Genomic DNA, 57,671 nt, shown 5'->3' with positions numbered 1-57,671 from the left:
GTACCCGCAAGTAGCTGCGTCAGGCCGAAGACGTGTCCCGCGCAGATGACGCGGTCGAGCGCAGGCAGCGGCAGGCGCGAGCGGATGTCGGGCGGACTCTCCGGCAACTGTCCGCCGCCGGCCCGATCGACTTTCAGAAGCGTGGACGAATCCGGCGACCGGGCCGGCAAATCGCCCATCGGCCAGACGAACAGGGCGCGGCGGCGAATGAAACCGATCGCAAGGTCATCGAGCAACTCAGGGAATTCGATCCGCTGCGGCAACGGTGCGGTGGCGTGCAACGCGACCCGCGCAACGGACGGGCCTTGCGGCACCACAAGGCTGTAGACCGCCGGCGGCGGTGCAATGACCGGGCGCGGAACGACCTTGGCTCGTGCAGACAGGGTCCGCAGTACGTCCTTCTTGAGGTTGGGATCACCTGGGTCCGGTTCGTTCTGAGTGAATGAGATCGAGACGACGATTTCGTCGCCATCTTCGAGCGTTACAGGCTGGTTGTTGCTGCGCAATTGATCGAACGAGATTGCATAGGCCTGCCGTGCGGCTACGACGTAGCCAGGACATAGCTTCCCGTCCGGCATCGTCACGACTTTGCCGACTTTTATGCCGGCGATGGACAACGGCTCGACGGCCGTATCCGCGCCATCTTTTCCGCTTTGCCGTTGACGCTGCACCAGCAGGAGAGGCTCCTTAATGACGGCGGTGCCATTGCCAAATGTGCCGGTCTTTTCGTCGATCCTGCCGAACGCCAAATATAGCGGCGTATCGCTGCCATACTCAAATCGATCGAGTCCGACTTTCCAGGACTTACCGTTGTTGTCACGCTGCGTGTCGGACGCCCCTGGACCACACAACGCGCGATCGTAGGAGGGATCGGCGAATACGAGTGTGGAGGTGTCGATCTTTACGCTTGGTCGCGATGTCGGGCGAACCGGCAGGCGCAGTGCGAATTGACGACGGGTCTCTGCAACGAGATCCTTCAAGGAGTCCGGATCGTTCGAGCCAGCCGCTCCGAGATCAAAGACCTTGTCCTGATCGGGTAGCTTCGCGCTCTCGCTGTCCTGGCCACATTGCAGCATCAGCGCGACGACGGAGTCGCCATCCACTGCATCCAGCCGCGCCTGGGCACCCGCTATGTCGTCGGCATGCAGTGTAAGCCTGATGGCGTCTTTCCCGACCTTCGACCATCTGGCCTTGTTGAACGTCACGACCGATCGGTCGATCGACAACGCGGCGTACAATCCGGGCTTGCCGCGCAGCAAGCCGAGATTCGCAAGAGCCTTCGCCAACTCATCGTTATCGGCAGTAAAGCTCGGCGAAGTGACCTCAAGCGTCACATTGCCCTGCTTCCAGTCACCGAACGCCGGCAGGTTCCATTCCGGCACGAGCGGCGTATCCAGCACGCGAATCCGGTAGCTCTTGTTGCCCTTGCGCAGCACGGTGGCCACACCCTCGAACACCCGGAAAGGCGCGGGAAAGCCTCCTTCACTGTCGAGATCGTCGAGTTCGACGAAGGTGCGCCGTCCGTGCGTCTCGACGAACTTCTTCGGCACCCGCGGCAGCGTCGGCGCACGCGGCGGCCGCAACTGGCGCAGCAGCCGCGGCCCGCCATGCCCTGGGCGGCCATATCGCGACGTGTCGCCGCTCATGTCCTCCTGCGGCTGCGGTTGCGGCTGCGCCGGCGGGGTGAAGAGTCCGTCCGTAAACAGCAGCGTGTCGAATTCAGCCTGGATCGTCCCGGGGCGCAAGCCGAAGGTGATGCGCTCCAGGTGCGGCGGGACGATCGGCGCCGCCTTCCCCTTGACGACTCGCGCTAGCGCAGACCTGAGCTCTCGCGCAACCGGCACGACCGCGCGCGCCTCGGAAGAGGTCAGATAGCGTGCCGGAGGCGACACCAGGGGCAGATGAGCAGAACTTGGGCGATCAAAAATCATCTTGCGCGAAAGCGTATAGAATGTTGGCGAGATCGTATCGACGTCCTCGTCCGTCAACCGGCTATCGCGGTCAGCGCGCGCCGGCAGGGAAATGCTGGCGGCACGTCCCGACAGGCCGGAGCCGTAGCGTTTGACGTCGTCCTTGTCATGTTCGGATGCGGGAGGAACCGGATCTGGTTTGGGAACGATATCCTGGAACGGCCAGTCGCCGCCCATCCCCAATGCACCCGAGGCAGCGGCCCTTGTTCCGTCCCTGGTCGGCCAGCCCAGCGCGGGAGAGGCATAGAGGCGATCGGACGGATCAATCTTGATCGGCATGTCGAGCACGGAATTATCGGGATCGCGCGGTACGTCGACCTCGATCCACAATTCGCCTGCACCGATGTCGCGGCGCTGCGTTTCGGCAATGACGACGATGGCGACCGCCTCGCTGACCAGACGGTCGGCGCGCGCCACCTGACGCGCGCGTCCCAGCGCGGCGTCCTTGACGCCTTGGGGCTGGCCCTCCCCCGGAGGTAATTCCTCGAAGCGCGTGACGTTGCGGTCGATGGCGACGAGCACGCCCCGCCGGGCGAGGATCAACGGAAGCTTGTCGGGAGCCTCATCGCGTCGCTTGAGCCTGACGCGAGCGGCCCTGCCGTCGGCTTTTCCGGATGACAGTACCGTGGTGACGCGCTCGGCAAACGGCCGCTTGTCGTCACTGGGTACTTTGTCCCAGACCGTTCGCAGCGCCAGCAAGCTGCGCAACCACATCGGCCGTTCGCCGAGTGTCCCGCCGCCGCTCGAGAGGCGAAGGAACAGCTGTTCGACGGCCGCCAAGGCCCGGTTGGCATCCTTCTCGCCGGCATTTCCCATTGCGCGCCCAAGCAGCGCCCTTATTTCGTCGCTGGCGCTTCCGACCGCCTGAACCGGAACGGATTTGCGCTCGAGCGGCGTCGGCGATCCGACGGCCCAATCGGCGTCGCCAGCATCCCATTTGGCGATACCCGTGCTCGGCGCCTGACAGAACTTCTCGATCAGGCCGTCGAGCTTGTACGAATCGTCCACCGCACCGATCCAGGGCAGAGCAAGCACAACACCTTGGGAATCGCTGGAAATGTAAGCCGGCGCAGCGGCGGGCCAGAACGGTCCTTCCTTCTGGTCCGATGTCTGGACGATCGCCGGCCCGGCGCCGCTGACGACGATTGCATCGCCGGGGTCCTTGGTCTTGAACTTGTCGGCAATCGCCCGCGCCATTGCCTCGACCGGGAAACCGGCCTGGGCAAATGCACGCAACACCAGCCCAGCCTTGACGGCAATCGCGTCGTTTTCGTGCGTGTCGTCGATCAACTTGTAGCGGGGCGCAAACGCGAACATACGGTCGGTCGCCGCCGGCGGCAGCTTCGTCGCAGCCTTCGCCGCGCTCACCAGGGCGCGCGCATCGACTGCGCTGACATGATCGAGCGACATCCAGGTCAGCTGTCTTTGCGCCCCATCATTGACGGTATGCTCGGTCACCGCGTGGAACGACCATGGCTTGACCAGGCTGGCGCCGTTTGCGTCGAGCGCATCGGTTTCGATGGCCTGCCCCTTCACGGAGGTGGTGAAGCTGTGGGTGAGCGCACTTGCATCGTCGAACGCCTTCAACTCGCCGCGCAAGGCTGCCCCCGTCAGCCGGGCGCCGAGATTTTCCAGCTTTACATCCTTGTTATCGATTGTCTTGACGTTATCCGGCAGGCTCTTGATCGGCCATCGAATCCGGCTGAGGCGCTTCTCCAGCACGAGATCGACAGTGATTTCGGAAGACCACGGCGGCTCCTGCCCGGAACGCCGCTCCTGTCCGGCGATCATGTGATCGAACCGCTGCAGCGGTCCTTTCTCGGAGAGCAAATTGAGCTCACCGAAGCCCGAGAAGGATCGGAATCGAAATTGTGGGTCAGTCGGCATGCGCGGAGCAACCGCCACCATCAGGATGCCTCGCACCGAGCCCTGCTCTGCAATCAACCCGACGATCGGTTGCAGCTTCGATTGCCCCGCGTCGATACGGCAGGTCATCACACCGCGCTGGTGATCGATGGCGACCGTCGCCGCCGTGATCTGCTGGTTGAGCCACCGCAGCGCGCCACCAAGCGTGTATACGACCACGTTCTTGCCTGTGCTCGGCGGCGCCGCTTTCGGCTGGGGGTCGTTGGCGGATATCGCCAACGTCCCCTGCAGGAACAACGTCCACGCCGACTCTTCGCCAGCTTCAGGCTTGTCGGCAATCTCCAGCTTGATGGTGTCGAGCTTCACGCCGCTGAAATTCGCCGGGTTGGCGTCCACCGGCGCCCTGAACTCGACGGCGAGAGTCTTGCCTGCGGGCTGCGTGACCGTGCCGTTGGTCAGAGCGACGCTGCAGCCGAACAGCACGGTCTCAAGCGATGCGGCGCCGAACTGGGGAACGCCTCCCTCACCGGCGGCCTGCTTGATGTTCAGGGTCAATTTGGCGGTGGTGTTGCCGACAGATTCCTGCGCGCTGCCGAGCTTCGTTCGCACGGCCGCCATCCGGAACGAGACCGATGCCAGGCCGCCGGCCGTGACAGCCGCCTTGCCCGCGGCCGGCTCGGAGGTGGCAACCTGAACGTCCTCCCATTCCGAGAACTTCAGCAGCTTGCGGTCCTTTCCGTCCACCGAAACCGTGACAAGACTTAACAAAACCGCGACAAGATTTCCGGTCGCATAGGCGAGCTCCGGCTCGAACGGGCCACGATCGCTCGTCCTCGCCAGGCTTGAGCGCAGCGATGCCGTAAAGACGATCTTGGCGGAGTCGATTTGCCAGTTGCCGGACTGCTTGCTGACGCTCAGGTCCAGCAATCGGAGCGGCCGCAACCGCAGCGGTCCGATATCGAAATCATAGGCGCTCTTCGGCAACGCCTGCTCCGGCGGCGTTGCCGCATCGTTGCAAACTCGCCACTCGTACAGCGCCCGCGGCAGCTGCTCGGCGTCGAACGCCTCCTGGCGCGGACCGATGCTGAGCTCTGGCCCGCCGGGGTCGTCCACCAGCGACTTGCCGCCCGCCGTCGCTTCCAGCGGAAGGTCCCGAAACCAGAGAGCCAGCTTGCGCTTGTCATTTGCCGTGACAATCTCGACCGGCTCGAAGATGGTCGTGCACGAATAGCGCGACGTCGTCCCCTGCACGGCACCGCCTGTTCGCAGGAAGTAGCCGGCTTCTCGAAACAGGATGCCGTTTGGCTCGTCGCCGAACTTGTCGGTCGTCGGCATGCTCGCCATCAGTGCGGCGCGGGTATCGCGCCACAGCGGCAATCCATCGAACTTCTGATTGCGAAGCGGCGCGGCGAAGCCGATGATCTTGACGCGATCGCCGTCTCCGTTCGCGACGTCATGAATGTGATCGAACGTCGTCTCCGTCAGCCCTTCGAGCGCAGTGCGTCCCTGGAATCGCCTGCTGCCAAGCGCATAGGTGCCGAACGCGTATTTGCTTCCGCCAATGTCGCTTGCCGACTCGAGCGCGAAGTTTGTTGACCACGTGATCCCTTCGATCATGGTCTTGATCTCAACCGCCCCGCTTTGGCCGGAGAATTCGAACGCGCTCGCAATCTGCACGCGCGACAGATCGAGCCGGTCGACCGCCTTTTGCCAGGCCAGCAGCAGGGAGTCGAAATCGAGCGATGTCGGCAGGTCGGGAGGCGGCTGCGGCGCGGGTGCATCGTTCGACGGCACCGGCGGCTTCTCCGGAAGGCGCGTGGTGGCGAACAGTTCATCGAGGATCGGAAGATCGAAGCGCAACCGGGTCTGCAAGCCGGCGTAGGCGGCGGCGGCCGGCTTCATCTCGATGCCGGGCAAGGTGACCGGAACAAGCGGCACGTTCGGCAACAGCTTCTTGCCCGCCAGCGGCAGTTCGTTCACCGGTTTCGCGAGCGTGAGTGCGGGAATGCCGCGAATGCCGTCGTATTTGAGCGTGATGTCGAACTGGGTGCGATCGAGTTCCCTGCAAAGCAGGTCGCGCGTGGACGAAGGAAGCCCCGAGCTTTCCGAGGTTCGCGTGATTCCAATGGCGGTGACGAAAGGCATCTCGGAATAGCCTTGCCAGACATAGGCCGGAGCCGGAGCGCCACCCTTCGGGATCGAGAATTCAACAGCCTTGCCGGGGGTGAACACTCCCGAGGTGATCCCTAAGAGTTCTCCGGTTGCAGCGGTCTTGCGCGAGAAGGTCAGCGCCGGGCTCTCCAACGCCGCCGGTCCGGCGCCAAAGCCAGGCAGAATGTTTTCAGCCGTGGGACTTCCGGCCGCCAGCCACAGCAGGCCGTCTGCCGTGCCCGCCGCGCCTTTGAGTTCGACCTTGACGGTAGTGAGCTTGCCTTGCTTGAGGGTCGCGTCGACCCGGACATAGTCCGCGGCGGCAATCGATATCCGGCGGCCGACCGGCCCGTCCCCGAACGTCCCGTCGTCGAGGACATAGTCGACCGCGCCGGCGAAACCGATCGAGTCGGAGGCGGCACCCGACAAGCCCAACGCGGTGGCATCCGAATCGGGTTTCGGCAAATCGAACGGCAGCTGCAGCCATCCGTCGGTGAGCGGAAGGAAAGCATAGGTTCTCTTGGCGGCATCAGGCTGCACGCCCGCCTTGGCGTAACGCTCCACCAGCCTGCGCGCGAGGCGCTTCTGGTCGACGAACCAGTTGACAACGGTCTTGCCGGCCTCCGGCCTCGCACTGATCGTGGTTCTCGCGCCGAGCGTAACTCGCGGCCCCGCAATGTCGTCCGGCTTGCCGTCCTGTGACGCCGCTTCGCGGCGGTCCGCGTCGAGTATGAGGCCAACACTGCCCTTGGAGCCATTGAGCTCGAGGCGGTTGGCTACAATCGCGACCTCGGTCGGCAATTCGCCGCCCCGCACCGGTGTTCCGGCCAGGCTGGTTCGGAGCGCCGCGCGATCGACCCACATGCTCCATACATCCGCGCTCGTGCCGGGGAGTTGCAGCGCGTTGTCCTGCAGCGTCAGCGGCCAGCGTACCGCGAGGTCATCGGCGACCGTGTTGATATCGAGAAAGACCGGGTTGCCGACACCGGGCCGCATCTCGGATCTCACTCTGCCCAGCGCGTCGCGGATCCGCCTGCCGATCCCGGTGGTGGCGTTGCTATCGTCTTCCTCGCGCACCAGTTCGAGTGTCCATCGCGTCTTGGTCGGCCGCAGCGGGTCGACGATGCAGACAAGGCGCAGAACCACATTGATGCGGACCGGTACGGCGGTCTCGTCGAACGCACGCAGCGGGTTGACGATCGTGCCGCGAAACTCGATGCCGTCGGGCGTCAGATCCAGCGCAACGAACGGCCCTTCGGCGGAGCCGTTGAGGCTGACCGCGGGCAGTTCGACCCTTGGCAGCTTGGAGGGCGCGGTGACGCCGTCCGCGATGCCCAAGAAGGCTGCGACGGTGTCGGCCGGCTGCTTGACGAGACGAAGGAAGCCCAGCGGGCTGGTGCTGGTCCCGCCCTTGGCGTTGACCAGGACACGAATCCGGTTGGCGGCAAGCGCTAACCGCGGCATTTCGATCTCGCGCGATTTCTGCGGCGTCGGCCAACGATCGAGCGGCGCCACCAGGAGATGCGAAAAGCCGCGGGTATCCGTCCCGACATCCGGCTTGAAATCGGGCTTCGCCGCAAAGATGGTGTAGGGGTTGGTATTGTCGGCGATCCAGAGCTTCGAACTTGACTTGGAATCCGGGTCCTGCCGGGCCTGCGCGTTTGCCGCCAACAGATAGGGCACGCGCAGCGACACCTTGTCCTGCACCGTCCCGCCAGCGTCGTCGATCTTGATATCGATCTGTCTCTTGACCTTGTCCGATTCCGGATCCTGCAGCAGCACGCGCAATCCCGGTGTCGAATTGACGATCGAAAGGTCCGTGCGGCTCGGTCCGAGATAGGACAGCGCGAGTTCGGCGCTCCAGCAGAAGTCGGCCAATTCGTTCGAGGCCTTGAGCGGCTGCTTCGGTCCCACAAGCCTGATGGTGCGAAGGTCGGTGGTTTCCGCCATGGCTTAATGCTCCCGCTGCACGACGTCGTCTTGCGGCTGCGCAAGGCCGTGGAACGCCTGGATTACCAGGTGACGCCGGGGACCGAGCACCATCGTCTGGGTAAGGTCGCCCGCAAGGGCCGGCAAACTGGCATGGGCCGGTTTGAGTTCGGCAATCTCATCCTTGGTGGCTGGCTCGATCAGGATCATCGTCTTCGGGGCCAGAGGTGATTCCGGATGAAGTTTGTCGAGTTCCGGCTCCACCGCCTTGCGGCTTGACCAGCGCATCGCGATATCGGCTGCCTCGCCCGGCCGGTCCATCATCGCCGCCAGGCTTTCCAGCGTGTCGGCCGCATTGGCCTTGTCTTCCAGCGCAGTGAACGCGGCCTCGATCTCGTCGGCCGTGCGCGCCGCATTTTCCGGCAAGTGCACCGTCGCAACGAAATCGACGGGACTTGTCTCGGAAAGCTTTCGAAGCTCGTCGAGATTGATATTGATATCCGCCGGAAGGTTGCTGCGCAGGGGCACGAGGTTGTGCTTTGGTTGTTCATCACTGTCTCGGCGAAGCGCTATCATGCGGGCGCGCATCGCGTTGAGGACGGTACGTCTCAGTTCCTCGAGCAACTTGACCCGGCCGGCATTGCCGGCCGCCGCTGCGATTGCCGCGTCGAGCACCGCCTTGATCTTTTCACGCGCCGCCCCGTTGATGGTGCCGGTCTTCTCGGGCGCAGCGAACCACCGCCACGCGATCGGGCCAAGCGTGATGGAGGGAAACTTGTCGACAGGCAAGCCGGCGACCCAGTGCACCTTGACCGTATGCGGAAGCAACACGCCGGTCTTGGCCTTCCACTCGGCTGCCTTGTCAATGGCAAAGGGCTCGACCGCGTCTGCAATCTCCTTGGCGATTTTCGCGAAGCGCGGTGACGCCGATGCGGTCGTCTCGTAGGTCCGCATCTCCTTGACGAAGGCCTCGACGTCTTGGCGGAATGCAGTCCATTGCGGCGCCGGCGGCGGCGGAAGCGGCGGCGGAAGCGGATCGGGCACATTGAGCGGCGGCGTAATCGTCAGGTCCAGTGTCGCGTCGATCTCTTCGTTGCTCGTCCCCGGCGCGACATCGCCCCACGGCGCAGTGTTTGCGGCAGCCAGCAAGAGATCGGCCGGCACAAACGCCGGATCGAGAGCCGCCGGCGCGAATTTCCCGAGCGGCTTTTTGGCATCCGGATCACCCTTCACCTCCAGGGTGAGGCTCGCAGGATAATGGGTGCCGTTGACGGCCTGGCCAGAGGGCGCTTTGAGGTCGGGCTTGTCGAACCGGGCGCCGATCAACTGTGGCAGATACAGCAAGTCGCGCGGTTTGCCGTCGGGATCGCTGCTCAGCGCGCCGAGCTCGATCTCGCCAACGCGCACCTGGCCGTCGTCGGTTTCGACCGATATCCGGTAGCTGACCGCAGGATCTGGCATCTGGTAAAGCCGTGGTGCTGTGTCCTTGCTGAGGCCGGCGTCGTTTTTGCCGAACCAGATCTTGAGCGCGTCCTCGAACATCCCGTCGACAATGCGAACCATCGGCCATTCGACGACGACCTTCACCTTCTTGTCGTCGCTCGTCGGCCGGTCGATCCGCCAGGACGGCGGCATCACCTTCTTGTCCTGCCAGGCAACGGCTCCATCTACACCGGCCTTCCAGGGTAAGACCAGCCGATAGCCGGCCTCATCCACCGTGGCGACGCTGGGCGGCGAAACCACCACGCCTGCCGCGACATGCGCCGTTGCATGCAGGCGGAAGCCATAGGGCATCGCGGACATGTTGAGCACGTAGGCGCCACGCCACAGATCGGGATGGCGCTCGTACATCTCGCGGATAATGCCGATGTCGACGTCCTTGGGCTCGATGTTCTGGTAATCGTCGCGCTTGGACTCCTCGATAATGGAGAGTCCTTTGGGCACCGGCAGGCGGCTGTAGTCGCGTCCATTGTCCTTGAACGGCCCGAAAGGTTCGAGCAGATCGAATTCAGGATCGCCCGAACTCTTCTGCACGAGCTTGGCCCATTGCGGCGCCGAGAACTCGCGCCAGAAGCCGACGGCCACGTGGCGCATCGAAAGTCCCGCGTCCACACGGATGTTGGCGTCGGAAAGGATCTCTTCCGGGTGGCGAGACACCACGATCTGAACTGAATCGCCGGGACGCACGACGCCGCCCTTATCGGCCCTGTTGTTTCGGCGCGTCGCCAAAATCACGGGCGCAGCCAGCCCTTCGGTGCGTTCGATGCTCACATCGGCAAAGAATTGCCGCAGAGCCACGTCAGCGTCGATGGGTTTCGGAAGCGATGCCGCGAAGTCCTGGACGGCCATCGCAGTCTTGGCCGGCTGGTTCGCCTCCGACTTCCTATTTTCGACCGTTGTTTCCGCGCCGATCGCCAGGTTCTCGTAGCGTCCGAACGGCCGAACCGCATATTTCCGCGCCTTGCCCCAACGATCGGTCTCCAGCAGCGTGACCGACAGCCGTCCGTCGCTGTCCGGTGCGAGCCGCCAGGGATTGGGCCGCGTCAGCATCGCAAACGCGAGCCCGGCCTGACTGGTTGCAGGCTTCGCAGACCCCTGCTCCATGAAGCGGCGGGTCCACGATCCAAGCTGCGCAGCAATCTGCAGACGCTTTTTTGGCTCTTTCGGAATCTTCATGTTCGGCTTGTTGGGGAAGTGGCCGAGAATCCGGATCAGAGTTGCAACCGTGTTGAACGGCGCAGACCGCTCGGGATCAGGCAGCGTCGGGTCGATCTTGGGATCGATCTGTATGTTGTCGCCGAACATCAGCGCCGCAAGCCAGCTGTCGGGCAGGTTCGCAAAGCGTCCCCAGGGACTGCTGCCCTTCTGCGTGCCGTCGTCTTCCTTCGGCGTATCGCTCGGATCGAGCTTGACGTCGCTGGGCAGCGTCAGCGCCCCAAGTTCGGACAAATCCGTGGCATCATCAAGCGCGACGAGACGGACATAGGCCAGCGCATCGTCGGGGTTCATGCCGGCGGTTCGCAGCGTCAGCTTGTTGCTGATCGGCTCGCCTTCAATCGGAAACTGCTTTTCGTTCTTCCAGCCCTGCGCCATCAGGACGCGCCGCTGGCTGGAGCCGTCGGTGGGCACCAGAGGCTCCAACTCGATGACGATCCTGTCACCGCTCTTTGCAGGCTGTATCGAAACAGTTTCGGTCGCCTTTGCGAGCCTCAGCGTTGCATAGCGAACGCGACGCTTCTTCAACTGACCGTCGAGGCCGAGCAACGGCTGCACCGCCGGCCGCAGTTCAAGCTGCACCAGAGCCAGTGCCTTGTTCTGGCAAAGCTGTTTTGCCGCGGTTTCGTCACTCGGTGCGGTGCCGAAATGCGATACCACCTCGGAAAGACCGTCGGTCGTGAACATGACGTCGACAAACGGCGCGCCGAATTGCGTGCCCTGGTACCGCGGCAACACCAGCTTCAGGGCGACATTCAGACGCTTCAGCGCCTCGCCCGACTCCAGGAAGTTACCGGTTTCAATGTCGTAGAGCCTGAATGCCGTCGCGAGTCCGAGCGTGCGCAGGATGCCCCAGCCCGCGGGATCGCGGTCGGGCGCCGTTTCGTCGAGGAACGCAAGTATCTCCTCGGCATTGAGCTGGGGAGCGGGATCGACCACCGGCTCGTAGCGGCGATAGACCAGCTGTTTGCCGCGATACTCGATTCCCTCGTAGTGATACTGGACGACGTCGAGAACGTCGGCGAGGATCGGGTGCTGAGGCGTCGCCAGGGAGACATTGACGGTAACGGTGCTCGGATCGCTATTGTCATTCGGGTCGTTATACAGCGAGGTCAGCTTGAGCACCCGATTCGAGAATCCATCGGGGTTCGCGTAGGCTTCCTGGTCCTTCGCCTTTACTTCGGGGCTCTCCATCAGGACCAGACCGCGAAGCAGACGCCGCGCCTGATCCACCGTAAGCGGTTTATTGTCGTCTCCGCCGAGAAGACCTGCGGAAAGCTTTCCGTCGTGCAGAGACGCTGGACCAGTGCCAGGCGTCTCGGACGCGAATCCAAACGTGGTTGGCAACGTCGGTAGTTCCGGTCCGCCCGGCTTCGCCTTCGTCCATTCCACGCGGATGGCGAGCGGCTGCCTCCGCGCAAACAGCGCGGCAATGTCGTTCTCCTCCGGCAGGGTCAGCAGCGAGCGCCGCAACGGACGCGTCGGCCAGACCAGGAAGGATTCTGCCGGCGAGTACCAGCTGGTACGCCGCTTGCCGAAGCGCCGATCAAGCGCCGGATCGGTCAAGCGCTGCATTTCGCTGGGATAGAGCACCTCGACCCGCGCGAAGTCGCCGGTCTCGGACGGCTCCTGGCCGCGCTCCAGCGCCGGCTGGCGCTGCACCCGGCCGATCGGCTTGACCAGCCGCAGGGAGGCATCTGCGCCTTCATCGTTTTTCGGCACCGTGGTCGCATCGAGCGAGAACAGGTCATAGCCTGCGATCAGCGTGTGCAGATCCGATGCCTTGAGTCTGCCCTGTTCATCTCCCTGAACCGTCATCTCGTCTGGCCGCGCGGTCCAGCCAAGTTTGACGGCCGTGCGCTGATCGCCATCGCACAGCAACCGAACGGTATCGGCGTTGGAAGCGACAAAGCTGTCGATCGTGGCGTCCGCCGTAGGATAGTACAAATGCAGCCGCCCGCTCGCGGGGAAGATGAAGTTCGACTTGAACGGCCGGAATTTGACGTCGACCGGATGCTCAAACCGCTCGATCGTGACGTTGACCGGAGGTTCTTCTTCAGGCTTGGCTTGGGGATCGTCGATCATCAACTGGAGTTGCGCCGGCACCCATGCCGGGCTGCGAGGCTCGGTGCCGTCGAACCGCAGATATATCCGCGCCGCCTGCAGGCGAGCGACGTTGGCCGGATCGTCCACCACGACCTCGAGCCTTGCCAGCAGCTTCTTCCAGTCGCCGTCCGATATTCTGTAGTCGATCGTTTCCGTTGCCGGTTCGGGCAACGGGCCCGGTGTCGTTCGCGCCCTGAGGCGGCGCGCGATACGGTTGACCCTGATCTTCTTGCCAGCCCCGGCACCCGTCTGCAGCACGACATCCAGTTCATCCGCACCCGGCTCCAGACGATCCGGCACCGGCGGCTCGTTGCGCGCCTGGGAGACCGCATCAGCCCCAAACACGCCGACGGGGACGGTGCGCTCGGTCCTGACACGAAAAACATAATTCCGGGCGGGCGAAAGCTCGGGCTTTGAATTTTCGTCCGTCTTCGACGCCTCCGTGGGGGTCTCCTCCTCCTCAACGGTGAGTGCAAGGAAGGTGCCGGAAAGTACAGGCGTATTCAGAACCGAAGGCATCGACGGATAGCTGAACCGCGCGATGGCCTTCAAGAGATTGTTCGGTATCTCCTTGCGCCGTTCGAACGCGACGACATGCGTATCCACCTGGCCGCGGGTGCCCGCGCAATCGACCGGAACGATCGCATAGATAATGCGTGTCGTGTCCGGATCAACCACGTCCTTCCACTTCGCTGCCTGTTTGGCCTCATCGCCGTTATTCAGCAGGACCGGCGGCAACAAGGCCGCGCGCAAGCCAGGGTCGATGTCCTTGAAATCATCGACGAACTGCAGCGGTTTTGCTTCACGCAGGCGCCGCTTGCGCAGCTGCAGATTTCCGTCGGCGTCCCGATCGGGATTTCCGTCTTTGTCTTTCAGAACGACGATGGCCGTGTGATCCGAGGGCTTGATCGTCAATTCCAGCGGCGCCGGCCGCTGCTTGAGCAACGGATGATCCGCCAACCCCTCGATTCGGCGTTCCACCCGGTAGTGCTTCAAGTGGAATTCGGGATCGCTATAGAGCGATTTTTCGAGCGGGGACGGTTTTTTCCAGGCAGGCTCCAGATCCCAGGTCGCGCGCACGCCCTTGGTCGTGATCTCGAGCTCCGGCTGATCGAGCACAGGCGACATGATGCGGAACATGCGGTCGGGCGGATTGAACAGTACGACGCCGGGCGGTGGCGGATCGATCGACGGCCCCGGCTGACGTGGAATGCGGGTCCTGATCGTGAAAGTTTCCGATGTAATCGGAGAGTCGGAGGACTTTGTCTTCGTGTCGAAGAGCTCTTCGACACGGTCGCCGCGCAGGACAAAAGTGAGACCAAGCGCCCTCAAATCGAATTCAAGCTTTGAGGCGATATAGTCTTCGGCGTCCTTGTTCAGTTCAGCGATACCGGCTCGGAAGGTCACCAGAGCCGCAATCTGCTCCGCTGCTTCGGCCACCGTGGCAATGAACGACGAGCGCGCCTCGTCGACTTGCTGCATGCGCTTGAATCGTGGACCGCAGTCGGCGCGCGAGCGCGCCGCCTGCGCGATCATGATATTGGCGGCCTCGGCGTCTTCCGGCAGCAAGACCGGATCGTCTTCCCATTGCACGGACTTGATGTCGGTTGCCTCGTAATCGACTCCTCCTATCTTGCCCGCAACCATGAAGCAGCAGTGCTGGAAAATCTCCTTCAACTTGGCATTCTGGCGGGCGTTCTTGCTGTCCTCGGCGCTGAAGCCGGCGCTGTCGCCGTCACGGCCAAACGGCGCGTCCCAGTCGGTCCAGACGTGAAGCGCGGTGCCAACCTCATCGCACCTCATTCCGTTTCTCAGCAGAGCATCCTTCTTGGCCATTCCCTGCAAGACATAGGTGGCTTCGTCCTCCTTCTCCATCGGGGCCGCATAAAAGTGACTGCGGTCGCTCGCTTCGCCCTTGGCCAAGGGACAATTGTCACGCGGGATCAGCTGGACCACGTAGGATTCGGGGCTGGCGCCATCGGACCGAGGAATCGGAACAAGCAGCGCCCAGTACGACACCGGACCGAATTCGACGCCGACGAACTCGAGCGTTTCGCTGCCCGGGACCGGCTTCTCCGTGCTCGACGTCGCTTCGCGCCTGTCGACGCCCTCGTCGAGCCGGGTTTCGGCTTTGCGCGCATTGTCGGCGCGTGACGGCTCGGGCAATGGCGCCGGCCGTGACACCGGCGCGCCGGCCTCCGGATTGGGGTAACTGGTCGCCAGACCAAGCGCCAGGAACCGTTCCACCCTGACCCGCGCCTCGGCGAGCCGGCCGCTGCTGCCCAGCGAGAAGCCGATTCCAAGCGAAAGGTTGCGTCCAAACGCGCCCACCGAGACCGATGCCTCGATCCGCGCGGCAAGGCCGCCCGGCTCGATCAGCAGCTCGACGCCGATATGGATCGTGATTGATCGCGAGAAGCCGCAGGACAGGCTGAACCATTTCGTGCGCAGCCACATCCGCACCGAAAATTCCAGCGACAGGTCGAGCGTGATGACGCCGTAGAACATCGACTCGGAAATATTGGCCGACAGATAGGCGATCAGCTTGGCGCCGAGCGCGAAATTTGCGCGCGCGGTAATGGCCGCGCCGAAGTCGCCGCCGGTGTCATAGGCGAAGGCCGCAAAGCCGCGTGCGCGGAATGCCAGGCCGTACAGCACCGACAGGTCCTCGATGCGCAGCACGGTTCCTCCCTCCACCGAGAGGAAGAAATTGCCGTTGGGCTTGCCGACCGAGAAACCCAGCTCATACGGCCAGCCATATTCCGCGTGGAACAGGCCCGGTCTGATATAGAGCGTGGACGACCATTTCACCGCCTTCATCGCCATCTTCAGTTCGGCAGGCAGCATCGGGTGGTCGCCGATCTCGGCGCCGGGATTGTAGACCGCACGGGCCAGAAACTCGCGGCGCGGCACCGACAGATACATGTAGCCGGTCAGGCTTGGATTGTTGGTCCATGCCGAATTGTTGCGCCGGCCGTCGCGCCAGTCGGCATAATTGTAGGCGATCCAGATGCGAAGGTTCAGCAGGAATGTGAGATCCGTCCTGAGCGCGACCACGATGTCGAACAACGCCAGGTTCGGCAGATTCTTTTCGCCCTGTTCGTTGTACTTGGAAGTGGTCGACACCGAGGTGAACGAGAACATTCCGCGCAAGGCGAGCGTGATCGCGGAGTTGTCGTAGGTCGGCCACCACGCCTTCACGTCGTAAAGGCTGCCCTGATATTTCGAGATTTCGTCGAGAATCTTGACAAGCTCTTTCGGCGTCTCGGCGCGCTCGGCGGCGGCAATTCCCGCCAGCGTGTAGCGATAGCCGAAGCCGAAGCCGACTTCGCGAAGATAGATGGTTCCGATCGGCGTCGGAATCTTCTCCGCCATGTCGTTGCGCTGAACGTACAGGAAGAACGCCGGCCGCTTCTCGTCGACGCCCTTCTTCTCGAGTTGCAGGAATCCCATCGAGGCCGACATCGACGCCCAACCTGATATCCGCAGCGATCCCGAGGCAAGAAAGCCCTTGGCCGTCACATCCGCCGGCAGGACGTCGGGTTGGAACAGCGTCGGCAGCTTGCCGTCGACCGCGATCGCGGTGCCCGATGCTTCCGCCATCGAGCCGAGCGAAAGGCCTACTCCCAGCCCGTCGAACCGCACCCGAGGCAAGGCCTTGCCACGCTCGGGCGGCGCCACCCAGAGTTTGTGGAAATCGAAGCGGGGCGTCACAATGTCCCCGAAGTCGGTGAAATTCACCTGGCCGGAAATCGAGAATGCCGGCGTGCCTCCGAACGCCGGCGACGCCGGGTGGAAGCCGACGCCGCGGAGTTCGAACGAGAACAGGTCGAAGAAGGTCGACCGCTTCGGCGGCTCCACCGTGACCTGGAATTCGATGTGGTTCATCAACACTCGCGGATCGGAGGCAAGCGGCGCTTCGTCCAGCACAATGCGCAGCGCAGAGATGTTCTTCAAAAGGCCATCGGCGAACGCGTTGGAGCTTGGCCGGAATTCCGCCGATCCGGTCAGCGTGAAGTAGAAGTGATACTGCCCTTGCCGGACGTATTTCAGGCCGAGCTTGGTGACAGTGATGGTGAATTGCGTACCCTCGCAACGCAGCGGATCGCCGCTCTTGTCCAGCACCGCCTTGGCGGCCTGGAGTGCAAGCGCGCCGTTCTCCTGGGTGAAGTTGAGCTCGATCGACGCCTTGGCTTCGCCAACCAGCGCCGGCGGCAGATTGCCGTGTCCTGCGAGACCAAAGGTCTGGATCTGGCTGCGCTTGACCGCGAGCTGCCCCTTGTCGAAGCGGAACGGCATGTCGACGCCGGCCAGCGTCACCGGGTTGGACTGCACCTGCGCGCTGAGGTCGATGCCGTCGCGCGACACGATGAAGCTATCGACCTCGAAATCGAGCGTGCTGCCGCTGGTCGAAAGCTTGTCATAAGACAGCTTGATCTTCGCCGCCTCGCTCAGGCCCAGCCGTGGATCGCCGTCGCTGAAATCGAGGAAAAGCGGCGCGAAATCCACGGGTGGATCGCCGCCGTCCTTCGTGAGGAATGTGCCGTGCAGACCGAGCAGATTGATTTCATTCTTGTCGATCTTGATTTCGAACTTGCCGCCCTTGATCGCCATCGCGAGCGTGTAAACGTCGATGACGAGGTCCAGCTTGGTATCGACGGCCGTGTCGGAAATCTTGACCTCGACATCGATCGGGATCCGGATCGTCGGCAGATTGATGACAGGCTTGTTGCTCGCCTTGACCCGAACGTGCTGGCTGAACTGATCCAACAGATTCCCCCCGGGGGTCGCGTCCGCCTTCGGCTTGCGGAACAGCGAGAGGATGCGATCGGGATCGATTTTGGCATCGATATCGAATGCCGATGCGTCGAGGTTTGTGAGTTCAACCCAGCGGGCCGCCAGCAACAGGTGACCGACGGGAACGACCACGCCCCCATTGGGGCCTTGACCCGGGAGTTGCGCAGAGACCGGCACGGTCTTCAACTGCTGAAGAAATTTTACCCGACCGTTGTCGACGACAATCAGCGCTACCGCCGCCTTGGGATCCTTCGGCGTGACGTCAAGCTTCATGAGCGGCGCGTCTGCCGTGCCGTTCGTTTGTCCCGACACCGGCTCGGCCGGCCCGTTCTCGTGCCCAAGCCAGAGATCGGTCGAAAGCGTCACCTTGCTGGAGCCGGCGCTCTCAGGCTGCAGTGCAAGCGCCAGCCAGCCCTTATCCAGATCGCAGACGAGTGCGGGGGACAGGTTGTAGGGGAAATCGAGCTTGAACCCGAGAAATTCGCGCGTGAAAGACTTCAGGCTGGCGCCGGGATCACTGGGGGTGACCACAATCTGGACGATGCGCCATTGGCCGAGATCGACGCGGACTTCCACGACGATGTACTTGGCGACCGTCTGCGCTTCCTTCGCGATTGCCTCAGCCAGGGTGGAGACCAACTCGGCAATCATCTTGAACGCTGCCTCGGCGAGACCGGCCAGGGCCCGGACACCGGCCGCCCCCTGTTGCGCCAGCCAGGCAGCGGCCGACGCTGCAAGCTCCCCTACCCGCCGCAGCACCTTGAGGAAGCCGTCGAGTGAAGGCAGGTCCGGCGTGCCCGGCAAATCCTGCTTGGGCACCTCGAACTTGTGGATCAGCGACATCAAGCGCTCCGCACCGTCCTCGATGACATGCGCGGCAAAGAGGGCGAGCTTGATCGGATAGGGTTCGACCAAGTCCAATTTGGTCAGTTTAGGTGTCAGCTTGTCGCCGGCAAAAGTCAGTTCGAGTTCCGGCGATACGGCCAGCACCAGATTCGAATCAGTACTTGCGCTAATGACCAGCCGCTCGACCTTGATAGTCACCACGACCGTCAGCCCTGCGATCTGCGAGAAGGAGGCTGTGGCGGACACTTTCACGCCGAACGCCGTGACCACGAACGGGTTCGCTTTGTCTAGCAGGTCGATCTTGGCAAGAGTCTGCTCCGCCGTGCCCGTGGAGATGTTTGTCGCGGTGATCGATACCTTGTTACCGTTGACGGCGATCTCGACATCCTCGGCTATTAGGATTTCAGTGCCGGAAAATTTGACCGTCGCTTTCGACTTCGTCGAAGATTGCGTCAGTTTGTTGCCAACAACCGAAAAATCCAGATTGGGCTTGGGGTCCCATTCAACGACAATATCGAGGTGGGGGAGCGGCGGAAGGCGAAGCAAAGGCAGATCCGGAAAGGGGATCTTCAGCGCGTGCAGCGACCATTTCGGCAGTGGGATATGAGGGAAGTGCAAGCCGAGGTGCGGCAGCGCCGGCACTTCGATGCGTGGCAGGGCCTCGAGCACGTTGCTGCGCGTCAGCTGCACCTCGATGTGCACCGCCGCATCCAGTCCGGCAACGGCGAAGGGCGAGTCGAGTCCTGCCGAAAATACCGCCGTCGCGCGCGCGCGAAAGACCGGTTCATTGGAATTTGTGTCTCCGAGCAGTCCGGCCGGATTCAGCTCCAGGTCGAAGCTGGTAGCGACATCGGCAACGCCGGTGATGCCGAGAAAGTCCGCAACGACGCCATCCTGCGCGGTTCCGTCCGTCTTCAGCTGAAGGCTGCGCAGCCGGTCGTGCAGTTCGTTGAGCGCAATGGCCGCGAGGCGCTTCGCTTCGCCGCTCGCCTGCTCGACCGCCTCTTTCCAGTTGACAAGGCGCTTGTCGGAGCCACCGGCGTCGCGGACAAGCATCGCGTCGATCAAGAACGGCGAACCGAGCACCAGCGCTCCGGTTTCGCCGGAAAACTTGAGCTTGAACGTGGTGACGTTGAACGGCGGTTGATCCTGTGCGGCTTCAAGCCACGCAGATACCGGACTATTGCCGTCTCCGTGAAAAAAAATCTTCGTCATCCCGCCCCCAGGGATTGGAAGAACTCAAAAACGTTCTCTAAAAAGTCCAAAAAAAATTATCTATCTAGAGTAGAAGGGACAGGTAGGCGTTATGTCAATTGAAAAATACCTACCCACGAAAAATAAACACTCCACACCGCGCTTCTCTGCTGGGCACCGTTTTCGGGCGAGCTGGATCGAATTCGCTCGCCTGTCCCTCACGGCCAAGACCCGACGCTCGATGTTGACCAAGTGAACGACGCTAATCCCAACTTGGGCACATGGGAAAGCAAGCGCAAATAATGGTGGTTTTCAGCCGCGACTACCTCAACGAGGTTACAGCAGAATGGCTAAGTACAAGAGCCCCTAGCCGGGGCTCTTCGTCTTTCCATACTGGTGATCGACTATAGGGCGGCAAATCGCCTCGATACGCGTCCGAAACCCGTCAGTGAGATCACCGATCTTGTCGTTCTTCTTGTCCTCGTTTGGGCCACGGAAGATCAGCTCGCGCAATTCTCGCTTCTCCTCTTTAATCCGCCGGTCCTGTTCGTCATATTCGATTCTGTCGATGTCGAAGAGCTGCCCGGCTGCGCCAGCCAATTGTGTCCGCGCGTTATAGACCATCTCGAAAATACTATCGGTCTCGGCTCCGAACACTGCCATGAACCGCGGCTCGATCTTGCGCAATCGCTCGAAGAAATCCTCCCGCGCTTCAATACGCCGTATGACCGCATAAGCGCCCTGCTGCCCCTCTTTGATCTTCACAACGATGCCGCCCGGCACGGATCGGCTTACATCCGTGCCATCTTCGTATTCGTGGCTTCCAATCGCTCTTGCTCGGATCGCCTGAAAGACGAATTTCGATTCGTACGCGAGTGTCAGCGCGTCCAGAGCAACTTCAATTCTGCGCTCTTCGATCTTCTCTCGTTTGAATTTCGAGAACGACCTCAACCCGAGCGCCGCCACCGTACCTGTAACCGCAATCCCTGCCAGTGCCACTAGCGGAGCAGTGAAATCCTTGAAAACCTCGTACGTATAAGTGTGTTGCACGCCACCTTTTCCCGACTAGTCCGGCACGCAGTTGCGCGCCTCCCTGTGAGCGCTGTTCACGGCAGCTTGCCGCGTCTTACCCGTCGCCCTGAAGCGAATTTTGGTTTTCGTGTCGCCTTTCCAAAGCTCGCCTTCAGCTACCCATCCGCTGCCTTCCTTTTCGAGCGAATATCTCGCGCTGTACTTATCATTAATTTTGAAACTCGCCATTTTAACGCTCCGCCTCCAGAAGACGATGCAAATGATCGAGGTTGGCGTTAAGGACTTCTATGTCCCTGATAACCTCGCTTGCGAAAGCTGGGGCGTCAGAGTCTTTTTTCTTGTTCAGCAGGACAGAAATATCGCTCAGGATTTTGTTCTTGCCCTGCCCATCCGCGTTAATGCATCGCTCAATTGCCCTGGCAATGTGATTGCCGGCGAACTTGTTTCGCATCTGCCGCAACCGTAGCATCGCTTCCCGTGCAGGCTCATCGTTCTCGTCGAATTCTTTCTGCAATTCCTTGTACGTTTTGGCTTTCGCTCTCCCATTCGCGATCTGCTTTATTTCATCCAGCATTCCTTCGCCCCAGAAATGCAGCTTTCCCGCCGCTTCCTTAGCTTTTGCGATCTCTCTGCCTCCCGACATGTACGCTACGAATGCTCTCAAAGTCTCCGTGACGACTGCTTCTTTAACTCTCTCAGACATTTCCCCTCCCCTAAATCCCGACTTTCCCCTGGAAGCTGAAATTCCGGGGAGATGGAAACCATATGAACCACACAACTTGCCTCCTTGTCCTCAGTTGCAGACCGAGGACCGTTGACTATCGCTGGCACGGGACGTCGCGTTAGCGATCCGTTCGAAGATCAAAGAAGTTACCTGCCTCAACGCTTCGGCCGGCATCTCCTACAACAAGTTTCTGGCGAAACTCGCCTCCGACTACCGGAAACCGAACGGCCAGTACGTCATCACGCCGGAGATCGGGCCGGCATTCGTCGAAGCCCTCCCCGTCGGCAAGTTTCACGGCATCGGGCCGGCGACCAGCGCCAAGATGAACTCCCTAGGCCTCCACACCGGCCTCGACATGCGTAACCAGTCGCTCGAATTCATGCAAACTAACTTCGGCAAGGCCGGGAGCTACTATTATTGGATCTCGAGAGTTGTCGATAACCGGGAGGTACGCGCCGACCGGATTCGGAAATCCGTCGGCGCCGAAAACACATTCTCCACCGACCTCACCGACTTCGACGCCATGGTCCTCGAACTCGAGCCGCTCATCGACAAGGTCTGGCGGTACTGCGAAGGCGCCGGAAACCGGGGACGCACGGTGACGCTTAAAATGAAGTTCAACGACTTCGAGATCATCACGCGCAGCAAATCCGTCCCCGTCGCGGTTTCGAGCCGCAGCGATCTCGAACGCCTATCCGTCGCTTTGCTGCAGAACGAGATACCGGTCCCAAAGCCGGTCCGGCTTCTGGGAGTCTCGCTATAGGCGCTGCAGCATGTCGACGACGCGGAATCGCAGCTAGCGCTGCCGATGTGATCGCGTCATGTCATTTCCTTTTCAGGTCGATCGTTGAGTTCGATCTGTCCCGACAGGATCTTTGGGAGAAGACGATCACGCTCTTCCTGCCGCGTTGCGCGCGAATGTGGTCCTCCAAGGTCACGTGATCCGGCGATCGGCCCGAAAGCGAGGCCAGCCTCCATGCGATTAAAAGCCCAGACGCTGCATCACGAGCTAGGGGGCTTATATCAGCGAACGAACTCGGCGCATTCAACCGAACGCTTCGGTTGCCTTGTTCAGTGCAGCTCCAAGCTTCACGGCCACCTCGGGCGTTGGCATTTCACCTTCAGCGAACTCAACAGTCACTTTGAATCGAAGGGTCAGATTGCCTGCCGCAGCCAACACATCTCCCATCGCTTCGACAAGCTCTGTCAGCTGACTGCTATCCAGCACCCCTGATCGAAATCCGGCTTGGCCGTAAGTCGATTTTGGAACCGCCTCTTGCATGACCGGTGAATATTGTCCGCCAGCAGGTGTGACCTCAGGCAACCCAAGTTCGAGAGATGCTGCTTCATGAAACTGACATGGCCATGATACGGCTCCAGGAAATACACGCAGAAAGCCACTATTCAGCGCGCCCGTTATGGCAGCCTCGACTAACTTCCAAGGCATCGATGTCACGCCACGCTGCGCAGCGACGGCCTGCTCGATTGAATGTGCTGTCGCCTTTCCTCCGCTCCATGCGTCAGGCAAGGCCTCAGGGGTAAGGGATGAAACGTCGATCGGCTGTGGGGGAATTCGAAGGATAGCTGTCTTCGAAACAATCCCCGGGGGTGGCAGTTCGCCCCAAATTGAAGCTGTTCCGCTCGCCAACCAAGCGGAACCTGCCTTTACCGCCTCTGCCACAGCCTCCAGAATTTTACCCTCGGGACAACGCGGAATGGGCTTTTGTTCGGTCCAGCCATCTTCGGGGTGGTCAATCGTAAGCACATAGCCGCCGAAATAGGAGATGAGATCAGCGACCTTGACTCCATTTTTCCAGTCGAGGCCCTCCAGTTTCGATGGTGCCAGCAGGCTTGCATCGATACCGTCAAGAATAGCCGCCGGGTTCTGCACGGCTTCCAATGCATCGTCGTTAAGCGCCTCTTCATCGATCTGTGTACGCCACCAGGTGCGCGCGCTTCCGTCGGGCCGTTGAAGCGAAAGTACGAATAGGCCCTGCTCGCAACCATTTGCCACAGTATCCAGCAGATCCTTACGGCGAAGCATCTTTGGAAGCTTCGGCTGTTCGGCAAAAGCACCCACGATGGTTTTTACCCTCCGCCTATCCTCATCTTCGCGCCACAGATCGAAACCACTTCCCGAACCGGGCAGTAATGCATCGGGCGCCAGAGCTACGTCAGTAATGCGAGATTTCGAATCTTCCTTGATCGTCGTGAACAACGGCTTGGCTGGATCTACGGTTACCTTGAAAGCAATGACTGAATCGTCGCTCCCTCTTGTAACCACGATGCAATATGCCTGCCTAATAGCGTCGACGATGTCCTTCTTCGACCCAGAGACGGCACTGTCCAGCATTGAAGATCGAACCGGGTCAACTGCCTGGGACGAAAGCTGCGCTTTCACCTCCAGCCAAGCCAGATAATCTTTCACCCTTTCCTGAGCCTGGGCCATTCCCGCACGATCCGGCGCGGCAATCACAATGGCATTTTTGGCAGAACGAGGGTTGTGAGGACCAGTAACCTCTTCGCAGAAGCGCACCGCTGACGCAGACGGTTTTCCAGATTCAGACTGTGCATTCGGACCAAGAATAACGTACCGAAATTCACCATCGTTTGGCACTTGATCCGGACCGGTCGGCAGTTTGTGAACGCGAGCGCCTAGCGTCGACGCTCCGGCATCCAGCCACTTAGCAATCTTTATTTCATCAAGAAGCATCTCGTCGACAGCAGATTTGCCAACTCGATTCACTCGGGCGTCGTCATGCATCTGCTTAAGATTCGGCTGGAAGCCAAGTCTCCAGGTTTTTGGAACGCCACGAGATCCGTCCGCGCGCTTCTCGGCGCTGTCGAGATGCATTTCATCCAAGAACCAAGAGCGAGTGGCCCAAGACTGCAGACCTTTCTCTAGCGCAATCTTGTCGGGTTTCGATGCGCCCAAAAGCGAATAGAGATCCGTAATGCGCGCGTGGTTAGCGCCTTGAGGTTGCGAGTGCAGGAACGTACCGGCCACGGCCTGCTCGACCTCACGCCCCGTGAGCGCCGGTAACTGTTCTTGAGCTTCCCGAGCAAATCGTAGCTCTCCCTGCAGAATAGCAACCCAATCTTGTGGGGGGCCGTCTACCTGATCAACCCGCGCTACTCCCGCGAGGTCGCTGAGCGCGGGTGAAAGCTTGTCTTCTCCCGGTTGCGCCAAAAGTATGGACGCTCCCGCGATCGGTGCGGTGTCCCAAGTCTCAGCATCGCGCAACGCGACGGCAAAACTACGAAGCACACCTCTAGTGCGCTGGAACAAGGGAAGGCCACTTGTCCACTTTGTGTAGAACACCTCCATCATTGCCGGATCGAATGGGAAACTCGCGAGATACTGTTTCTCTCTGTCGTCACGTTGTTTTGCTGTCTTGGCAAACTCCGGGTCGATTGCAGACAGTGCCTTCACCATGGCAACAACGTTCGGGCGAAATGCCTCTTGGTCTCTTATTGTATCTGGGTCAAGGAGCCGGCGTCGAAGAATCTCAGCGACGTCATCTTTTCCGACCGGTTGAAACGGTTCATCCTCCTTACGTCCCATAATGTTCGACATATCAGAAAGAAGCTGACGCCCAAACGGATCATCGCGCTTAGGATCTGATGCAAGGAGCGAAACGATCATCGAAGCAGTGCTCACCTTTGCTACAGCCTGGGTCAACGACTGGAGGAAATTCAAGAACTGCTCACGAAACTGCTCACCGCGAATCGGATCCTTCGCCATCTCGCCCGCATACATGAGCACTTCATCGAATAGAATGAGTGTAGCAAGGCCTTCCTCGCCGGGCATCTCTAGGAGCTTTTCCAATGCCAAGTCACGCGGAGGAGTTTCCCGTTCTTCGTCCTTTCCATCGGCGCGTAGGACTCGCAAGCCGTCAGCTCCGGCGACCTGAAAGGCGATGATACTCCACGGATACTTCAGGGTGCGCTGCTCGCCTGACGGACTCCGCACCGGCACGCCAAGCTCCGGGTCGAGTTTGTCGAAGCACACGGCCGCCACACGTGCTTTGGGAAAATCACCGCCCATCGCGCTTAAAAATTCCTTCACGGCAGGTAATTCCGGAAGAGCCGCTGAATCTCGAAAAAGATGGGTTAACGTGATTAGAGTATGCGTCTTGCCGCCACCATAGGTTAACTCCAGCTGACGTATCGCCTTATCGCTCTTCCCGCGAAGGCGTTCAGCGGTGGCCGCTGCGATGTCACGTTGAGCGCTCGTGGCATAGCTGAGAGAGAAAAATTTCGCTGGGTCTTCATAAAGCGGACGTTTACCCGTGCGATTAACAACGTCGAACAGATCCGCCGCAAATTCTTGCAAGGAAAGTTGCCCAGTTCGCACATCTTCGCGGACCCTAACAATTTGCGCCCAGGATTTAACAGTGTTCGCCGACATGGTCTTTCTCCTGGGTTATCAAAAAATAAGGGGCGCTTGTGCAAGCGTGGAAATGCCAGCCCGCGACCTCAGATGATTGCTAATGGACTCCAGAATCGGCGCTTCATCGCCTTTGTCGTCGCGGCGGGCTAGTTCGATTAAGGCCTGCACGAGTTGAGCAAAAATTGTGTCGCGCGCTAATCCATTTTGGTCGAGATATGCATTTACTTTCGATAAATCTCCGACTTTCCACAACTGCATGAGTCGGTGCACGCGATCTATCATGGGCACCGGAAGCCCACCGACCCCCTCCAAACCTAGAGACTTACGTTTCCGCTGATCCCAACGCCGAAGCCGCACCTTGCTCCCAGTACCACTGCTCTCAGCATCCGCCACTTCTTCGTCTTCTGACTCCTCGTCCTGTTCCGTGCCCGCGTCACTAGACCCGATCGTACCCTTGCCGCCAGCGCGCACGAGGATATCGAAACGGTCAGCAAGATCTGCGTCCGAAAGCCCGCAGGACAACGCATAAAGGATACAAGCGCCAATCGGCGCTTCAGTCATACCGAAGCTGTCGCGGTGCAAGACGTAGTAAGTTGTGATGTCGTCCATGCCGATACGCTGCACGTCCTCGTCAGACCCGGTAGCGGGTTTAAGTACGCGACCAACAGCAAATTCCACCACAAGGCGACGCACCTCGCGAAGAAACTCAGACACAGGCATTTGCTCACGTTGACCAGAGCTAGAAGTTTCGCGGTAGACTACCGGATGACGGCTGAACGCTTCGAGTGCCGGGCCTGTGGCAGCCCAAAGAAAATCTGGGCCACGAATGCCGGCGTCCCAAAACCGATGCATCTGGGTGCGAATCTTCTCTCGCATTTGCGCTAACACAGGACCAGAAAAACCCGGACGCGCAACTGCTGGACGTTTGCGACAAACGAGCCAAACGGAGGAAGATAACGCAGCCGCGGTAAGTGCGTTCGGACGACTAGATCGCTCCGTTTGAATAGGCAAACTTCCTTCAACAACAAACCCTGCCCGAATAGCCGCGTTGACAAGGGTTTCCCATGCATCAGGATTCTTATTGGCAAAGACAATAACGAAGATACCATCTGGACGTAGGCACGCGCTGCATCTCCGAAATACAGTCGCCATTCCGTCCTCAAAATTTCGTTTCGAAGCCTCCTTACTACCGCCGAAGCGACTCGCCTCATCAATCAGCTCACCATCTCCCTCCGCGTGATTCCACTTTGGGCCGGCTGCCGCATTGAATGCTGCATCGATTTCGGGAGATAGGCCGACCAACGATCGTCGCAGCCAGACGTAAAAAAAATCCATCAGGTCCGAGTAAGGAATCGCATCGTAATAAGGAGGGTCGGTAATAATCGCGTCGAACTCACCATCTACTTGAGTCGCGCTACTGCACAACACTTTAGGCGGTGAAGCACCTTGCAGAGATTCGGAATTACGGAGAACGACTTTCGAGATCCAATCGATACCGCCGAGATAATTCCCGGTACTACTGGATAGCGGGCTCGTTTCGGTAAAGTCCCACACGATCGGAATCGCATAGCGTGCAAACGTTCCGCGAAGCGTTTCTCTTTTGTTATTCCAGCTGCAGATCACGCTTCCATAATCAGCCAATCGGTCAATCGCAAGGGCAAGATATGCCGTCAGACTCTCGATCCAAGCAGGTGGATATCCGTGGTCGCGGAGCATAGCGGGTGCGTGTCGTATGATGTTAACAAACGTACCCAATGAAACGAGTTGGCGCGGCAGAAAGAGATGCTCCCACCGGGTCAGCCCATATGGCGGCGTTGAAAACCGAGTACCGCCGCCACCTCGACTTCCGCCCAGCGGTATAAGCTCTGTTGGCATACCGTATGGAACGGTCTGAAAAACTTCGGATAGGTCCGCGGCTGCCGACGCTGCAGCCTGTTCTTCCTCAGGTTGAGGACTCCGGTACTCTTTTCCGTGATGCCCCTCGACTATCACGGCAGTCATCCTCGTTCCTAGTCGTCCCGCTACCGACTCGTACTTCAAGTTTTCTAGTGCTGTGATGTGATTGCAGCACGGACACGTTGCGCCAGCCCGCGACAATGTTCCCTGCCCTGCTACCCGATCGATCTCATTGCGCTGGTTAGCGGTACCAGATGGCACAGGAACGTCAGAGTAGACACTAAGGTTTACTCCGTCGCGTTTTCCATTTGGCTCCATTTTCAACAACGCTCGCTTAGTGCGCTTCTGGCAGAGCCACCTTGTCTTGAGGAGCGGATAAACCGCGCGGCAGGCGGGACAGCAAAGTGTGCGGGCCCAAAGGTATGCTACGGTCGGTTTAGAAATCCATCGTGGAGTGCGAGAATCACGGAGCTCTGCACCTGTGAGGTCCCTATTAAGTTCCTCTATCGCAATTGAATTGTCCCTATCTGATGGCAGGCGCTTGAGTAATTTCGGTTCAACGGCCGTCGCACCATCCAACGCTTGCCACTCGGCGAACGTAGGATAGCGCGCAGAGAGTTGCCGGCGAGCTTCTGCTAAAACCCATCCGCCCCAAGCGCGGACATGCCACCCTAATGGTGCCTCTTCCCAAGGATGGTCGTCTAGCAGACCATGCTGAATCGTTTCGCCACGTCCGGCCGCGGACATCGCCTCCACTGCTTGTTCGAGTCTAGCGCCCTTAAGATCCAGAGCCTTCAAGAAGGTCGTAGCGAAACTCGGGTCACGCATGGCATGTTTCGGCAACGGAAACTTCTGACCCGCCAAACGTTGCGGATAGTCAAGAGTGCATTTTAGGATAAGCCACGCGACAGGGTTGAGGTCGTTAGCCACGACGTCACAACCGAGCCTCATTGCCTCCAATGGGATGGCGCCTCCTCCAGCGAAAGGGTCAAGAACACGGGGAGGCCGCCCCCCGTTTGCGTTGGAAATCTTTTCGCGAAACCAAGCGACATCGGGCGAAGCCTCCTGACCCCACCATAAGATTCCACCGTCCGCTTCGACCTTCGCGGCCTCAACCTTACTGCCAGCTTCAGTCTTGGTTTGCTTCTTCAGCTTAAGCCGGCCGCCCAGCCGACGGACCAGTTGATTACGCGCCTCGTCATCAATTGGATCGGGGAGGAGCGCTGCAGCGATTGCCGCGCGCGATGCCGCCAACGGCCTTCTAGCCGGCCACAGATGCAATGTGGAAATGTGCCCATGACGCATGTTCTTCTCATGCAGAGAAGCGGCTGATGCCTCGGCCAGCGGGAACGCAGTTTCGATCAATCGTTTGTCTGACATTGGCTCGTCTCAATCCTGTTCCGCCAGAGCGCGAATGTCTCCGGCAGTAAACGTCATCCCGGTCTTTGATGCACCAAGAAGCCGAGTGAAGGGATCCTGCACTCGAAATAGATTTGGTTTGGGTGAGGCGCAGTCGAGAACAACGTAAAGCCAATAGCGTTCACCGAGATTTGCGGCCTTTGCCCACTCGTTCTGGGTCATGAAGACTTCGCCGCGATCTGCTCTACCCTTCACCTCAATGCATCGCGGCGTAGTGCCGGGACGCTCAGACAGGAGATCGAAGCCAGGAAAGTCCGATAGACCAACCGCCCGAGCGCGCGCCGCTGTAGAAACATCGCGGACGTTGCCCCGAGCATTTTCCTCATGCGAAATCGATAGCTTCACGGCGACGGCCTCAACCTGGGCGTCAAATCGCTTTTCGTCTTCGGCGTCGACTGATGGCACGATCAATGCGTGCGCGACGAAGCGTACGGGGCCGAGCATGATCTGATCTGGTTCGGCCTTGATCGCTGCAAGCCGATTCTCTCGGACTCTGGAAAGAGCTGAGTGGCGGGTTTTGACAAGTTCCAACTGAACCGACGCTTGTTTTTTTCCATCCTGAGCAGCTTGGCGGAGACGATTGCGGGCGCGTGTCAACTCCGCTTCTTGGCGGTTGAAACCTGCCTTCACGAGATCGATGCGTTGGGGCAGATCGGTCTCGACAATCGATCGGTGCGAAGTAACCAAGCCCGCGCCGAACACGTCGGACAGCCACTCACCGGCCTCGCGCAACAGTCTCTGGCACTCTCGGCCGACAGGATATGCTCCCGGCTTGACGTCTTTCGCCCCCCTAAGGAGGAGCAGCCACTCAACGGGGCACTCCCGGATCGATCCGTCTGAATCTTGGCGAAGGCCAACGAGACGATGTTCCAGCACGTCCTCCCCGGTGGGACCTCGGCGGAGAACGGTTGTCGTCGCGAGATGGAACAACGACGCTTCCTTAGCGTGCGGGTCTACAAAGGCAGCACCACGAAGCGCATCGGAACCGAAGCGCTCCTGCAGTTCACTGGAGATCGCGTCAAAAACGGGTTCACCCGGGTGCAGCCAGATCGCCTCCTCGCCAAAACCTGGACGATGGACCATCAATTTCTGACGCGCTTCGTAGGGATAGGTTTCTATCTCAGGCGCAATAGTGTCCATCGCGCCGTGCTGCCGCACCTTAAAGCGAAAGCCGGATGACACATCTCCATCGATTCCGAGACCAAGCAAAGGCGCGGACCTTTCGACGAGCCGTTGTACATAGCCCGGCATCAAACGGAGATACTGTTCACGCTCCATGTCCTCGCGCATGACAGGCAATCGGGCCTTCACATCACCGCCGTCGCCATAAAGCGTGCGCTCCTTAGCTTCGAGTGCGCGTAGCTGTTCTATCGTCAGCACGCCCTCGATCCCGTCTGCGACTTCTTCGCCTCGAATGGCCGCATCAAAATAGGATTTCAGTGATACGTTCTCGAAGAGCCGGCCGATGACGTCGAACACCTTGTCCGAACCGAGTTCCTTACGGATTGTCTCCAGCTTGTCGAGCAATATCTTCATGACCTTGCCCTCGCGGGTTTTCCACGCCACGAGGTTCGCGATGTAGACGGCGTCTTTCTTCTGGCCGTAGCGGTGGATCCGCCCCATGCGCTGTTCAAGCCGCGCAGGATTCCAAGGGACGTCGTAATTTATCATCAGCCAACAGAACTGAAGATTTACGCCCTCGCCGGCTGCGTCCGTGCCGATGAGATACTTAGCGCCGCCGCTATCGATGGGTTTTCGGAAAAAGTCGACCTGTCTATCGCGTTCCACATAGTCCATGGCTCCGTGCAGCTGAGCCACCTGCCCGGCGAAGCCGAGGCGCTCCAGTTGTTCGGTGAGATAATTCGCTGTGTCGCGGTGCTCGGTGAAGATCAGCATTTTTTCGTTCGTAAAGCGCGGATCTTTCATCGTCTCAAGCAACTTCGCGAACTTGGACTCTCGTCCGGCATCGAGTAGGTCCTGTGCCATCTGCCGTAGACTGAGGACGCGATCCCGCTCGTGGATCAGGTCGGCGAGGTTCTCGGTAACTAGCGCGCCAAGAGTCTCTGATTCACCCGCTTCAACCGCCTCGCCACCATCTCCGGCATCGTCATCAGCCGTGGCATTGGCGAAGAGATCGAGTTCGTTATTCTCGGCCTTCTTTTGAAGATCCCGTTGCGTTTTCCTTACTGCCTCAAGGCCATTTTCCTCGATCGCTCTGATGGCTGCAGAAAGCTTTTCAGCGCGCCGTTCGAACGATCTTTTCAGTGCGAATGTCGAGGACGCAAGACGACGCTGGAAAACCGCCATCGCAAGCCGAGCGGCCGATCTATTCAGCGTGGATGCCTTGTTGTAGATATCGCGAATATACTTGCTCGTCTCGTCGTAAAGTTCCTGTTCGCTACCCGGCCCTTGAGTTAAATCGAATCCGAGAGTGTCGCAGATGCGTTGCGGATAGAGCGGCGTTCCATCAAGTTTAACCATCTCTTCCTTGGTACGTCGAATGAAATGGCGTGCACGGCGTTCCCGCGGAAAATCAGCCAACGCCTCCGGCGTGCTCAGCGCATCTGGTTCGAGCAGACGCCAAAGGGCAAAGTATGGATATGGCTTACCCATGTGCGGCGTAGCGGTCAGCAGCATCATTGACTGAGGCGCCCAACCCAAGTCGAACTCGGGCTCTTCGGGAACAATGCCAGCGAGAGATTCAGCCAATCTGTAGCGCGCTGTCTTGCGAACAGTCATATCGATCGGATCACGATCGGCTGAGAGCTTGTGAGCTTCGTCGAAGACGACAAGGTCGTAGCCGTGGCCGGCTAAACCTGCTTCGCGAAGGCGCGCAAAGGTCCCTTTCGACCGAAGTGTGTCGAGGCTGACAATTGCAAAATTTGCATCGGGCTCTAAGAAGGGATTACCCTTTGCCGCTTCGCTGCCACGGATGATGCGCGCCTGGATTCGAAACAGGATGCGCAATTCACGCTGCCAGTTTCCCACCAGGCCGGCTGGAGGAACGATAAGCACCCGCTGGATCAACCTACGAGAGAGAAGCTCGCGGATGGTGAGTCCAGTCATGATGGTCTTACCGGCGCCCGCATCGTCAGCGAGCAAGAAACGGATAGGCCACGACTTTAAGATTTGGTCGTAAACCGCGACCCTTTGATGCGGGAGCGGATCGATTAGTGAAATTTCGGTTGCGAAAGTCGGGCTCGCCAGGTGACCGCTAAGGAGACGAGTGGACTCGGCAACAGCAGCGACGGACTCCGGGTCGGCACCAAAGTCCATTTGGGGACTGTTGAGGGAGTCCGCACCGGGCGTCCCCGCGGGCACGGCAGAGCGGCCCGCTAGATCTTCGATCCGCGTCCATGCGAGGTCGGTGGGATCGTTTTGACCATTTTCCCAACGACTGACAGTTATGGGAGACACCCCGACCAGAGCGGCGAACTCAGGCTGTTTGAGGCCCATGGTCCGGCGAAGTCCTCGGATTCTTTCCCGATAATCAAAAGGAAGCGCCAATATCTCCTCCTCACACCAAAATCGAGAATTAGCACTTGTTAAATATGGACGCAACCATCATAAGTTTACACTTGTTAAAATGCGACGGATGCCTTTTAAGCGGGGTTGAGCAGCCAAAACGTGGTTCAGAAGGGTCTGTGCCCACAAGATATTGAGGGTTCCCAGCTTCGATGCTACCAGATCGTTCACTTTATGTTCGATTGCGGTTATCACTTAAAGATTGCTGAGTCTGGCTTTTCGGGTACCCCTCTGATTTTCGATCACCCAGTGAAGATCAGCTGCGGAACAAATGTTCTGCCAGCATCGCTTTGTTGAATTGGAGGAGCTCCGCCTTGAAGTCGTTTCGCTTTATCCATACCGGCGACATCCATCTCGACAGCCCCCTGAAAGGGCTATCCGGACAACAGGGCGCATCCGCTGAAAGGATCCGAACTGCCACTCGCATGGCACTGGACAACCTCGTTAGCCAAGCGATTGAGGACGAGGTCGATTTCATCGTCATCGCCGGCGACCTCTACGACGGCGATTGGCGCGACTACCAGACCGGACTCTACTTCGTGAGGCAGATGGGCCGGTTGGCGCAGGCCAAGATCCCCGTCTTCCTGCTTTACGGCAATCACGATGCCGAAAGCCAGATCACCCGCAAGCTCACACTGCCGCCCAATGTCAGCGTGTTTCCGGCGCGCAAGGCTGAGACCTTTCGGCTGCCGCATCTCAACGTCGCCCTGCACGGTCAGAGCTTCCGGCAGCGCGACATCACAGACAACTTGGTCCCGGCTTATCCGTCACCGATTACGGGCTACTTCAACATCGGCGTCTTGCACACCGGCTTGGGCGGCATGCCGGGACACGCGAACTATGCGCCATGCGCCATCGAAGACCTGATCAACAAGGGTTACGACTACTGGGCGCTCGCGCATGTGCACCAAGCCGCTGTCCTTCACGAGCGGCCGCATGTCGTATTCTGCGGCAATCTGCAGGGCCGCCACATCCGCGAAAGTGGCCCGAAAGGCGCTTCGCTGGTTACGGTCGAGGACGGCGAGGTCGAGGAGATTTCGCCGCTCTATGTTGATTGCGTGCGCTGGATCCATTTGCCGGTTCCGGTGGAACGGTGCAGCGCAGTTGCCGATGCGGTCGATCGTGTCCGGCAGGCCATCGAAATGGCCGTTGAGCGCGACGCGCAAGGGCGTCTGCTCGCCTGCAGAATTGAGCTTACGGGGCAGACTGGATTGCACGGCGAGCTGCTCACGTCGGCAGATCACCTCCTTGCCGAAGCAAAGGCCGCAGCTCTGGGCTTGGGCGAGGAGGTCGCGTGGATCGAGCGTCTCGTCGTTGCGACCGCGAGCCCCGAAACTGCAGCCTCACGCAAAGATGCGTTGGGCGACCTTCAGCGCATGATCGAGAGCGCCGGCGGCGATGCTGAGCTGCAGGCGCGGCTCGCGACGGATCTTGGCGACCTCGTCCGCAAGCTGCCCCACGACATCCGCACGGATGTGGACGACGCCGTGCTGAAAGCAGCCATCGACGGCAACATCGCAAGCTTGATCGCCCATGGCGGTGCGTATCTCAGCGCACGTCTCGCAGCGGAGAAGGTGTAATCATGCGCATCCGGCAGCTCGATCTGCTTCGATACGGTCACTTCACGGACGCCATCATCGCCCTGCCGGCCGGCAAGCCGGACTTGCAGATGCTGCTCGGCGAGAATGAAGCCGGAAAGTCGACGGCGATGAACGGCGTCGAAGACCTGCTCTTCGGCATCCCGGCCAACTCGTCCCGTAACTTCCTGCACGAGTACAACGCCATGCGCGTCGGCGCGCTTCTGGAGAAGGGAAACGATACGCTCAAGGTGCGCCGCCGCAAGGGCAACAAGGACACGTTGCTGGGTGATGATGATACGCCGATCCCTTCGGGCGAGGGGGCGCTTGCCCCGTTTCTTGCGGGCGCCGATCGCCGATTTTACACGCGGATGTTTAGCCTCGATCACGAGCGCTTGCGCCAAGGCGGCAAGGAAATCTTGCAAGCGCAGGACGATGTCGGCCAGATGCTATTCTCGGCGAGCGCCGGGATCATGGGCCTGCGCGAAACGCTCAAGGCTATGGAGGTTGAAGCCGACGCACTTTGGGCGTCGCGCCGCGCGGCGCACCGAAAGTATTTCCAGGCAGAGGAGCGTCTGAAGGCTGCCGAAGCCTCGATGCGCGACGATGTCGTGACGACCGCCAAGTGGCAGTCGCTCAAGAGCGCGTTCGAGACGGCCAACGATGCTTATGGCGTCATCGAAAGCGAAATCGAGTTGAAATCGGCGGAATTGCGCAAGCTCAACCGCATCCGCCGGGTCTACCGCGACGTTCGCAAGCGCGCGGAGATTCAAAGCGCTGTCGACGCGCTCCGAGAGGTCATCCCGTTTGATGCTGACGCTTCCAAGATTCTGGAGAAGGCCGCGAAGAATGAAGCGGGCGCCACGGCGCGCATCGCAACCTTGAGCGAGCAGATCGTGGCGCTTGAGGCGGAATGCACGGCCTTGATCTTCGACGAAGCCTTCCTGGCACGTGCCGAAGACATCGCACAGCTCCGAGATCGCCGTATTCAGGTTCGCGCCGGGAAAGCCGATCTGCCTAAGCGGCAGGCGGAATTGGCCGCGGCAGAAGCAACTCTCAACCGGCTCGCCGGCGAGCTCGAATGGAGCGAAGATGTCGATCAGTTGATCGCACGCATTCCCGCCAAGACCAAGGTTGCGATCCTTCGCGGCTTGCTCAACCGCCGCGGAGCGCAATCCGGCGCGGTAGAGAATGCGAAGAGCGCCGAGGCCGAGGCCGAGGAGAAACTCGGCGAGATCGCCGCGGAAATCGAAGCGCAAGGGCCGGTGACGGACGTCTCGGAGCTCGCGACGGTCATCAAGGCCACGCGCGAACTTGGCGATGCCGCCGGGCAGATCGCCAATTCGAAGCGCGAGGAACAAGAGGCGAGGACCGCAATTGCACGCTTGCTGAAGACCCTGCGGCCGGCAGTCGCCGATGCTGCCGTCCTGGAATCGACGCTGGTTCCCCCGCTGGCTTCGGTTGAGGCCCACCGAGACGCCTGCCGGAGCCTGGAGCAGCGGCAGCGGACCTGCCGTGAACGGATCCGCAATGCGGAGCAGGAGCGCGTCCGGCGCCGGAAAGCCCATGAACGCATTATCGCTGACGAACACGTCGACGAAACTGGAACCTACACCCTTATTTCCGACCCTCAGCCAATACGGCTTACCTGCGGTCTGACTGGGCGGCCCATTGCGCGCCGCACCTTCACAAGGGTTGTCAAGCAACGCGCGCCGACTCCCGAGCGTTGCAGCCCCAACATCTGTGCGCACGGAGTCGTATGATGTCAGAAGCTGTAATTGCGCCGCAAAAAGGCTGGCCTCGGTGGGCGAACAAGCTGGTTGTGTTTTTCGGCGTTCCAACAGGAATTTTGCTCGCCGTTGTCGCGTTCTTCGGCGCGATGGAACAATTCGGCGGCCAGATGAAACCAATCTGTGAGGCGATGGGGATTTGCGTGGCAGCAAAGCCGTCACCGCCATCCATTCCTAATTATCAGTCACCATGGGTTGATGGAGGTCACAACACGGCGGACTTTTGCGAACCGCAAGCGCAGCATTACCGCCAGATCCATCCCGATTTCAATATAACCTGGCGGGCGCTTGGCGAAGGCCGAAACAAGGATTGGATCGGCCACGCGACATACCAGTATACTTGCGCGTTCGAAGCAGCCGCCAAATAACGGTGGAACCGTACGGGCCGCTCACGCGGCCCGCGTTTATTCGTTACCGGATTGCAGCCTGTTTAGGTAGTCAGCCGCACGCTATGCGTTGCAGGCTGCAATGAAGATCGCGCGCTTGTCCTGCTTCAACACCTTAAGCCATGCATCGAGATCGGCAGCTGGTCAGCGCGAACTGGCGGCAGGCCTCCACCTGCTCGACGTTGAACACGGTGCAACTCTTCATGAACGGAATATCGCGCTCAGACTCTCGCCGGTCGCCTCGTTCGTCTCGGTGCGGGTATCTTGTCGTTCCACGTGCAAGTTGAGTTTGATCGACCGGCAGATCCGAGACGATGTCGGCGCGAGTGCATCTTTTTCCTTAGACACACGCCGACCGTAACCTACACTTGGAGGCCGGACTGAGGGCGCATTTGCACGACGTGCCATACGATCGAAATTAGGTCGCGCCCTAACAGCACAACGCACCAGGATTGTCGTGGTAGCTATCTGGTAGCTGCAACAATTTACCGTCCCCCGAATTTATCTGTAACTGTATGATTTATTTGGTACAGTTGGGTGGGCTCGAACCACCGACCTCCTGTTCCACAGACTGAAGGTCGAAATTCAACCGCACCAATATCGCACCAGAAACGGCGTGAACAAACCGCAAAGAAAGCGATCGAGCTCGAACGAAACTGCAGCAAAATCAACCAATCCGATCGATAGCCTGCCGCTCATAATGGTCTGGTTGAGGTTCGAGTTACTCGCTCCACCAGGAATCAGAAACCTATACAGCGCAAGCCAAAGAGCGCCGCCACAGTGATCGCGTCGAGGCGATAGCTGCTGTCGAGCGGATCATCCGAGCAGCATTTGCTGTAGAGAGCCCCTCCTCCCATGCGATTTACGTTCGGGCCGCTATCGCTGAACAATGCCGCGGAGATGCGCCGTGCAACAGCCTGGAAAGAAAAGCCCCGGGACTCTGCTGCTCTCGGAACTTGTGAATAGGTTGTGGTCAGGCTCCATGAGGAGATTGTCATCGCGATCATGATATTACCGCGGCCTGAGGGCAAACATATACCAGGCAGGTGCCGATGATGAATCGAAGAATTGTTCCCGGCTCGTGTAAACTCTCGTCGCAAGACTCGACGGGTGGCTCACGACATGCGGAGCTCACATCTGTGAGCTTGCTGAAGAGAGGACTTCCCGGTCATATCGGCGCTCATCGGCAGATAGGCCCAATCCGTTGTGGTGCTTTCTCTCTGCGACTTTGTACGCGCCCCCCCCTGTTTTGCCGTGCTCGTCTTGATATAGATTTCAAGGCGATGTTTATCAGCAAGAAGTCAGCACCTGCCGTCGCTGCGCGATGCCGACCATCATGATGACGTGGTGCTCGGGGCAGGCTACACCGTCAAGATTCATAAGAAAGCTGTCATTCAGCTCATTTTCGAGAGAGCTTGAATCGTACGTAGCGTCATATTGTACTCTATCGATTGCGTAGAGTTTCACTTCGGTCCCGCATTTGGGAGGACATTCATCGCGGACGTGTCGAGTTAAGGACAGTACCGCCAATGGCATGAGTGATGCTTCTTGGAGACGTTAGACGAACCCCATCGACGGATGTGCATTCGGCAGCCGTCCAATCCTGCTGGACTGGGGTGTTATGGGAGAGAGCCGTGGCGCATTCTTCATCTGCCGCGCTTGCGACCATGCCGAGTCGCGCTGGTGGACGACGAATCGAGAACTGAAGCATGAGCGAACCGGCATGAGATGCAAATCGACGGTCCCCTCAAATATCTCTTTGTTCCAAACGCGGAGCGCGGAAGTGGACAATATAGAATCGATGACTCCACAGGAGCTGCGCTCTGCAATCAGTGGCGGCAGGGTCTTGGAGATAACTACGACAACTGGCTGTGTCGTCGGATGTTCTTATTGTCCGCAAGACAACTTTGCCGAACGGCAAAGAGCGATATCCGACGTGAAGCATCTTTCTCTCCAAGATTTCAAGCGATGTCTGGCGCGCGTACCAGCAGCCGTCGACATTAGCTTTTCCGGATATTCGGAGCCTTGGCTCAATCCGGCTTGCACCGAAATGGTTGAGCATGCCTATGCGTGTGGCCATGGAATCCGAATTTTCACGACCCTGGTAGGAATGAACGGGCGGGATCTAAGACGTTTGCGTGCGATGCAGTTCCGCGTTTTCCTAGTGCATGTTTTTGATGACGGCACGCACATGGATAGTGGTCTCGTCAGGCGCAACTATGTCGATTTGATGCGCCAACTTGTCGATGCCGACATTTCATCGTTGCTCTTCATAGTCATGGGCGAGGTGCATCCCGCACTTGTCGGCACAATTCCTGACGAAGCGCTGGTTCGCTCGCGTCCGCCGCGCAGCAGGGCTGGCAACGGCGAGAAGATGGTTGGAGCGCGGCAGCCAATCGCTGGAGCACTGACATGTCCTGACGAACGGCAATATCGTAATGTTCTTCTCCCAAACGGCGACGTTACATTCTGTTGCATGGATTTTGAGCGCCGACACGTTTTGGGCAACCTCCTCCGCGACAGGTACAAGGATCTCTTCAAAGGGGCAGCCTTTTGCAACATTGCCGATCGCATGAACGGAACAGACGGCTTTCTGCTTTGTCGATCGTGTGAATTCGCCGAACCAATAACGTCGGAATGCTGATCTTTGAGAGAAGTTAACCCCTGCTCGAGGCGAATCGCGAGCCTAGCAAGGACGGCCTTCCAGCGCATGACCACATCAGCCGCCGGGACGACCTGCGATAAACGGAGGGCCGCCATGGCCTGGAGCATTTTGTTGGTCGCCGGCCTGCTGGAGGTCGCCTGGGCAATCGGCCTCAAATACACCGAGGGCTTTACCAAGCCCGTTCCCTCCGTGCTCACGCTCGCGGCCATGGCCGGCAGCGTGACCCTGCTCGGCCTTGCTCTAAAGACGCTGCCCATTGGAACTGCTTATGCGGTCTGGACCGGCATCGGTGCGGTCGGCACGGCGGCGCTCGGCATCATCTTGTTCGGAGAACCGGCCGCCGCATTTCGCCTTGCCAGCATCGGGTTGATCGTCGCCGGCATTGTCGGGCTGAAGCTCGTGTCCTAACGAAAACACCGAAAGCATTGACCCCACCAGGTCAGCGCCGCAACAATCGCCGGCACGCTAATTCTCCAGGCATGGACGACCGAGCTGGCCACGTTCCAGCGCACCGCCGAACGGCGCGGCGCCGACAGTGGCACGGAAGTCGCCAAGAACAACGAGCGGATGCAAGGCCTCTGGGCCGAGACCATCTGGCCGCGACTTGGTCGTCACGCGAAAGCCCTAGTGCGAACGATACGCCAGCTGCCCATCAGGGTCCCACCTGCATCGGTCTGGCACAATAGCACCACCCAGAACGGCACGAACAATTCGCTGCCGAGATCGCCGTGCGAATAGAACAGCAATGAAACCCAGCTATGGGGCTGATCTCGGGGAGACGGTCAAGAAAGGTCGCTTGCCGGAGTTATACGACGCCTGATCTCCGGAGCAGCATGGGAGAAGATGCAGATCGGCAGATCGTGTTCGTATGTTTCGGACCGCTTCCGGCGTGCCGCGTCGGCATCATCAGGAACTACCGACCCAGTTCAATTCCTAGATCGCAGCGGTGAGCTTGCGATCTTTGACTGAGCTCAGCACTGCGCCTCGAATTAAGGTGCGACTTCATTGTGTGGTTGCAAAGAAGCTCGATCACCTAATCTCTTTCGCAGGAGCGTTCACTGAAATCATCTAACCGGCGGCGCCGGCGCCCGGCATTCGATTCGTGTTCGACCTCAAACCCGGGGCTTGTTTGAGCAATGACTGCTATTGTCGGGTTGGCGACATCGCGATCGAAAAAGGTCAGGAGCTTGCATCGTGCCCGTCGGCACAGAGTCTGCACACCACTAGGCTATGGGAGCGGCGCTGCGAGTTCAGTGGCTCACGTTTCGTTTCGGAAGGCGCGCACTTCGTGTTCGGTAGGTGATATGCGATCTGACGTTCTTGTTGGGGCTGCCGCAGCAGTTGCGCTCGTCGCATGCGGTTTTGCTCATTCAGCGGATCTCCGGCCAGTCGTCAGCGAGCCGTGCTGTTTCCAACGGAACGAGCAGCTGCATTGTCTTCTGAGGCATTGTTGTGATCGGCGCCTGCAAGGCAGATCCACACGTCTTTGTCGCCGAAACCGCGCGTGTGGTGTTCAGCTTGTTACGCGCCCGGCCAAATTCTGGCGTAAATCGGAGCAGCCGTTGCTTGAAAAGGCAATCGCCGCCGATATCGCCAACAGCAGCGAAGTCCGGGAAGGGACCTATGCGGCGTTCCCGCGGCAAAGGGCCCAATTCGATTACCGTCCTTTCGATAGGCCCCGCGGAGCCGGCGTTGAGCAAGCGCTCACACCGGCTTGCTGCATCAGATTTGAGTGCGAGTGTATGAGTTTTGGTGGGACGGCATCTGGCGACCTCTGGGAATCAAGCTGCGAGCCCTGGGCATGTCAAAACCTGAAAGTTTGCGTCGAATGGAGTGGAGGTCGGCTGCATCCCAAGCCTCATTCGTGTTGCCTACCGCGCCCAATGGTGCCTTGAACGCCCCTGACCTTCTTTCTTCCGCTCAACCTGTACCCGGCGGAACTGATTGTTTTCCGTGCCACGCCTTTGCTTTGTCCGGAGAGCCCGCCATTCTTCCGAGTAAATGCGGCTCTCTCGAACTCAAAAGGCGCCGCCTTGGCATGACTGCGAGTCCATGATTCCGAAGAATTAGGGCGAGAACCATGGCGTTCCTGTGGAGCTCGCGATTTTCTGTCTTGCGACTTTCGCGCTTACGAGAGCTTGAGACCATCTTACCGCTTTTGAGCATGGTGGCGCGGCAGTGGTAAGCTTGCTCACTCGCGGCCGACGCCAGCTCGCCCGTGACGGTCACTTTGTGCGGAACGACTCTGGCGTATATTCTGGTGTGAGGAATACCGGTCAAGGGTGAGCATTCGCGTCGTCAGAACAGCTGGCTGGTCCACCACCTGACCGAATGCACGCTCGATATAGCCAAGGTACGGCAAAGCTGCCCGCCCACAAGCCCAGTCCGGCACGATCGGCCGCGCGTTGCGCAGTGTGGTATCGGCCCCTGGAGTATCGCTCCCAATCGAGCACGAGACCGTTGCGCACCAACCATTCTCCGAGATCGATGCCATCAGCTGAACAGATCGCCAATGTCCGTCCACACTCATCCTCCAGGACTGACAGACAACTGACTTCGCGCTCTGCAATGAAGGCTTCAAGATCGCTCGCGGCCATGAGGCCACATCGATACGGATTGAGGTTGATATCTCGGCACATTTGAGACTTGTCCGGCGCGTCGATGCCCCAGAGCCTAACGCGTGTCCCGTGAATTTCAAGGGTGTCGGTGCTAATGACCTTTGCCGGCCCGGTCAATTCGCCGGCAAACACGATGCTGCACAGTGCGAGCGTGGTCAACACCACGATCAATCCATACATGGCGATCTTCTTTGTCGAACTGCGAACATTCCGGCCGAATGCAGCAGAGCATGGGAAGCCGCCGAACGGCAGTCCATCGCGGCTGTGCTGAGGAGGCTGCCAATGTTGCATGGATAAGCTCGTTCGACGGATGACTCCCAGTGTATCAGCAGCGCAAGACGCCCTCGTGTCCAACCTCGCCCCCGATGCTCTGCGACCAGGCTGCTGCCCTGAGCGCGTCCCGCCATTCCTCCAAGTCGTGGCGGCAGTTCGCCTTCGCCACATCACGCACCAGCAGGTCGAAATCGGTAGTGCGCGTCCGATCACCAGCGACCGGGCCGGCGCAGACGGCCGGCCGCAATTCGGCAAGGAATGATTTCCTGGTCGCCTTGTGCGGAATGAGCCAAAAGTCGGCCCCCTCGCGGATAACAGCGAGCGCGCGTCGCCCGGGGATCGCTGCAGCCGGCTGCTATCGGGGAAAGCGTACGTATCGCTTGAGCAAAGCGGCCGAGATGGCGGCCATCGTTACTTTCAACCGCAACATGCCTTCTGGGAGCGGTAGGCGACAGATCCCCTCACACTCACGCCGCCCAATTTGTTTCCCGAGCGCCAGCGCAGCCAGATCAGCCAGCGGCTCGACCAAGGCCACAACTGCATAGTAAACCGCGAGCGATGCGACTTTACCGAGGTTGGCGGCGCCGAAGCCCGCGCGATAGAGCGCCAAAGACGCGATCCAGACAGCGATACCGGATTGATACGCAGTCGAGAGCGCAAGCGCCTTGCTGTACTGCAGATCGCGATAGGCAGCCTTGGATGGATGAGGCGCTTGGCGAGCGCCTTGATCGCAAACAGCGGCATTAGAGGCGTCGTGACATTCATCCGATATTGCGGCAGGTCGGTCGGAACAAAGAGGACGCTTTGCAGCAAGAGGCCGAGCGCAAGACCTAAGGCCGCCGGCGCCGCGCCAAACAAGAGGAACAGCGTGGAGCCCAGGACGAGGTGCACTTCCGAGGCCCAAACCGCAAAGTGCGGCAGGAATTCGAATAACGTGAACACAAGGCCCGTCGCGGCGATGGCTTGCACAGCAAATGACAGAGCGCGCCGGTCGTGTATGGCCTCGACCACAAGCTTGGCGACGACGCAGCCCATCGCAATGCCTGTCGCGCAGCTCAATACGAACTTGGCGCCTGTTACTATTCCCGGTTCGATATGCACGGTCTCTAGTCCTTTCTGCCGTTGTACTCGGGCCTTGGCTCAAGAATTTGCCGTGACGTTCGTGTGGCTGACGGTTGGAAACGGCACTTCACCTTCCCCAATTTCGGTCCACGGGCAACGTGCTGTTTTCGCCCGATCGGACCAGGTCTGCACTCAGCCTTCGCTCGGTCTTTGCGACATTTCATAGCAACAGCTATGCCAGCGCCGCTGCCGCGGTTAAGGCTCTGATTGCGCTTTGAAAGCTTCCGCGGCGCGCAAGATTCGCTGTGTTCTGTAGCCGACATGCTCTGGAGGAAATTGAACACACATCGCGACCAGCTTTTTGATCAACCTACGCCGTTCCAATCGATCATTTTCGCTCGCCCATTGAAGCGGAAATCCTGACGCCGCTGGCGCGAAGACACCGGTTCGGCATCAATCTTGCTCCACGTTGTTCGAGGAAGGCGCCTACGGCGCAGCCAAATGTTTGGCGGCCGGGGATCGTCGAATTCCTCGAAGAGCTTTGCTGGGCGTTCGATTGAGCTTGCGGGCAAGCATGCACGAACATGAAATAGAGACCACCCATCCAAACTCTGGAGCCGGCATTTGCTGGATCTCAGCGTCATCTCTCAGCAACGCGCCCGGCAAATTCCGCTGCACCATCTGCGACGAAGTTCTGGACGTGTTTCTGGGGGAACGCTATCGCGTCGCAGTGGCGCCAAACCGGACGCTAAAGTGAACATGGATCAACTTACGCGCGGTAAGGCTGTGGTCTCCGGACAGACGGCGGCCGCCTCGGTGCTGCGCATTCGGGCAGTCATGCTGGGAGATCGTATCAACCCGTCGGCTCTGGAAATCGGAACGCTGGTGTCCTCGACGCCGGTCGCTTTCCGCATTCATGCGGGCCTTGTCGTGGTCTTCCGCTATGGCGTTGTAGTGCTCATCGGGTTGTCGCCCTCGGAAGAAACCGCTCTGATCGAAACCCTGATACCGCGCGTCATCGGTGAACTCACCTCCTTTGAGGAGGATAGCGCGCAGGCGCAGCTCTGCAACGAGCAGAGCGCTGAGGTCATCCTGCCGGGCGGGCGGATTTGTCTTAGAAATTTTAGTGACGATCGGCTGCTGCTGATCGCCGATACGCTAGCCAAGAGCACGGCGCTGGAGCGAGATGAGCGCCGTGTCGCCGCGGTGTTCGACGTGATCGAACCCTTTGCACGCGAACTGGCCGAGCGCGGCCGGACGCCGCGGGGCCGCAAGGGCATTCTCCAACTGATCGGCAATGCGCTCCTGGTCGAGCAGCGCGTCGCGGGCCGCATCGCGATTGCCGAAAAGCCCGACGCACTCTGGGAGAAGCCGGAACTCGAGCGGCTCTATGCGCGTCTGAAAGACGAATACGAACTGAAGGAGCGTCTTGAGATGCTTGAGCGCAAGCTGTCGGCCATCTCCGGAACGGCTAACGCACTGACGGACATTATCGACACACGGCGCTCGCTGCGTCTTGAGTGGGTTATAGTCGTGCTGATCGTGATGGAAGTTGCGATCGGATGCTTTCAGATTGTTGCAGCAGGTCACTGACGTGCGGCTGGCCGCAGCGCGTGAGGCGCCTTCGTGGGGTTTGAGCAGGCCTACTGACCGACCTGGCCGACATTGACGTTGGACGCGCCGTTCGGCCGTACTCAGCTGCGGATTTCGGCTGTGTCTTCGGCGTGCTCGTGGACACGACGTTCGGCGAAAGCCGGTGCGGCTCGCGAAGACAGCGAATAGCCGACGCGAGTTCGGCGTATTTCCCGGCCTCGAGCAAGGATAGGGGGTTTATGGCAGACGCTCGGCGGAGCGTTCATGTCGACGATCCAGCGCCACCCAAGAAGGCCCTTTCGCCCAATTTGCAGCGGGCCGCCACTCAGCTTTTCTGCTATTCTCGACTTGCTCGCGGAATACTTGCCAGGGCCGCGGCCCCCAGGGCGCAGCCAGCGACTACCGAAACAAGGGCTGTCGATTTCACCAGGACGCCTCACCGAGTTGAGCGACCGCCTTTCGCCGCTTTGGCACATCGCCGCGGCTCGGGCGACGTGTTCCTGCCGTGATTTCCCTTGCATGGCTGTTAGCGAACGGTTCCATGATCCGCCAGCGGGCAAACGCGCGCTGCAACTGAACATGAAAGCTCAGAATGCGGATCTCGTCCTCGCTAACGCGAAGGTCGCCGAGCTTGACGCGGCCGGGGACTGCGACCGGACGTGCATAGCGGCTCCGCGCCAGCGATAAACGGGAAACGGATGACAAAGGCGCTACGCCCCGAATTTCGAGGCGGTTTTGACCTCGCAAGCAGGCGCCGAGATTTTCTGACGTCCCCATCCGCTCTGGACATTCCATCTTGCAGGACTGTCCCTCAAAGCGCCCTGGACACTCACGCACGCTCGGCAGCTCCTCTCAAATCCGCTTCCGAACCGATCTCGGCATTGCAATCCTTCGCTGGCTGGTTCAGGAGCCCGGCGAGCCTAGAGGCCTTCAAGGACTCCTTCGAGCCGCTGTTCGCGAATGATTGCGGCTAGCAGCGAAACGGCCTCCTCCCGGTCGACGGTGCAGCAGACGTGAGGCGCTCGCTCAACCAACAGGTCCAGCAAGGTCGGAAGGTCAGCAACGTGGTGGCGTAAGGTCGAGACCACATCATTTGCGAGATAGGTCGCGAATCAGCATTCGGCGGCGGATCAAAGTCCAAGTCGACCTCGGCGCGCTTCTCGATCGCATGTCGTATCAACTCGCCCTGCCGTCTTGCATTCATCGAGAGCATGAACACCGCATCCGCGAGTTCTCGCGCGGCAAGCTTCTCAGTTCAGCCATGCGGGCCTGGATGTCGCCCACCGAACTCTCACGGCGTGCCTCTGCTCGCCGCGCATTAGCGGCTGCCCTGCTCTTTTGTAATCCAACCATCGTCATGCTCTCCGGCCGACCATATGTCCCAGCGATACAGGCGAAGGAAAGGGCAAAATTGTGTGCTGCATGCGCGCAGCCCGCCTGACGATGCGCAACCCGGCGGTCGCGCGGAGGAGTCGCAAATCGCTAATTTTGTGATCCGCCGTGCTTGTCTAGGGTCTGTTGAGATTCAGGATTCACAGATTGGCATGTCCGTGATTCAAGCTCCGAAATGAGTTCGGCATGCACCGATTCGTTTTGACGGATGCGCAGTGGGCGAAGATGGAGCCGCTTTGCTTGGGTAAGCCTACCGATCCCGGCCGCACCGGGGCGGACAACCGTTTGTTTCTCGAAGCTGTGTTGTGGATCGCCCGGACGGGCAGCCCATGGAGGGATCTGCCACCGACGTTCGGCAACTGGAATACGGTGTTCAAGCGCTATCGCGATTGGGTGAAGGCCGGCGTTTTCAAACGGATTTTCGATGCCGTATCAGACGATCCGGACATGGAGTTCGCCATGGTCGACGCGACAATCGTCAAAGTTCACCGTCACGGGCAGGGAGCAAAAGGGGGACCCAAAATCAGGCCATCGGCAAGTCGAAGGGTGGCTGGACCACTAAAATCCTCGCGCTGACCGACGCGCTCGGGAACTTGGTGCGGTTCATCCTGCTGCCCGGCCATCGCTTTGACACCGTCGGCGTTGCGCCCTTGATCAAGGACATCGAATTCGGCGGTTTGATCGCCGACAAGGCTTTCGATTCCAATTGGATCATCGAAGACCTGAACGAACGCAGAGCGAAGATCGTCATCTCGCAACATCAAAGGCGCGCCCAGCCTCTCGATATCGACAAGGACATTTACAAATGGCGCCACCTGATCGAGAACTTCTTCGGCAAGCTGAAAGAATTCAAACGCATCGCAATGCGATGCGACAAGACAGACGGCAGTTTCGAGGCGATGATCTACCTCGCCACCGCCGTCATCCATTCCAGATGAATCTCAACAGACGCTAGTCTACAAGGCGCTCGATGGCACGTTGTCGGGTCGGCGGCTATGGCGAAGCGAAATCGCGAGGCAGCGGCGACAGACGGATGGCTGCGAACTCCAAGAAGGACGAAACCGGCCAGCTATTGGGAAGAGAACCAGGATCGGTCCATCCGAGATGGACGACCTAATCCCGCCAATGAGTTGCGCCCTGTTTCGGATCCGGCTCGCTTTGGCTATCTCCGGGCACATTATAGCGGAAGCTGGTAAGGGCCCGCCCGGTAGATGGAAAGATCGGGACTCGATCGAATCAGGTGAAATCTCAAACTCGCGCGTGATCTCGTTGTACCGCCAGAACGCCGCAGCCTGCCAATCAGCCCCGACGCCGAAGCTTTAACCAAATTTGAATAGCACACCGTAACCGCCACGTGGGTAGCTCCACTCGATATCACCACTTTCTTCGCAGATCACCCGGCAGGTGCCGCACTCGATACACCCGTCGACTGTCACCTCAACATGACCTTTATCGCTGAGCTCGTAGCACCGTGCAGGGCAGGCCTTCAGCATCGAGAAGAGCCGCGAGGATGGTGTGGTGTGCGGCCGCACCTTGATATGGGCGCGGCCGGAATCAACGAGATAGCGGTTGTAGAATAGTTTGTCCTCGACACGTCGGGATGGCTCGCTCGGCATTGCTTCTGGCTCCGTCGTTCGTCGTTGTCTTTGGTTTGTGATCACCGCCAAGCCCGGGCAATGCGCAGGGCATCGCTGAGCAGTCCACTCCACGACCGCGCCTTGACGAACGAGCTCAGCATCAGCTTCTCTTTCTCAAGCTTTGGTGTGCCGTCGACGCGCACGTAATCCTGCATCGCCTTGGAGAAGAGCTGCGGATATGTGAGAAAGAAGTTCTGCGAGTGGGTGTGCATCAGTGCCGGCATATCCTTGTACTTCTTCAGGTCCTTGATCACGAAGGAATCATTCAGCAGTTTTTTGTAGAGCGAAAGATTTTTGGCCGTCATCGGATCATTTCGCGATTTGATAAGGCAGATCGCTTCCGCGGCGATACGGCCCGACGTCATCGCCAGATTGGACCCCTCGCGATGGATGGCGTTGTTGAGCTGGGCGGCGTCTCCGACAACGACCCAGCCCTCACCACAAAGCTGCGGGATCGCCCTGTATCCACCTTCGGGGATCAAATGCGCGGAATATTCCTTTACTTCCGAACCCTCGATCAACGGCGCGACGGACGGGTGACGCTTGAAGCCCTCGAGGAGGCCGTAAGGCGTCTCGCCAGTACGCTGGAAATCGGCAACAAGACAGCCGATACCGAGCGATATGCATTCCTTGTTGGAATAGATGAAGCCCATACCGGTCATGCCGCGGGAGATGGTTCCGGCGGCTTCGATAACGAGCCCCTCGTCGCCTTTGAGATTGAAGCGAGCATCGATTGTCTCGCGCGACAGGAAATGCATCTCCTTGACCGCGAGTGCGATCTTGTCCGGTTTCGGCCGCCCTCTTAAGCCCGCACCCGTCCCGAGCACTCCGTTTACCCCCTCGGCCAGCACGACGACATCTGCATGGATTTCACCCCCATCTCGGTCTGTGCGCACCCCGACGACCCTCCCATGGGAATCCTGGAGGAGCTCGGTCACGGTGGTCTCGCACAGCACCGTGGCGCCGGCCTCACGGACCTTCTGCGAGAACCATTTGTCGAACTGCGCGCGGATGATGGTGTAGCGGTTCGGCTTCTCCTCGTTGAAATCATCGGAGCGATAGTGAATCCCCGTGTGCGAACGCTCGTCCACGATCCAGAAGCGTTGCTCGACGAGATGCCGCTCAAGCGGTGCATCTTCTCGGAAATTCGGGATCAGCTTCTCCAGCATGTCGGCATAGAGGATGGCGCCTTGCACGTTCTTCGACCCCGAATACTCGCCGCGCTCCAGCTGCAGCACTTTTAGGCCCCGCTCGGCCATGGTTAGCGCTGCCGCATTCCCGCCCATGCCAGCACCGACGACGATCGCGTCGAATCTTTCCTCGATCATAACAAGCTCCCCTAGCCGGCGATGCGGTCGTGCGAGTGCGGCGACAGTTGCGCGCGGAATGCAGAGGTCAATGCGGGCAACAGTCGAATAGCGTCGGTGACGATGCCGATATGGGCAAAGTCGAAGATCGGAGCGTTCTTGTCCGTGTTGATGGCAACGATGAGGTCGCCCCCCTCCACGCCAACGCGATGCTGGATCGCGCCGGAAATACCTGCCGCGATATAGAGCTTTGGCCGAATGGTTTTCCCGGTCTGGCCGATTTGGCGGTCCGAGGTGACCCAGCCCTTCTGGACCAGCGGCCGCGAGCAGCCATATTCGGCGCCAAGCACGTCCGCGAGCTGCTGTACCAGTTGGAAGTTCTCAGGCGATCCCAGACCGAGCCCTCCAGCGACGACCACGTCGGCATAGGCAAGGTTGGACTTTGTAGAATCGCGGTCCGGGAGGAACGACAGCACTTTTGTGACGATATCTTCCTCTACAAGCCCGAGCGGATGCGAGATGACGCGCCAGACGGCGCCGGTCACGCGCTCGGGCATCGGCATCACGCGCGGACGGACGGTTGCCATCTGTGGACGATAGTTCAGTGTGTAGATCGTGCACAATAGTGAGCCGCCAAACGTCGGCCGGGTGGCTGCAAGCGAGCCGTCGGCATCGACATCGAGCTCGGTGCAGTCGGCAGTTAGGCCGGTGAGCAGTGTGGTGGCCACTGAGCCGGCGAGATCGCGGCCCAGTGTGGTTGCCCCTAGGAGTAGGATTTCCGGCTTGTACGTATTGACCAGCTCTGACAGGGCCTTGGTGTAGGATTCATTGCGATAATCGGCCAAGAGATCATCCGCGACGATATAGGCAAGATCGGCGCCGTAGCAGAAGGATTCGGCGACCGCCTGCTGCGTTGTCTCCCCGACCGGGCCGATGACAACCGCGGCGAGGTCAACGTTGAGCTTGTCGGCGAGCCGGCGGCCGGCACCCATCAGCTCCCAGGAGACGGGGTGCACTATCCCGCGTTCCTGCTCGATGAAGACCCAGACGTGCTTATACGCCTTGAATCGTTCGGGCAGCTCCCTCTTGGTCGCCGCGCGACCACCACCCGGGGCCGGAGCTGCGCTTTTGGGTGCGGTGCTCATCATCTGTACTCCCATCCGTGTTCAGTAGCGGCTCGCCAGCGAAGCGTGCTCCGCCTCCAGCTTTGAATCCGCGGGTGAAGATTGCTTCAGTTAAAGTTCGGCCGCGTGCCCGCCGCCATTTTTTCAACACCGCCTGGCAGCAGCGCGGGGCCGAGACACCCATTGCGGGACCTTTGTCGACGAGCCCGGAAGCACGCGCTTGGGCGTTCTTGCCCGGTTCGGCATTCTGGGCCACCGTTTGGCAATGGAACTAGTGAGGCACGCAACCGCGCGGTCACTCGATCCGATCGATTGGTCCCGCTCATCTTCGAGATGCAACCGAGTTGGAACAGACCGAGGACCTGCGAGAGGCTCGGCTGGTCCCATTGTCGGCCGCGAGCTTGCCGGTGAAAATGCGATCCATTACTCCGAATGCCCTCGCAATATTTCCGATTGCAGCGACACGCCCGCAACTCTTGGCGAGGGCACGAGGGCCGGCGGTGAAACCGCCCGTCAACGGCGCCGCGCGACCAGCGCCGGAGAGCAAGGGCGCCGCCCGGAAAACCTCGGCCATAGATCGGCCAGCGGGAGTGATTTCGTCGACGAATCTTTGGCGCGGATCAAGCGCAGCTTTCAGCTCAGCCGGGCCGGAATATGCAACCATCGCTTTGGCGTCGCGACGTATCATGGTGTCGACAGGCAGCGCGCGCGAAACTGCGCGGCGTCAGAAACAAACTCGATGCGGACCAAGATGTGCATTCGTTTCTCCAGACTAGCTGAGTAAATGTCAGCAATTGTCGTACCAATTGCGCAGACGATGAAAATTGACCGCCAATACAGAATTTACTGAAGGAAATCGGATTGACAGCCTCTCACGACGATCGGAACATTCGACACCGTGCTGGACCTATGTCCAGAATGCGACAGAAGACAGTCATCCGCATCTTGGTGCTCTTTCCTCGCCAAATATGTGCTCCCCGGGGCCGGCGTACCATTGCAGGAGATAGGTGCACCATGGGCACCAGCTTAAAACGGCGGAAATATCAGCGCTGAGCCGTGATTGGCTCTTAGGGTGGCGAGTGTCCAAGCTGCGGATCCGCGGCAGTAACTGCAACTTCCGCTTGAATTCGACGCCCTGGGGTGGTTGGCAGGTTCTCTGAACCTTCACGCTCCAGAGCACGATATAAACAGAATTCACTCCAAAGAACCGAGCTGCACCAATGCTGGATGCTTGTTCGATTGTGGTGCGGCCGCATCCCTCAAGACCTTGAACACGCGCTGTTCGATCGGGGAGGACGTGACGAAATCGGCATAGGCGCGCTCGAGCGTGGCCTTGCAACGCGAGGCGATGTCAGGATCGGATGCACCGGTAAACTCCTCGCCCGCGAGATATTCACCCATGCGACGCAGAACATGAAGCCGCGCCACGTCGATGATTTTCGCATCGTACTCGACGCCGAGCAGTGCAAAAAACTCCTCTGCCGCGGAGGCCTTGTTCAATTGCGAAAGGATCCCGTCCGTCGTCATTCTCAACCTCCATCTAGATCCGCGACCAGAACCGTCCTGGCCCGAATGTTCCAACCTGATCGCGCGAAGCGCATGTCTGACCACCTGATCGCCCTCCGTTGAGGAGCGAGCTCTCATGAATGTCGCGCCAGATCGCCACCACCGTTTCCTCGGAAACCGGGCCTTTGTGCTCGACGGCATGCTTACGGACGCGCGCAAGAATGGTTTGGGTTTGGTCGGCGATGACCGAAAGCTGCAACTCGGACCACAGCGAAGTGATAGCGGCAAGCTCTGAATGCTCGCCGATCACAATCGGTGGGAGCGGCCGAGCAACCTCGGGTCCCGCGCTTGGTAGGTGGCCCGGTCTTGACGTGGATGGCGGATTCATGGGGCAAGACATGCTCGCCACAAATCGCTTGTTGAGCGGAATGGTGGGGCACGCTGCGGCCGCAGCGGCGGCCGCGACTTTTTCCAGCTCGCAGAGCAGCACGCCGGTATCATGCCCGTAGAGCTGGCTGAGTGCGACGGCAACTTCCTCCAGCGGCACATTGCCGGCTCGCTCGCCCAATCCAATAAGCGTCACAGAGTCGTGCGTCGCACCGGCCTTGATCGCCGCCAGCGTATGAGCCGTCGCGAGCGCAAGATCGTCTTGGTCGTGGAATTCGAACTCGAGATCGGTGCTGGCGCGCAGTGAGGCCATGAGCGCAAAGGACGCGTCAGGATTGAGCACGCTCAGCGTATCTGCGAGACGAACGCGCCGCGCGCTGGCCGCTTTGGCGCTTGCGATCAGGTCGATCAGGTCGATCAGGTCGATCAGGTCGATCAGGAAGTTGACATCAGCACGCGAGGAGTCTTCGCCACCTAGCGCGACACCCAGTCCCTTGTCGCGAGCGTGGGCCACGACACGCTTCACCCGCTCCAGCACGGCCAAACGGCGCCACCGAGCTTCGCCGCAATCTGCGCGTCCGACGATGGAATCGATAGGATTACCATCGAAACACCGGCCTCGATCTCCGCATCCACATCCGCGGGGTTTTATCTGGCACCAGCCGATGATCGTGGCCGCAAGGCCAGCTTCGGCGACCGCTCGGATCGCGGCAATCTCTTCCTGACCCATCGCCGGCGTGCCGGCCTCGATCTCCGTGACTCCCGCCGCGGCCAGCGACACGCGCGATCGAGACATTTTCCGGTGTCGCGAAGGCCACGCCCGGTGTCTGTTGTCGCGCAAGGTGGTGTCATTACGGACTATGGACCTCGACTGATCTTTGTCGGGCGCGGTGATTGCGGCAGCGAACGCCATCAGCGGCTCCGTAGGTTTATTCCGGAAGCTGTTCAGCAACTGCTGTGCCAACCCGCTCGAGTTCCCGAGAACCTGTGAATGACGTCGCATTTCAGATTTGTCGGGTGTGTCGCAAATCCGACAGGGTGGAACCGGCGGAGCGCCAGCTTCGCTGCGCTTGCGACCGAGCTGGAGGCAAGCGCCGAGCTTGAAAGCTTGGCAGCCGGGCAACGGTTCGGGCCTGACCTCAAGCTGCAACAGTTCGGGGAAGGCGCGTGCATCCCGGCGCTGATCGAAGAAGATTCTTGAGCCATCGCATCGTCCAACCACAAGTCGGCGTTCGTAAAAAGTCAGCGGGGCGCGATCGAGAGGGCGGATGTTGGCCTCGATCGCGTCAACATAGAACATATTGGCGGTAAATGTGACGGTCGCATCCACCAGTTATCAAGCCCGTTGATCAGGCCCCGCCGCGTCCTGCTTAGGCTGCCTGCGCGAAGTTGTTTACCCGGTGTCTTTTCAAACCCTCAGTCCGGTCATGTGACCGTTGGCCGAAAGCTGGTCCGATACACCGGGACTCGCGCCGAGGAGCGGGCATCCAATATGAGCTCAGCCCTGCGAACTTCGGATGGCTTGGACGGAGTCATCGAGACGACGCAGATGATCCCGCCGGCGTCCGGCCATCCGGCTCTCCCCGCTCTCCTCGCCGAAGCAAAGATCAAAATCATTGCATTCCGTGCAGACCGGCGTGGTACACATCACCAGACCGTCATCTTCGCATAGCGTGCGATAGAAGAAGCGCTTCCACCGCATGTTCTTGGTGTTGCGAGCCGCCAGCGGCCCGAAATGGCGCATCAGGAGGCGGGACAATTCGTCCCGCTCCCGCAGACCGAGATCTTCCCACAGGTGATTAGGCTCCATGGCGCGCCGCGCGATCATCGTCGCGAGCCAGCCGCCGACCTCTCCATGAGTGGAACGTTGCGCAAGCAGGAGGTCTCGCACCATAATCGTCTCGTCAGGAGCCGGTAACGCGGACTGTTCGCGCCAGGTACAACTCCTGATCGGCGTCGATGGAAAGCATTGCACCAACAGCGCATCGAGCTCCTGGTTAGTCAAGCCGGCCCGTTCGGGAAGTTGGCCGCCATCCATAGCGGATGCGGCGAGAACGCAAGCGAGCACATGGCGATCGAAATCGTTATCGTCGCTGATGTCGACTTCTGTTGGATGGCGCCCGGTCAGAAGCCCGTAGAGCTCACTCGCATCGCGCTGCTCGGCGACGTGAGCTGCTGATACAGGAGATGACACCGTATTGGCAAATTCGCTTTGTATGCCAATCATGAAGGTCCCGCAGCTTCTGAGTGGACGATGTCGGCCTTCCCCGGTCGAGAAGGCCGACAAGATGAACTATGCCGAAACAGCGGCGAGCTCGGCGGCGGTCTTGCCGACCAGGCTCTCGTCGACAGGCTTGATGATGCCGTGCTCCATGAGCATATCCTCGAGCTCGTCCATACTGATTGGCGTCGGGATGGCGCCTTGTCCCGCATTATTGTGGATCTTGGTCGCGAGATTGCGATAGTGATCCGCCTGCTTGGACTCTGGCGCGTATTCCAGCACAGTCATGCGGCGCAGCTCCGCGTGCTGCACGACATTGTCTCGTGGCACGAAGTAGATCAGCCGGCTGCCGAGCTTCTTGGCAAGAGCATCTGCCAGCTCCAGCTCCTTGTCGGTCTGGCGCTCGTTGCAGATCAGGCCGCCGAGGCGCACGCCGCCGGAATTCGCATACTTCAGAATACCCTTGGAGATGTTGTTGGCGGCATACATGGCCATCATCTCGCCGGACATCACGATGTAGATTTCCTGTGCCTTATTCTCGCGGATAGGCATCGCGAAGCCGCCGCAGACGACGTCGCCCAGCACGTCGTAAGAGACGTAGTCGATGTCCTCATAGGCGCCATTCTCCTCCAGAAAGTTGATCGAGGTGATCACGCCTCTTCCGGCGCACCCGACCCCCGGCTCTGGACCGCCGGACTCGACACATCGAATGTCCTTGTAGCCGAGCTTGATGACGTCCTCAATTTCGAGGTCCTCAACGCTGCCGGCAGTCGCCGCCAGACTCAGAATGGTGTCCTGCGCTTTGGCGTGCAGGATGAGGCGAGTCGAGTCCGCTTTGGGATCACAGCCGACGATGAGAATCCTTTGGCCCAGCTCAGCAAGAGCCGCCAGCGTATTTTGCGACGTTGTCGATTTGCCGATGCCACCCTTGCCATAAAACGCGATTTGTCTCAGCGAAGACATGTTGCTCTCCATCAACCGATTGCCAATTTTGCGCGCCGAACGCGCGAGGCTGTTTCTCTCTCAGAAACGTGGGCACACGGGTTTCGGGAAGGAGGCCATCGCTCGCCATCGGCGTCGGCGTGCCCTCAGCCCGTCACTCCTTGTTGCTGCATTCAGTTAGCAACTGGCGTGCCATTCGTTCGCACGCGCGTTAAGCATCTGATTAGGCTTGACTAATAGCGCGGCGCCCGAGACCGGAAGCTGTGGTGGACCCGACAGCGGCAAGGGCTCTGACAGAAAACCGACAAAGCGGGGCGCGTGGATTCCCCTGCGAGAGGCGGGCGAAGGAGCGCGCAACGGGGAATGCCGGGCCGAGTCAATTGAGGAGACCACACGGTGCAGATAGGGACACCGCCATCATCAAAGGCGAATGTTCCACGACCGGCATGATGGGACTTGCCATCAGAGGGGTGGCATATCGCTTGCTTTGCCAGTCGCGGAACGCTGTTTCCGTGTGACGCGATGCTGTGAGGACAATATGCCTGGAATTGGAAGTAAGTTGCCGCCGTTCGACATCACAGGCGTGAAGCCCGGCTTTCACCTGCCAGAGGAGAACGGGCAGAGCGCCTTCGAGACGCTGACTGAGAGGAGTTTCCCCGGAAAATGGAAAGTCATCTTCTTTTACCCGAAGGATTTCACATTCGTCTGCCCAACCGAAATCGCTGAGTTTGCTCGCCTGTCCAAGCATTTCGCCGATCGCGATGCAATCGTGCTTGGTGGCTCGACCGATAACGAGTTTTGCAAGCTCGCCTGGCGGCGTGAGCACAAGGATCTGCACCGTTTATCGATCTGGCAGTTTGCGGACACCAAGGGCGCACTGGTCGATGGCCTTGGAGTGCGATCGCGTGATGGCATCGCGCATCGCTACACGTTCATCGTCGATCCTGAGAACACGGTCCAGCATGTCTATGCGACAAGCCTCAATGTCGGCCGCAGCCCGACGGACACGTTACGCGTTCTGGATGCGATACAGACGGAAGAGCTCTGCCCTTGCAACCGCGAAATCGGCGGCGACACGCTTAAAATTGCCTGAGGCAACATATCGAAAGTTCAGCAAGGAGCAGCTCCCGAATTCGAAGGACGTCATATTCAATCGTTTCTGGATACAGGCGATCTTACCGCAAATGCGGCCTGCTGCTAGCGAGTGCGGCACGCAATTCAATTCTCATCGCCACCATGGAGTCTACCGCGGCCGCCGCGCTGTCCGCGCGCGGCAGTCGCGGCGGCGAAATCAACAGCCTCGATGATGACGATGAACAAGGTTCACCACCGCTCTTGCTCACCTCATAACAAATCCCGCATACAAGAGGATGCCGAGGCGGCTCCGCATGAACATACAAAATACTTGTACGCTTCTGCGCCTACTCGACGCACATCTCCTGCCGGAGTTCCTTTATGTTGTCGCCGTAGGCCGGACCGCGGCTATTCCCTTCTTTCTGCGCCTTGCCGGCCCGCAGCATCATCGGAGCGATCTGCGTCAGCCGCAGGCCGCTAATGCTGTAGGCCGACATGCCGGCACCCACGGACTCGGAAAAATCGTGCCAAGCTCCCTCTTCGGGGCAACTAGGTTCCAGTAGCCGCGCCTCGAGAAGGATGGAGGCAGAGGGAGATAGCTCAGCGCCGAATGACGTCTACCGGCCGGGATGATGATCCGCCGGCACGCTCGCGGACCGTATTTCCGGGCTCGATAAATCTATATTGACCGATGTAAGCCGCACTATGAGACGAACGAGTCGGGCTTATCAGTCCCTGATTAAAACCATGACTCGACGAGTTTTAGGCCAAGTGAGCCGGTCTATCAGGAAATCGGTCAGCTCGTTCATGGCGCGAGCTGACCCTTGGGCGCAGGGACCTGAAGCGATCGGGTGGCCTGGCGGTCGTAAGCCGCCTGGCCGTCTCGATCATTACGCCGGTCAATTTCCGAACATTGAGGCGGATATCAGCGCTGGTGACCCAAGCCAATCCCCAAGGTACGTGCTTTCTGTCTTAGAGAGCCCTCGGATCGCTTCATAAGCTTTGAAACCCTAGCTACAGGGGTGCGGGCCTTTGAGTGCGCCTTGAGCAGCTTGACGTCATCCTTACTATACTCTTTGCGCTTGGTGCTTTTTGCCACGTGTTCTCCGATTTCGCTTTGCACATCTGCCTGGAGCGTCTTGTTTTTGGCGAAGACGCAACTGCTTCCCATTACCATATCAATGGTCATCGACAACTATTCCAGCGGATTTTTCTCTTTGAGATAAGAACCGGAACTACACGCGAATTTGTCCTCTGTCATCTGGATCTTTATTCGCGTGACAAACCTGATTTTCCACGTGCACGTCAGCGCCTTCAACATGGAAGCAAGCGATAGAGATGGGACACTCGATGCGTCTTCAAAACAACAACTCGAAAAGCGCTTCTGCTTGAACGCGCCGACTTCACTCACTAGTTTGTAGTATGATATTTCCAAGCCCCAATACTATTGATGCACTAGCATTACAGTTGCATTTGATTGAAGGTTCTGAATCCATGGGTGACCATGATTCGGGATTTGATGATTGGTGGTGCGTCGGTCGAAGATACGCTGAC

Annotated in this window: 29 protein-coding genes, 1 tRNA gene and 1 pseudogene (1 of these 31 running past the window's edge); 9 read left to right on the top strand and 22 right to left on the bottom strand. The window is 59.6% G+C overall.

What is annotated here, in order from left to right:
* The 5 genes from IVA74_RS09190 to IVA74_RS09170 all read right to left on the bottom strand — a co-directional run.
* Positions 1-7,937, bottom strand: partial view of a hypothetical protein gene (locus IVA74_RS09190; protein WP_247341928.1) — the 5' portion only. 370 nt of this gene lie to the left of the window's left edge; only the first 7,937 of its 8,307 coding nucleotides appear in the window; its start codon is at positions 7,935-7,937; its stop codon lies beyond the left edge, outside the window.
* A gap of 3 nt (positions 7,938-7,940) precedes the next feature.
* Positions 7,941-19,595 (bottom strand): hypothetical protein, encoded by an 11,655-nt coding sequence (locus IVA74_RS09185; RefSeq protein WP_247341925.1) that lies wholly within the window; start codon positions 19,593-19,595, stop codon positions 7,941-7,943.
* A 345-nt stretch (positions 19,596-19,940) separates the two neighbouring features.
* A complete protein-coding gene (locus IVA74_RS09180) occupies positions 19,941-20,624 on the bottom strand; it encodes a hypothetical protein (RefSeq protein WP_247341922.1) in 684 nt (227 codons plus the stop codon).
* Positions 20,625-20,639: 15 nt separating this feature from the next.
* The gene (locus IVA74_RS09175) at positions 20,640-20,834 is read right to left on the bottom strand and encodes a hypothetical protein (protein ID WP_247341919.1); all 195 of its coding nucleotides are present in this window, start codon (positions 20,832-20,834) and stop codon (positions 20,640-20,642) included.
* Position 20,835: 1 nt separating this feature from the next.
* Positions 20,836-21,309 carry a hypothetical protein gene (locus IVA74_RS09170; protein ID WP_247341916.1) on the bottom strand — a complete coding sequence of 158 codons (474 nt, stop codon included), beginning with the start codon at positions 21,307-21,309 and terminating at the stop codon, positions 20,836-20,838.
* A gap of 121 nt (positions 21,310-21,430) precedes the next feature.
* Between IVA74_RS09170 and IVA74_RS09165 the strand changes: the two are divergent.
* Positions 21,431-22,093: pseudogene (locus tag IVA74_RS09165) on the top strand (DNA polymerase IV); the annotation flags it as partial.
* A gap of 282 nt (positions 22,094-22,375) precedes the next feature.
* Here the strand turns inward: IVA74_RS09165 and IVA74_RS09160 are convergent.
* Genes IVA74_RS09160 through IVA74_RS09150 form a run of 3 tightly spaced genes read right to left on the bottom strand, consistent with a single transcriptional unit; the run spans position 22,376 to position 32,545 of the window.
* Positions 22,376-25,741, bottom strand: a complete 3,366-nt coding sequence (locus IVA74_RS09160) for a DUF499 domain-containing protein (RefSeq protein WP_247341913.1) — start codon at positions 25,739-25,741, stop codon at positions 22,376-22,378.
* An 18-nt stretch (positions 25,742-25,759) separates the two neighbouring features.
* Positions 25,760-28,999 (bottom strand): DUF1156 domain-containing protein, encoded by a 3,240-nt coding sequence (locus IVA74_RS09155; protein ID WP_247341908.1) that lies wholly within the window; start codon positions 28,997-28,999, stop codon positions 25,760-25,762.
* Between the two features lie 9 nt (positions 29,000-29,008).
* Complete coding sequence (locus IVA74_RS09150; protein ID WP_256467577.1) at positions 29,009-32,545, bottom strand: helicase-related protein; 3,537 nt, start codon at positions 32,543-32,545, stop codon at positions 29,009-29,011.
* Between the two features lie 308 nt (positions 32,546-32,853).
* Between IVA74_RS09150 and IVA74_RS09145 the strand changes: the two genes are divergently transcribed.
* Genes IVA74_RS09145 through IVA74_RS09135 form a run of 3 tightly spaced genes read left to right on the top strand, consistent with a single transcriptional unit; the run spans position 32,854 to position 36,298 of the window.
* On the top strand, positions 32,854-34,143 hold the full coding sequence (locus IVA74_RS09145; protein WP_346730928.1) for a DNA repair exonuclease: 1,290 nt from the start codon (positions 32,854-32,856) through the stop codon (positions 34,141-34,143).
* A 2-nt stretch (positions 34,144-34,145) separates the two neighbouring features.
* Positions 34,146-35,903, top strand: coding sequence for an AAA family ATPase (locus IVA74_RS09140; RefSeq protein WP_247341901.1), 1,758 nt, complete (start codon positions 34,146-34,148; stop codon positions 35,901-35,903).
* Positions 35,903-36,298, top strand: a complete 396-nt coding sequence (locus IVA74_RS09135) for a hypothetical protein (protein WP_247341899.1) — start codon at positions 35,903-35,905, stop codon at positions 36,296-36,298. The genes IVA74_RS09140 and IVA74_RS09135 overlap by 1 nt, the downstream gene beginning before the upstream one ends.
* Positions 36,299-36,841: 543 nt before the next feature.
* Here IVA74_RS09135 and IVA74_RS09130 read toward each other — a convergent pair.
* Positions 36,842-36,909, bottom strand: a tRNA-OTHER gene (locus tag IVA74_RS09130).
* Between the two features lie 147 nt (positions 36,910-37,056).
* Positions 37,057-37,323 carry a hypothetical protein gene (locus IVA74_RS09125; protein ID WP_247341897.1) on the bottom strand — a complete coding sequence of 89 codons (267 nt, stop codon included), beginning with the start codon at positions 37,321-37,323 and terminating at the stop codon, positions 37,057-37,059.
* A gap of 929 nt (positions 37,324-38,252) precedes the next feature.
* Here IVA74_RS09125 and IVA74_RS09120 point away from each other — a divergent pair.
* Together IVA74_RS09120 and sugE are read left to right on the top strand one after the other, a co-directional pair.
* Positions 38,253-38,960, top strand: coding sequence for an SPASM domain-containing protein (locus IVA74_RS09120; RefSeq protein WP_247341893.1), 708 nt, complete (start codon positions 38,253-38,255; stop codon positions 38,958-38,960).
* Between the two features lie 114 nt (positions 38,961-39,074).
* Positions 39,075-39,389 carry a quaternary ammonium compound efflux SMR transporter SugE gene (gene sugE, locus IVA74_RS09115; protein ID WP_247336440.1) on the top strand — a complete coding sequence of 105 codons (315 nt, stop codon included), beginning with the start codon at positions 39,075-39,077 and terminating at the stop codon, positions 39,387-39,389.
* Between the two features lie 1,868 nt (positions 39,390-41,257).
* On the opposite strand, the gene IVA74_RS09110 is transcribed toward sugE, so the two are convergent.
* Complete coding sequence (locus tag IVA74_RS09110; protein WP_346730927.1) at positions 41,258-41,890, bottom strand: thermonuclease family protein; 633 nt, start codon at positions 41,888-41,890, stop codon at positions 41,258-41,260.
* Positions 41,891-42,289: 399 nt separating this feature from the next.
* Positions 42,290-42,973, bottom strand: coding sequence for an energy-coupling factor ABC transporter permease (locus IVA74_RS09105; RefSeq protein WP_247341890.1), 684 nt, complete (start codon positions 42,971-42,973; stop codon positions 42,290-42,292).
* 720 nt (positions 42,974-43,693) lie between these two features.
* Here IVA74_RS09105 and IVA74_RS09100 point away from each other — a divergent pair.
* Entirely contained in the window at positions 43,694-44,527 is an 834-nt protein-coding gene (locus IVA74_RS09100; protein ID WP_247341986.1) for an RMD1 family protein, read from the top strand.
* A gap of 423 nt (positions 44,528-44,950) precedes the next feature.
* Here the strand turns inward: IVA74_RS09100 and IVA74_RS09095 are convergent, their stop codons facing one another.
* Positions 44,951-45,304: a hypothetical protein gene (locus IVA74_RS09095; RefSeq protein ID WP_247341887.1), complete on the bottom strand. Its 354-nt coding sequence runs from the start codon at positions 45,302-45,304 to the stop codon at positions 44,951-44,953.
* A gap of 801 nt (positions 45,305-46,105) precedes the next feature.
* On the opposite strand from IVA74_RS09095, the gene IVA74_RS09090 reads away from it, so the two are divergent.
* Positions 46,106-46,857, top strand: a protein-coding gene (locus IVA74_RS09090; protein ID WP_247341885.1) for an IS5 family transposase whose coding sequence is annotated in 2 segments (ribosomal slippage) — positions 46,106-46,436 and positions 46,436-46,857 — 753 coding nt in all. Because the reading frame shifts where the segments join, the coding sequence is not laid out codon by codon here.
* Positions 46,858-47,238: 381 nt separating this feature from the next.
* Here IVA74_RS09090 and IVA74_RS09085 read toward each other — a convergent pair.
* The 7 genes from IVA74_RS09085 to nifH all read right to left on the bottom strand — a co-directional run bounded on the left by IVA74_RS09085 (position 47,239) and on the right by nifH (position 55,064).
* Positions 47,239-47,535: a ferredoxin family protein gene (locus tag IVA74_RS09085; protein WP_247341882.1), complete on the bottom strand. Its 297-nt coding sequence runs from the start codon at positions 47,533-47,535 to the stop codon at positions 47,239-47,241.
* Between the two features lie 41 nt (positions 47,536-47,576).
* Positions 47,577-48,884, bottom strand: coding sequence for an FAD-binding protein (locus tag IVA74_RS09080; protein WP_247341880.1), 1,308 nt, complete (start codon positions 48,882-48,884; stop codon positions 47,577-47,579).
* Positions 48,885-48,895: 11 nt separating this feature from the next.
* A complete protein-coding gene (locus IVA74_RS09075) occupies positions 48,896-50,008 on the bottom strand; it encodes an electron transfer flavoprotein subunit alpha/FixB family protein (RefSeq protein ID WP_247341983.1) in 1,113 nt (370 codons plus the stop codon).
* A gap of 1,173 nt (positions 50,009-51,181) precedes the next feature.
* Entirely contained in the window at positions 51,182-51,514 is a 333-nt protein-coding gene (nifW, locus tag IVA74_RS09070) for a nitrogenase stabilizing/protective protein NifW (protein WP_247341877.1), read from the bottom strand.
* Positions 51,515-51,527: 13 nt separating this feature from the next.
* Positions 51,528-53,210 carry a hypothetical protein gene (locus IVA74_RS09065; RefSeq protein WP_247341874.1) on the bottom strand — a complete coding sequence of 561 codons (1,683 nt, stop codon included), beginning with the start codon at positions 53,208-53,210 and terminating at the stop codon, positions 51,528-51,530.
* Between the two features lie 168 nt (positions 53,211-53,378).
* A complete protein-coding gene (locus IVA74_RS09060) occupies positions 53,379-54,107 on the bottom strand; it encodes a nitrogen fixation protein NifQ (protein ID WP_247341870.1) in 729 nt (242 codons plus the stop codon).
* A 66-nt stretch (positions 54,108-54,173) separates the two neighbouring features.
* Positions 54,174-55,064, bottom strand: a complete 891-nt coding sequence (gene nifH, locus IVA74_RS09055; RefSeq protein ID WP_247341867.1) for a nitrogenase iron protein — start codon at positions 55,062-55,064, stop codon at positions 54,174-54,176.
* 517 nt (positions 55,065-55,581) lie between these two features.
* Between nifH and IVA74_RS09050 the strand changes: the two genes are divergently transcribed.
* The gene (locus tag IVA74_RS09050; protein ID WP_247341865.1) at positions 55,582-56,136 is read left to right on the top strand and encodes a peroxiredoxin; all 555 of its coding nucleotides are present in this window, start codon (positions 55,582-55,584) and stop codon (positions 56,134-56,136) included.
* 328 nt (positions 56,137-56,464) lie between these two features.
* On the opposite strand, the gene IVA74_RS09045 is transcribed toward IVA74_RS09050, so the two are convergent.
* Together IVA74_RS09045 and IVA74_RS09040 are read right to left on the bottom strand one after the other, a co-directional pair.
* Positions 56,465-56,614 carry a hypothetical protein gene (locus IVA74_RS09045; RefSeq protein ID WP_247299031.1) on the bottom strand — a complete coding sequence of 50 codons (150 nt, stop codon included), beginning with the start codon at positions 56,612-56,614 and terminating at the stop codon, positions 56,465-56,467.
* A gap of 428 nt (positions 56,615-57,042) precedes the next feature.
* Positions 57,043-57,306 carry a hypothetical protein gene (locus IVA74_RS09040; protein ID WP_247341862.1) on the bottom strand — a complete coding sequence of 88 codons (264 nt, stop codon included), beginning with the start codon at positions 57,304-57,306 and terminating at the stop codon, positions 57,043-57,045.
* Between the last annotated feature and the right edge of the window lie 365 nt (positions 57,307-57,671).

This window comes from Bradyrhizobium sp. 132 (assembly GCF_023074185.1).
Lineage (GTDB): Bacteria > Pseudomonadota > Alphaproteobacteria > Rhizobiales > Xanthobacteraceae > Bradyrhizobium.
This window is presented reverse-complemented; position numbering and strand designations above follow the sequence as displayed.

What these genes read in the sequence shown, in the direction of transcription:
- IVA74_RS09185 (WP_247341925.1), bottom strand. Translation starts at nt 19,595, where the DNA reads ATGACGAAGATTTTTTTTCACGGAGACGGCAATAGTCCGGTATCTGCG.
- IVA74_RS09175 (WP_247341919.1), bottom strand. Translation starts at nt 20,834, where the DNA reads ATGGCGAGTTTCAAAATTAATGATAAGTACAGCGCGAGATATTCGCTC.
- IVA74_RS09170 (WP_247341916.1), bottom strand. Translation starts at nt 21,309, where the DNA reads ATGTCTGAGAGAGTTAAAGAAGCAGTCGTCACGGAGACTTTGAGAGCA.
- IVA74_RS09160 (WP_247341913.1), bottom strand. Translation starts at nt 25,741, where the DNA reads ATGTCGGCGAACACTGTTAAATCCTGGGCGCAAATTGTTAGGGTCCGC.
- IVA74_RS09155 (WP_247341908.1), bottom strand. Translation starts at nt 28,999, where the DNA reads ATGTCAGACAAACGATTGATCGAAACTGCGTTCCCGCTGGCCGAGGCA.
- IVA74_RS09140 (WP_247341901.1), top strand. Translation starts at nt 34,146, where the DNA reads ATGCGCATCCGGCAGCTCGATCTGCTTCGATACGGTCACTTCACGGAC.
- IVA74_RS09135 (WP_247341899.1), top strand. Translation starts at nt 35,903, where the DNA reads ATGTCAGAAGCTGTAATTGCGCCGCAAAAAGGCTGGCCTCGGTGGGCG.
- IVA74_RS09125 (WP_247341897.1), bottom strand. Translation starts at nt 37,323, where the DNA reads ATGATCGCGATGACAATCTCCTCATGGAGCCTGACCACAACCTATTCA.
- sugE (WP_247336440.1), top strand. Translation starts at nt 39,075, where the DNA reads ATGGCCTGGAGCATTTTGTTGGTCGCCGGCCTGCTGGAGGTCGCCTGG.
- IVA74_RS09110 (WP_346730927.1), bottom strand. Translation starts at nt 41,890, where the DNA reads ATGCAACATTGGCAGCCTCCTCAGCACAGCCGCGATGGACTGCCGTTC.
- IVA74_RS09100 (WP_247341986.1), top strand. Translation starts at nt 43,694, where the DNA reads ATGGATCAACTTACGCGCGGTAAGGCTGTGGTCTCCGGACAGACGGCG.
- IVA74_RS09095 (WP_247341887.1), bottom strand. Translation starts at nt 45,304, where the DNA reads ATGGGGACGTCAGAAAATCTCGGCGCCTGCTTGCGAGGTCAAAACCGC.
- IVA74_RS09085 (WP_247341882.1), bottom strand. Translation starts at nt 47,535, where the DNA reads ATGCCGAGCGAGCCATCCCGACGTGTCGAGGACAAACTATTCTACAAC.
- IVA74_RS09080 (WP_247341880.1), bottom strand. Translation starts at nt 48,884, where the DNA reads ATGATCGAGGAAAGATTCGACGCGATCGTCGTCGGTGCTGGCATGGGC.
- IVA74_RS09075 (WP_247341983.1), bottom strand. Translation starts at nt 50,008, where the DNA reads ATGAGCACCGCACCCAAAAGCGCAGCTCCGGCCCCGGGTGGTGGTCGC.
- nifW (WP_247341877.1), bottom strand. Translation starts at nt 51,514, where the DNA reads ATGACGACGGACGGGATCCTTTCGCAATTGAACAAGGCCTCCGCGGCA.
- IVA74_RS09060 (WP_247341870.1), bottom strand. Translation starts at nt 54,107, where the DNA reads ATGATTGGCATACAAAGCGAATTTGCCAATACGGTGTCATCTCCTGTA.
- nifH (WP_247341867.1), bottom strand. Translation starts at nt 55,064, where the DNA reads ATGTCTTCGCTGAGACAAATCGCGTTTTATGGCAAGGGTGGCATCGGC.
- IVA74_RS09050 (WP_247341865.1), top strand. Translation starts at nt 55,582, where the DNA reads ATGCCTGGAATTGGAAGTAAGTTGCCGCCGTTCGACATCACAGGCGTG.
- IVA74_RS09045 (WP_247299031.1), bottom strand. Translation starts at nt 56,614, where the DNA reads ATGTCGGCCTACAGCATTAGCGGCCTGCGGCTGACGCAGATCGCTCCG.
- IVA74_RS09040 (WP_247341862.1), bottom strand. Translation starts at nt 57,306, where the DNA reads ATGACCATTGATATGGTAATGGGAAGCAGTTGCGTCTTCGCCAAAAAC.